Origin of the sequence: Sinorhizobium sp. CCBAU 05631, from assembly GCF_002288505.1 — a bacterium.
In the GTDB taxonomy this organism is placed as follows: domain Bacteria; phylum Pseudomonadota; class Alphaproteobacteria; order Rhizobiales; family Rhizobiaceae; genus Sinorhizobium; species Sinorhizobium fredii_C.
Genome location: NZ_CP023065.1, coordinates 57672 through 114496 on the forward strand (window position 1 = coordinate 57672; position 56825 = coordinate 114496).

At 60.6% G+C, this 56825-nt stretch carries 52 protein-coding genes and 2 pseudogenes (2 of these 54 cut by a window edge); 30 read left to right on the forward strand and 24 right to left on the reverse strand.

Annotated features, from left to right (window positions below; genetic code table 11):
* The 6 genes in view from SS05631_RS26765 to SS05631_RS26790 are tightly spaced (at most 33 nt apart) and all read right to left on the reverse strand, a layout consistent with a single transcriptional unit that may run on beyond the window.
* On the reverse strand, nucleotides 1-1269 hold the 5' portion of the coding sequence (locus SS05631_RS26765) for a helix-turn-helix transcriptional regulator (RefSeq protein WP_078070841.1). It extends 3 nt beyond the left edge of the window; only the first 1269 of its 1272 coding nucleotides appear in the window; its start codon is at nucleotides 1267-1269; its stop codon lies beyond the left edge, outside the window.
* The gene (locus SS05631_RS26770; protein ID WP_037427400.1) at nucleotides 1259-2086 is read right to left on the reverse strand and encodes an inositol monophosphatase family protein; all 828 of its coding nucleotides are present in this window, start codon (nucleotides 2084-2086) and stop codon (nucleotides 1259-1261) included. Before SS05631_RS26770 ends, SS05631_RS26765 begins: the two co-directional genes overlap by 11 nt.
* Entirely contained in the window at nucleotides 2083-3006 is a 924-nt protein-coding gene (locus SS05631_RS26775; protein WP_037427404.1) for a sugar phosphate isomerase/epimerase family protein, read from the reverse strand. Before SS05631_RS26775 ends, SS05631_RS26770 begins: the two co-directional genes overlap by 4 nt.
* A gap of 12 nt (nucleotides 3007-3018) precedes the next feature.
* Nucleotides 3019-4728: an iron ABC transporter permease gene (locus tag SS05631_RS26780; protein WP_037427398.1), complete on the reverse strand. Its 1710-nt coding sequence runs from the start codon at nucleotides 4726-4728 to the stop codon at nucleotides 3019-3021.
* Complete coding sequence (locus tag SS05631_RS26785) at nucleotides 4725-5723, reverse strand: ABC transporter ATP-binding protein (RefSeq protein WP_240533538.1); 999 nt, start codon at nucleotides 5721-5723, stop codon at nucleotides 4725-4727. The genes SS05631_RS26780 and SS05631_RS26785 overlap by 4 nt, the downstream gene beginning before the upstream one ends.
* A 33-nt stretch (nucleotides 5724-5756) precedes the next feature.
* Nucleotides 5757-6761 carry an extracellular solute-binding protein gene (locus SS05631_RS26790; RefSeq protein ID WP_037427394.1) on the reverse strand — a complete coding sequence of 335 codons (1005 nt, stop codon included), beginning with the start codon at nucleotides 6759-6761 and terminating at the stop codon, nucleotides 5757-5759.
* A gap of 128 nt (nucleotides 6762-6889) precedes the next feature.
* Between SS05631_RS26790 and SS05631_RS26795 the strand changes: the two genes are divergently transcribed.
* Nucleotides 6890-8068: an ROK family transcriptional regulator gene (locus tag SS05631_RS26795; RefSeq protein WP_037427392.1), complete on the forward strand. Its 1179-nt coding sequence runs from the start codon at nucleotides 6890-6892 to the stop codon at nucleotides 8066-8068.
* A gap of 282 nt (nucleotides 8069-8350) precedes the next feature.
* On the opposite strand, the gene SS05631_RS26800 is transcribed toward SS05631_RS26795, so the two are convergent.
* A complete protein-coding gene (locus SS05631_RS26800; protein ID WP_050988445.1) occupies nucleotides 8351-8725 on the reverse strand; it encodes a DUF4440 domain-containing protein in 375 nt (124 codons plus the stop codon).
* Between the two features lie 311 nt (nucleotides 8726-9036).
* Here SS05631_RS26800 and SS05631_RS26805 point away from each other — a divergent pair, with 311 nt between their 5' ends.
* The 4 genes from SS05631_RS26805 (at nucleotide 9037) to ugpC (ending at nucleotide 13253) form a co-directional block, all read left to right on the forward strand.
* A complete protein-coding gene (locus SS05631_RS26805; protein ID WP_037427390.1) occupies nucleotides 9037-10278 on the forward strand; it encodes an extracellular solute-binding protein in 1242 nt (413 codons plus the stop codon).
* Between the two features lie 84 nt (nucleotides 10279-10362).
* A complete protein-coding gene (locus tag SS05631_RS26810; RefSeq protein WP_037427388.1) occupies nucleotides 10363-11295 on the forward strand; it encodes a sugar ABC transporter permease in 933 nt (310 codons plus the stop codon).
* A 12-nt stretch (nucleotides 11296-11307) separates the two neighbouring features.
* Nucleotides 11308-12141, forward strand: a complete 834-nt coding sequence (locus SS05631_RS26815) for a carbohydrate ABC transporter permease (RefSeq protein WP_050994785.1) — start codon at nucleotides 11308-11310, stop codon at nucleotides 12139-12141.
* A 44-nt stretch (nucleotides 12142-12185) separates the two neighbouring features.
* Nucleotides 12186-13253, forward strand: a complete 1068-nt coding sequence (ugpC, locus tag SS05631_RS26820) for a sn-glycerol-3-phosphate ABC transporter ATP-binding protein UgpC (protein WP_037427619.1) — start codon at nucleotides 12186-12188, stop codon at nucleotides 13251-13253.
* 7 nt (nucleotides 13254-13260) lie between these two features.
* Here the strand turns inward: ugpC and SS05631_RS26825 are convergent, their stop codons facing one another.
* Nucleotides 13261-13845, reverse strand: a complete 585-nt coding sequence (locus SS05631_RS26825; RefSeq protein WP_037427621.1) for a phosphoenolpyruvate hydrolase family protein — start codon at nucleotides 13843-13845, stop codon at nucleotides 13261-13263.
* 127 nt (nucleotides 13846-13972) lie between these two features.
* Between SS05631_RS26825 and SS05631_RS26830 the strand changes: the two genes are divergently transcribed.
* From SS05631_RS26830 to SS05631_RS26855, 6 genes are all read left to right on the forward strand, one after another.
* Nucleotides 13973-15181 (forward strand): Tm-1-like ATP-binding domain-containing protein, encoded by a 1209-nt coding sequence (locus tag SS05631_RS26830; protein ID WP_037436430.1) that lies wholly within the window; start codon nucleotides 13973-13975, stop codon nucleotides 15179-15181.
* Nucleotides 15171-16028, forward strand: coding sequence for a phosphoenolpyruvate hydrolase family protein (locus SS05631_RS26835; protein ID WP_095678110.1), 858 nt, complete (start codon nucleotides 15171-15173; stop codon nucleotides 16026-16028). The genes SS05631_RS26830 and SS05631_RS26835 overlap by 11 nt, the downstream gene beginning before the upstream one ends.
* 23 nt (nucleotides 16029-16051) lie before the next feature.
* Nucleotides 16052-16681: a cupin domain-containing protein gene (locus SS05631_RS26840; protein WP_037436424.1), complete on the forward strand. Its 630-nt coding sequence runs from the start codon at nucleotides 16052-16054 to the stop codon at nucleotides 16679-16681.
* Nucleotides 16682-16721: 40 nt separating this feature from the next.
* Complete coding sequence (locus SS05631_RS26845; RefSeq protein WP_037427556.1) at nucleotides 16722-17813, forward strand: Gfo/Idh/MocA family oxidoreductase; 1092 nt, start codon at nucleotides 16722-16724, stop codon at nucleotides 17811-17813.
* Nucleotides 17814-17832: 19 nt separating this feature from the next.
* A complete protein-coding gene (locus SS05631_RS26850) occupies nucleotides 17833-19656 on the forward strand; it encodes a sigma-54-dependent Fis family transcriptional regulator (protein ID WP_037427558.1) in 1824 nt (607 codons plus the stop codon).
* 258 nt (nucleotides 19657-19914) lie between these two features.
* The gene (locus SS05631_RS26855; RefSeq protein ID WP_240533533.1) at nucleotides 19915-20199 is read left to right on the forward strand and encodes a tautomerase family protein; all 285 of its coding nucleotides are present in this window, start codon (nucleotides 19915-19917) and stop codon (nucleotides 20197-20199) included.
* 263 nt (nucleotides 20200-20462) lie between these two features.
* On the opposite strand, the gene SS05631_RS26860 is transcribed toward SS05631_RS26855, so the two are convergent.
* The 10 genes from SS05631_RS26860 to SS05631_RS26905 form a co-directional block, all read right to left on the reverse strand.
* Entirely contained in the window at nucleotides 20463-21356 is an 894-nt protein-coding gene (locus SS05631_RS26860; protein ID WP_037427560.1) for an amidohydrolase, read from the reverse strand.
* Between the two features lie 56 nt (nucleotides 21357-21412).
* Entirely contained in the window at nucleotides 21413-22387 is a 975-nt protein-coding gene (locus SS05631_RS26865) for a substrate-binding domain-containing protein (protein WP_095678111.1), read from the reverse strand.
* Nucleotides 22388-22430: 43 nt separating this feature from the next.
* Entirely contained in the window at nucleotides 22431-23444 is a 1014-nt protein-coding gene (locus SS05631_RS26870) for an ABC transporter permease (protein ID WP_095678112.1), read from the reverse strand.
* On the reverse strand, nucleotides 23441-24940 hold the full coding sequence (locus SS05631_RS26875) for a sugar ABC transporter ATP-binding protein (protein ID WP_037425992.1): 1500 nt from the start codon (nucleotides 24938-24940) through the stop codon (nucleotides 23441-23443). Before SS05631_RS26875 ends, SS05631_RS26870 begins: the two co-directional genes overlap by 4 nt.
* A 10-nt stretch (nucleotides 24941-24950) precedes the next feature.
* Nucleotides 24951-26210, reverse strand: a complete 1260-nt coding sequence (locus tag SS05631_RS26880; protein WP_095678113.1) for a TRAP transporter large permease subunit — start codon at nucleotides 26208-26210, stop codon at nucleotides 24951-24953.
* Entirely contained in the window at nucleotides 26207-26737 is a 531-nt protein-coding gene (locus tag SS05631_RS26885; protein WP_037425998.1) for a TRAP transporter small permease subunit, read from the reverse strand. The genes SS05631_RS26880 and SS05631_RS26885 overlap by 4 nt, the downstream gene beginning before the upstream one ends.
* Nucleotides 26738-26762: 25 nt before the next feature.
* Complete coding sequence (locus tag SS05631_RS26890) at nucleotides 26763-27767, reverse strand: TRAP transporter substrate-binding protein (protein ID WP_037426001.1); 1005 nt, start codon at nucleotides 27765-27767, stop codon at nucleotides 26763-26765.
* A gap of 65 nt (nucleotides 27768-27832) precedes the next feature.
* On the reverse strand, nucleotides 27833-28870 hold the full coding sequence (locus SS05631_RS26895; protein WP_083854310.1) for a transketolase family protein: 1038 nt from the start codon (nucleotides 28868-28870) through the stop codon (nucleotides 27833-27835).
* Nucleotides 28867-29706, reverse strand: a complete 840-nt coding sequence (locus tag SS05631_RS26900) for a transketolase (protein WP_037426004.1) — start codon at nucleotides 29704-29706, stop codon at nucleotides 28867-28869. The genes SS05631_RS26895 and SS05631_RS26900 overlap by 4 nt, the downstream gene beginning before the upstream one ends.
* A gap of 31 nt (nucleotides 29707-29737) precedes the next feature.
* Entirely contained in the window at nucleotides 29738-30499 is a 762-nt protein-coding gene (locus SS05631_RS26905) for an SDR family NAD(P)-dependent oxidoreductase (RefSeq protein ID WP_037426007.1), read from the reverse strand.
* A 146-nt stretch (nucleotides 30500-30645) separates the two neighbouring features.
* On the opposite strand from SS05631_RS26905, the gene SS05631_RS26910 reads away from it, so the two are divergent.
* The 3 genes and pseudogenes from SS05631_RS26910 (at nucleotide 30646) to SS05631_RS26920 (ending at nucleotide 33760) form a co-directional block, all read left to right on the forward strand.
* Entirely contained in the window at nucleotides 30646-31575 is a 930-nt protein-coding gene (locus tag SS05631_RS26910) for a LysR substrate-binding domain-containing protein (protein WP_050988380.1), read from the forward strand.
* 448 nt (nucleotides 31576-32023) lie between these two features.
* A pseudogene (locus SS05631_RS26915) lies at nucleotides 32024-32658 on the forward strand (IS5 family transposase); the annotation flags it as partial.
* Nucleotides 32659-32751: 93 nt separating this feature from the next.
* A pseudogene (locus SS05631_RS26920) lies at nucleotides 32752-33760 on the forward strand (IS110 family transposase).
* Nucleotides 33761-34217: 457 nt separating this feature from the next.
* On the opposite strand, the gene SS05631_RS26925 reads toward SS05631_RS26920, so the two are convergent.
* Nucleotides 34218-35135 carry a LysR family transcriptional regulator gene (locus tag SS05631_RS26925; RefSeq protein ID WP_037426012.1) on the reverse strand — a complete coding sequence of 306 codons (918 nt, stop codon included), beginning with the start codon at nucleotides 35133-35135 and terminating at the stop codon, nucleotides 34218-34220.
* A gap of 173 nt (nucleotides 35136-35308) precedes the next feature.
* On the opposite strand from SS05631_RS26925, the gene SS05631_RS26930 reads away from it, so the two are divergent.
* The 16 genes from SS05631_RS26930 to SS05631_RS27005 all read left to right on the forward strand — a co-directional run bounded on the left by SS05631_RS26930 (nucleotide 35309) and on the right by SS05631_RS27005 (nucleotide 51904).
* Entirely contained in the window at nucleotides 35309-36232 is a 924-nt protein-coding gene (locus SS05631_RS26930; RefSeq protein WP_086021533.1) for an NAD(P)-dependent oxidoreductase, read from the forward strand.
* 23 nt (nucleotides 36233-36255) lie between these two features.
* On the forward strand, nucleotides 36256-37734 hold the full coding sequence (locus SS05631_RS26935; RefSeq protein ID WP_037426037.1) for an aldehyde dehydrogenase family protein: 1479 nt from the start codon (nucleotides 36256-36258) through the stop codon (nucleotides 37732-37734).
* An 8-nt stretch (nucleotides 37735-37742) separates the two neighbouring features.
* A complete protein-coding gene (locus tag SS05631_RS26940; protein ID WP_245369184.1) occupies nucleotides 37743-38891 on the forward strand; it encodes a glutamate cyclase domain-containing protein in 1149 nt (382 codons plus the stop codon).
* The gene (locus SS05631_RS26945; protein ID WP_050988384.1) at nucleotides 38888-40189 is read left to right on the forward strand and encodes a selenocysteine synthase; all 1302 of its coding nucleotides are present in this window, start codon (nucleotides 38888-38890) and stop codon (nucleotides 40187-40189) included. Before SS05631_RS26940 ends, SS05631_RS26945 begins: the two co-directional genes overlap by 4 nt.
* Nucleotides 40186-41196, forward strand: coding sequence for a glutamate cyclase domain-containing protein (locus SS05631_RS26950; protein ID WP_037426040.1), 1011 nt, complete (start codon nucleotides 40186-40188; stop codon nucleotides 41194-41196). The genes SS05631_RS26945 and SS05631_RS26950 overlap by 4 nt, the downstream gene beginning before the upstream one ends.
* 29 nt (nucleotides 41197-41225) lie before the next feature.
* Nucleotides 41226-42080, forward strand: coding sequence for a transporter substrate-binding domain-containing protein (locus tag SS05631_RS26955; RefSeq protein ID WP_037426043.1), 855 nt, complete (start codon nucleotides 41226-41228; stop codon nucleotides 42078-42080).
* A gap of 35 nt (nucleotides 42081-42115) precedes the next feature.
* A complete protein-coding gene (locus SS05631_RS26960) occupies nucleotides 42116-42775 on the forward strand; it encodes an amino acid ABC transporter permease (protein WP_037426046.1) in 660 nt (219 codons plus the stop codon).
* A complete protein-coding gene (locus SS05631_RS26965) occupies nucleotides 42775-43422 on the forward strand; it encodes an amino acid ABC transporter permease (RefSeq protein ID WP_037426047.1) in 648 nt (215 codons plus the stop codon). The genes SS05631_RS26960 and SS05631_RS26965 overlap by 1 nt, the downstream gene beginning before the upstream one ends.
* A 10-nt stretch (nucleotides 43423-43432) precedes the next feature.
* Nucleotides 43433-44248: an amino acid ABC transporter ATP-binding protein gene (locus tag SS05631_RS26970; protein WP_037426048.1), complete on the forward strand. Its 816-nt coding sequence runs from the start codon at nucleotides 43433-43435 to the stop codon at nucleotides 44246-44248.
* Nucleotides 44249-44891: 643 nt separating this feature from the next.
* Complete coding sequence (locus SS05631_RS26975; RefSeq protein ID WP_037426049.1) at nucleotides 44892-45626, forward strand: DeoR/GlpR family DNA-binding transcription regulator; 735 nt, start codon at nucleotides 44892-44894, stop codon at nucleotides 45624-45626.
* A gap of 298 nt (nucleotides 45627-45924) precedes the next feature.
* Complete coding sequence (locus tag SS05631_RS26980) at nucleotides 45925-46980, forward strand: Gfo/Idh/MocA family oxidoreductase (RefSeq protein WP_037426051.1); 1056 nt, start codon at nucleotides 45925-45927, stop codon at nucleotides 46978-46980.
* Nucleotides 46981-46986: 6 nt separating this feature from the next.
* Nucleotides 46987-47976: a carbohydrate kinase family protein gene (locus SS05631_RS26985; protein WP_050988385.1), complete on the forward strand. Its 990-nt coding sequence runs from the start codon at nucleotides 46987-46989 to the stop codon at nucleotides 47974-47976.
* 108 nt (nucleotides 47977-48084) lie between these two features.
* Nucleotides 48085-48966: a sugar ABC transporter permease gene (locus SS05631_RS26990; protein ID WP_037426053.1), complete on the forward strand. Its 882-nt coding sequence runs from the start codon at nucleotides 48085-48087 to the stop codon at nucleotides 48964-48966.
* Nucleotides 48966-49808 (forward strand): carbohydrate ABC transporter permease, encoded by an 843-nt coding sequence (locus SS05631_RS26995; RefSeq protein ID WP_037426055.1) that lies wholly within the window; start codon nucleotides 48966-48968, stop codon nucleotides 49806-49808. Before SS05631_RS26990 ends, SS05631_RS26995 begins: the two co-directional genes overlap by 1 nt.
* Before the next feature lie 39 nt (nucleotides 49809-49847).
* The gene (locus SS05631_RS27000) at nucleotides 49848-50912 is read left to right on the forward strand and encodes an ABC transporter ATP-binding protein (protein ID WP_037426057.1); all 1065 of its coding nucleotides are present in this window, start codon (nucleotides 49848-49850) and stop codon (nucleotides 50910-50912) included.
* A 65-nt stretch (nucleotides 50913-50977) separates the two neighbouring features.
* A complete protein-coding gene (locus SS05631_RS27005) occupies nucleotides 50978-51904 on the forward strand; it encodes a carbohydrate kinase family protein (protein WP_050988388.1) in 927 nt (308 codons plus the stop codon).
* Nucleotides 51905-52180: 276 nt separating this feature from the next.
* On the opposite strand, the gene SS05631_RS27010 is transcribed toward SS05631_RS27005, so the two are convergent.
* The 5 genes from SS05631_RS27010 to SS05631_RS27030 all read right to left on the reverse strand — a co-directional run.
* Nucleotides 52181-52738: a glucose-6-phosphate isomerase family protein gene (locus tag SS05631_RS27010; protein ID WP_037426059.1), complete on the reverse strand. Its 558-nt coding sequence runs from the start codon at nucleotides 52736-52738 to the stop codon at nucleotides 52181-52183.
* Nucleotides 52739-52911: 173 nt separating this feature from the next.
* Nucleotides 52912-53916, reverse strand: coding sequence for an aminotransferase (locus tag SS05631_RS27015; protein WP_037426061.1), 1005 nt, complete (start codon nucleotides 53914-53916; stop codon nucleotides 52912-52914).
* Nucleotides 53917-54080: 164 nt separating this feature from the next.
* Nucleotides 54081-55313, reverse strand: a complete 1233-nt coding sequence (locus SS05631_RS27020; RefSeq protein ID WP_050988390.1) for an extracellular solute-binding protein — start codon at nucleotides 55311-55313, stop codon at nucleotides 54081-54083.
* A 278-nt stretch (nucleotides 55314-55591) separates the two neighbouring features.
* Complete coding sequence (locus SS05631_RS27025) at nucleotides 55592-56605, reverse strand: ABC transporter ATP-binding protein (protein WP_037426064.1); 1014 nt, start codon at nucleotides 56603-56605, stop codon at nucleotides 55592-55594.
* A gap of 18 nt (nucleotides 56606-56623) precedes the next feature.
* A protein-coding gene (locus SS05631_RS27030) for a carbohydrate ABC transporter permease (protein ID WP_037426067.1) crosses the window boundary here: on the reverse strand, nucleotides 56624-56825 show its final stretch. 638 nt of this gene lie beyond the right edge of the window; 202 of the gene's 840 nt are visible here — the last part of the coding sequence; the start codon falls outside the window, past its right edge; it ends in the stop codon at nucleotides 56624-56626.

Genomic DNA, 56825 nt, shown 5'->3' on the forward strand with positions numbered 1-56825 from the left:
GGCCTGCTCGGTGGAGCCCTCGTTACGGGTGAAACGAAGGGCAGACGAGGGGCTGAGACCGTAGGCGCTCTTATAGAGAACCGAGAACCGGCCCGGATTGGAAAACTGAAGATTCAAGGCCAGCTCGGTAATGCTGCCCGCCCGGCCGGCCTTGATGGCGCCATGGGCGGCGGCGAGCCTATAGTTGCAGAGGACGCCCATGGGCGAGCCTCCTCGATAGGTGCGGAACATCCTCTGGAGCGCCCGCGGCGTGCACCGGGCAGCGGCGGCGAGGTCCTCGATCGTAACAGGGTTGGTCAGGTTCTCGCGCATGAACGCCTCAGCTTTAAGGAGCTGTCTTGGTGCCGCACCGCTGGTTCCCTGACAGAATGCCTCAGCGAGATTGTGCGGCATCGTCGAGAACAACTTTACGAGGGCCAGCTGCTTGTACGCTTTTGCCAACAACGGCATGGCTTCCGATGCTGCCGAGTTGAGATCCCTTTCCGCCTGCCGGAGCGTCTGATACAGACCTTGAGCGTCATCTTGAGAAAAGCACGTAGCCGGCAATACGAACTCGTGCACATAGGGTCTACCGGTCAGGTCCTCGAAGCTTCGCCTGAGAGCCGACTCGGGAATATGGAAGGCCAACCACGAACTTTCAGATTGGATCGTCATTTGGTTGCCGGCACGTTCGCGGGCGCTCGCGACATGATTAGGCGAGATGCTTAGTGTTTTGCGTGTCCGCCGGTCGGTGATTTCGATATGTCCGGACAGCACGAAATAGAAGCTGATGAGCCGCATATCACGCCTGGCAAGCGCTTGCAGACAGACCGAATGCTCCGCGCTTGCCAGCCAGGCTGATAGAATTCGTTGCCGGCGGTAGGCGAGCGAGCAAGCCTCCGGAGTCTCTGAGGAGACCTTCCACCTCCAGTTCGGCTCGACAGAACCAAGATTGGCGAGGATCGTGTCGCGCGAATGGGCGGCGAAACTGTCTGCCCGCAGTGGATCGTCTGTGCTGGGAAGGGTTGCGCAAAAAAGCACGGTGTTCCAGCCAAGGCTCGGAAACTCGTCTATGAGAGGCAGCGAACCGCATTGACGAACCAATGATTCCGCGGCCGTAGTCAGGTTCCCGTCGAGCATTGAAAGCAGCGCCGATGGGTAGAGCAGAACGGCTACCAAAGCAGCAATCGCCCCCGCGACGAGCCGGCACAAGACCAGCTTGCCGAACGGCAAGGGCATCATTTGGTGGCTCGTCTTATCAGCAGAGCCATGACGCGCGTCAATCTGCACTGCTCTCCATCCTGTGCGATATTCGATCTGAACCCGGATCGAAGATGTGTTTTTCGGATAGGGATCGCGCGTCGGCTTTGGCCGTTACTCTGAGATGCTGCGGAGCGGCAATGATGGCGACTTTCCCATCTGCCTCGAAGAGAATGGACGAAAGCGCACCGGCTGCGCGACACAAGACATGTCCGGCCGCACAATCCCAAAGATGGGTGCCGTGCTCGACATAGCCGGCAAGCCGACCCGCCGCGACCATCGCAAGTGCTGCGGCACAGCTTCCAAGGCAGACGATATGATAACCGCGCGCCTCAAACGCGGCCTCGACTTCGAGGCGATGGTTGAGGGGCCATGTTCGGTTGCGGCCTATGCCAAAGGCGATCGGCTGCGCCCCGACAAGCGGCGAAACCGAGCCTGTCCCATGCAATGGGCCATCCACAGAAGCCCACAACAGAGTATCGAGTGCCGGTAGCGCAACAGCGCCGAGGACCGGCTCCTTGTTGCGGACAAAAGCGATAGAGACCGCCCAGAGCGGTATGCCCGACAGGAAATTCGCGGTCCCATCGATCGGATCGATCAACCAATGGTCAACTTCGGCATCGCCAAGCTGTTCCTCGCCGACGATCGCGTCGGCGGGGAACTGGGCGTGGATCAGCCTGCGGGCAAGACTTTCGGCGTCACGATCGGCTGCGCTGACGTAGTCGGCCTCACCCTTGGTCTCGATGACGATGTGGGAAAGATTGCGAAACCGGGCCAGCGCGAAGGCTCCAACCTTGCTGGTGACGTTCCGAAGCAAATCGAGCCGAGTGTCGAGGTCGCTTGTCAATTTGCCGCCCGATCCCGCGCCGATGCAACCATCTCTTCAAGCCGGAGAGCGATAGCGTGTGCCCGCTGATAATAGGACGACTCCGACAGCACGTAGCGGTCCATCGGCGTCTCGAAGTTCAAGGGCGTCCTGTAATTTGTTGCCGCAATGGCTTTTGTGATCGCATCCCAGTCAAGCCTACCGTCGAATGGCAGCAGATGGTCGTCCTTTGCGCCGAAGTTGTCATGAATATGCGTGGCGATCAGCCGATCGCCATGGCGCTCCAGCACCGACAGCTTGCCGGGCTCGATCAGTTCCCAATGGCCGCTGTCGTAGCAGACGCCAACGAAGTCGGAACTGTAGCGGCTAAAGAGGCGGGCATAGAGCTTGAGGTAATTTTCCGCATCTGCCTTGACCAGGGTTTCGACCGCGATCTGCACGTTGCGTTCGATGCAATGGGCCTCGACGTCGTCGAAGGATCGGAACAGGGGCTCGAACAACAGGTTCTCGTTTTCAACGCTGCGGAACGTGTCGTCGGTGATGTCCACGTGGACCACGACGTTCGGGGCGCCGAGGGCGGCAGCGAGATCGATACGATTTTTTACAAGCTCCACCCCGCTTTGGCGCTGCCAATCGTGGTGAGAAAGGATGTTTTTGCGTGTTTCCTGCGCGAATGGGACAGGTCCGGCATGGGCGAGCTCGCTCACCGGGTTGACGCCGTTGCTGGCATGAACGGAGTGTGTTTTCAGGCCCGCCTCCGCAACGATGCGGCGGGTGAACTCGATTTCGGCGTCGGCAAGCATATAGGAGCTGCCGGAATCGGGGTTCCAGTTGATATGCGTAAATCCGGCTTCACGGATCAGGTCGAGGGAGTGGCGGATGCCCTCGTCGTACCAGCGTTCATGGGTGGGCCAATGCCAGACGGTGATGCAAGTATCCATTTCAGCGTCCATTCAGAGGTTGCTCGATTCCGGGGTGCGGCCGAGGCTCAGGCGCTCGGCGATGAGGATGACGGCCAGCGAGAAGGCCATGATCAGGGTCACGTAGACGAGACTGACGGCGGCCTGGTCGGGGTCGGCCGAAACTGCGCCATCGACGATGGCGATCGGCAGGGGCTTGTTGTTGATGTTGTAAAGGAAGGCCGAGAGCGGGTATTCCGCCAGCAGATTGTTGAACTTCATGCCGGCGACCAGGATTGCGGTCGGCGCCACGAGCGGCAGGACAACACGGCGAAAGCGATACGGCCCCGAGGCGCCCATTGCCCGGGCCGCGTCGTCGAAGGCCGGATCGATCCCGATGAAGGCCGAGCGCATGAAGCGGACCATGAGCGGCAGGCTGAAGATGACGTAGCCGATCGGCAGAAGCCAGTAGCTGCCGAGAAGAACGAGATTGCCGACGAGCGGATTGGGCGCATCAAAAGCGACGATCAGTCCCACGGCAAGCAGCATGGTGGGGATGATCCAGGGCAAGACGAAGCAGATATCCAGGCCTCGCGTCAGCCAGCTGTGCTTGCGCACCATGATCGGCACGGCGAACAAAGTGATTGCGAGGCCCACGGCAACCGCGATCGAGCTCATCAACATCGAATTGAAGAAGGGGACAAAGGCCGCGCCGCCGCCCAGCACCCGAGCGTAGTTTGCCAGCGTGAAGCTGGAAGGCAGGACGTCGATGCCGATGCTCGAAGCCGGGGCGAAGGAGAACAGCACAATGAGCGCGACCGGCATCAGGTAGATCGCTGCCAGCAAATAGGCCAGCGCGGTGACCACGATACGGGCAAGCGGATTGCGTATCGCCCGCAACTGGATGCGTGTTGTCGCCTTAGCGCCGGCCGTATAGGCGCCCTTGGCCTCGAAATACTGCGACAGCAGGATCAGCCCCATGAGCACAAGCCCCATCAACAGCGCCAGCAGCGCCGCCATGTCTGGCCGGCGCAAGCTGTTCAGCGTCAGGACCATCTGGCTCAGCATGTGGAAGTCCCGGCCGCCGAGCACCTGGGGCGCGGCAAAGGAACCCATCGCCGTAATCAGCGTGAGCAGCGTAACCGCGAGCACGGTTGGCAGGATGACCGGCAGGACGACGCGCCGCAGAATCGTCATTTCCGAGGCTCCCATGCTGCGGGCCGCCTCGATCGTCGAATAGTCGACGCGGCGCATGGCGGCGCGCAGAAACAGGAAGTGAAAGCTGGTCATCAGAAAAGTGTGGGCGAAGAGAACCCCAAACCAGCCGATGAACCAATCGCGCGGCAGCGACGGGAAGAGCGCGGCCAAAGCAGCAGTGATGGCACCGCTCGGACCATAGGTGAAGTTGTAGCCGGCAGCCGCAACGACGCCGCCGAAGACGAGCGGCGTGGAGAAGGCGATTTTCAGAAAGCCGCGCTCCGGCACGCGAAAATACTCGAGCACCGCCACCTGGAACATACCGACGATCGTGACGGTGAGGGTGGTCGCCGCCGTCATCCAAACCGTGTTCCAAAGCGCTGCGCGGACGCGGCGAGAGCGTGCGAGTTCCGATACCGCATCAAACATGGCCAAACTGCCGTGCCTGAACAACGCGGCCTGCAAGGCAGCAAGCATCGGAACGAGAAGGAAGGTCAGCACGGCCCAGGCAATCACGATCAAGCCGAGCCAGTAAAAAACACGGTCCAGGCGGGTGGATCGGTTCATCCGGTCACCTCCTGGAACACATGCGCGGCGCCGGGGCGAATTCCGAGCGAGACGGTACTGCCGGGTTCAGGAAGCTGGTCGCCGATCAGCATTGCCGAAAGCGCATGACCCTCGACCTCGAGATCGACGCGGCTATGGGCTCCGAGGAATTCGACGTGGTTCACTCGCGCCGGAACGCCGGCGACCGCCCCAAGCAGGACGTCTTCATGGCGCAGGAAGCTGCGGCCTTTGACATCGTATCCCAGCAGGCGCGCCGCGAGTGGCGGAGCAAGTTCGTTGGAGACGCCGATGAACTCGCATATGAACGGAGTCGCCGGCTTGCGGTAGAGGGTACGACCATCGCCGATCTGCTCGATCTTGCCGTGATTGAGCACCACGATGAGGTCGGACATGGTCAGCGCGTCCTCCTGGTCGTGCGTGACGAAGATGGCGGTAAAGCCGAGCTCCGACTGAAGGCGCTTGATTTCCTTGCGCATCGCGGCGCGCACCTTCGCATCAAGATTTGACAACGGCTCGTCGAAGAGCAGCACGCGTGATCCCGTGACGAGCGCGCGAGCAATGGCGACGCGCTGTTGCTGGCCGCCCGACATGTTCGCTGGCTTCTTGTCGAGCTGATCGGAAATACCGGCCATCTCGGCAACCTCGCCGACGCGCCTTTCCACCTCCGCCTTGGACTTCTTCGCGACGCGCAGCGCAAAGGCGATGTTCTCGAACGCCGACATCGTCGGAAACAGCGCGTAGTTCTGAAAGACGATGCCGACGTTGCAGCGCTCGGGCGGAAGGGCGGTAATGTCTTGCCCCTCTAGGAGCACCCTTCCGCCCAAAGCCGGGAGCAACCCGGCAATGGTGCGCAACACGCTGGATTTTCCGCTCCCCGACGGGCCGAGGAGCGACACGAACGCCCCGTCGGCCACGTCGAGGTTCAGGTCACGGACAACGGTCATGCCAGGGAAGCCGACGTCGAGTTTGTTGAGGGACAGAACGCTGTCAGCCATGGCTCTAGACCTCCGATCCATGCAGAGCCGCGCTCATTGACGGATTTCAAGCTCGATCTTCTGCAGCCAGCTGTCGAGCTTTGGAGCGATTGCATCCCAATCGATCGGCTGGGTGTTGACGAGCTTGGCATTCGCCTGAACGGTGGCCGGCGACTTGGCGAGCGCTTCCGGCAGGACAGGGACCTGGCCGAACTTGGCGGCGTAGGCGGCCATCACATCGGCCGATCCCCACCAGTCGACGAAGGCCTTGGCCTCATCGAGTTGATCGGTCCGGGCCATGATCGCCACACCTTCGGAAATCACCGGAGTGCCGCCGTCGGTGTCGATCACCTGGACTTTCGCGTCGAGGTCATCGGCCCGCTTCAAAGCGCCGCCGAGCCAATTCAGATCGATGGAGGCGCGACCGGACTTGAACGCCTGGAGCTGGGAATCCGCATCGTTGGCGATAATGCCCTCAGCATAAAACCTGTCCAGGAAATCCCATCCCTCATCGGATACCTCACCATCGGCGTCGAGGAAACGGACGAGGATGCCGGCAAGATACATGCGGGTCGTCTGGGCCGCCGTGGAGCCGATGACATATTTGCCCTCATAATCGTCCTTCGTCAGATCCAGCCAGCTTTTCGGCGCGTCTGCGTCGGCCAGTCGGTCGGGGTAGTACGCGAGCACGATCGGCGTCTGCCAGAACTTGTGGACCAGGCCTTCCGCGTCCTTATATTGTGCCGGAAGGTCCTTGGCCCAGGACGGCGAATAGGGCTGGAAGAGGCCTTCCTTCTTTAAGAGGGCCATCGAGGTGTCGACCATCCCGAGAACGACGTCGGCTTGCGGGTTGTTCTCCTCGGCGATCAGGCGATCGTAGAGTTCGCCGCCCCCTGCGTTCAGTAGCTTAATCTCATGACCCGCTGCCTTGGCCTGTTCAGCGATCCATGCCCCGCGCTCACCGCCTTGCGGGCTGTAGACGGTCAGTGTGTCGGCCAGTGCTGGAAAGGCCGCGGCCACGACGATGGCGGCGGTCGCAAATGCAAATGCCAGTTTCATGATGTTCTCTCCCTTATCGAGCGACGCGCTCCTCTTACGCCGGCTCCATGTCAGTTTAATTACATTGCGCAATTTAATTTTCCTTGCAATAGCTTTCCTGAAACTTCGACCGATTTGCGGACTTTGCCATGCCTGTTTTGCCCGAGCTCTCCCTCAATGAACGACGCCTCGTCGAGTTGATCTTCAAGAACAGGGGCGTGGCTCGCATCGAGTTGGCGCAGATGTCCGGGATGACCGGCGCCACCGTGACGCGTCTGGTTGCGAGTTTGCTGGATCTCGGCCTGATCACCGAGGAGGCGGATCGAAGCGGAGCGCAAGGCCAGCCACGCCGGTTGCTGCAGCTCCAGGCCCGCCGTTTCTTTGCCGCCGGCGTCACCTTTTCGGTGACCCGCATGGAAGTCGTCATTATCGATCTCAGCGGCTCGATCGTGGCAACGAGAAGCGTGGAGGTTCATACGGCAAGTCCAATGGAAGTGGTGGAGGCGGCTCAGGCTGCCGTTGATGACATGCTTGCCGCCTTATCCATCCAGAAGAGCGACCTTGTCGGGATTGGTGTTTCCGTTCCGGGAAATTTTGGCACCGCCTCGAACCTGTTGAAAGCCCATCCCTTCTTTCCTGCGTTCGAAGACGGCCAGGCAATCGAAGCGTTCCGCGAGGCGTTCGACGTTCCCTGCCATGTCGAGAATGACGGCACGGCTGCCGCACTTGGCGAATACGTGTTCGCGGGTGACAACGTGCTGGATGATCCGCTTTTCTTCATCCACATCGGCCATGGCGTCGGCGGCGGCGCTGTGATCGACGGCAGACCTTATGGCGGCGCACACGGCAATGCTTGCCTGCCCGGTGTCCTCTATCCCTACGATCAGCCGCGGCCGTCAGGGCAGGACCTGCTCGCGACGCTGCACGCGGCCGGTTTCCATCTTCAGGATTTCGAGGAGATGGACGCCTTGCCGGCCGCCGCCCAGGCCACCGTGAGCGAATGGATCGCGCGAGCCGGCGCACAGCTACGGCAGGCTGCGCGGGTGGCGACCGCGTTCTTCGATCCGGCCCGGATCGTGTTGGGCGGGCGCTTGCCTGGCAATCTCCATGAAAGGCTCGTTGAAACGATACTCTCGGAGCCGATCGAAGGACCGTCGCGCGGTCTGCCGATTGCACCGGTTTCCGCATCGCGCCTTGGCGTTCATGCTGGCGCTGTCGGCGCTGGCTGCGTTCCATTCTTCAGGGCATTCTTCACGGGCGCCGTCGCCGACGGTGGAAGTGCCCACATTAACGGTAGACGGCCTGGTCCTCGGACACCTGCCGCATAATCCGGCCCCGCAATCGCACTTGAACCCTTCTTTCGGATCAGGCCAGGCGCAACGGTCATAGATCGAACCTCCGGTCTCCTGCGGAAGAAGAGGTCGAGGCTTTGGGCTTCAGGATGGGATTCGTTTCTGGAGCATGTTCGGATTTCTGTTGATACGCGGGGACATAGGCGGACAGCTCCGTCGAAGGACGGAAGCAACAGATCAGCGCTCTATTCGTATCGCTCTGAACATAAGGACCCGATACCAGGATGAAGGTCAGGAGTTGGGTCACATCAGTCGTAGTTACGGCCTGACTGTACCCTGATGGAAGAACATTTTCCATTTGAGTCCGTCATGCTTCCAGACGGAGCTTCGTAGCACATGCCGCTTTGAACCATCCCGATACGAGCGCTCCGTCTCGTAGGTCAGAAGGACGGCGTCTTTCGAGATAGGTTTGAGGACGTAGTTGGCTGTCCGGAGGTCGCCTTCATCGATACCGCTCTCCTGGGTGAGAAGATCGATGATGGTTGTTCGGTCGTATACACGCCCAGACGCTCCAAATTCCACAAATCCTTCTGCGAGCAACGTTTCGACGGCATCCCTGGAGCGCCTGATCTCTGGGCGGTGAAGGGCCTCTTCAAGAGACTGGATTTCGTCAAGACTGGGAATGCTGGTCATTGCTGGCCCCCCGTTGAAAAATACCCACCTGAATGTACCCTTGATCTCGTTCAACCGTCGGACATGCGTTTTGCCGACTTGTGGCACTTGCTCCATAATGCCGCAACCACCCTTGCGCGCTTAGCTTCCGCAGCCAACTGCCCGTCCTACCATCCTTGTAACTCCTCAGCGCCTGGAGCGGTTACCCTATTTTACCCAATCGAAGGCCTCATCTTCGTTGAATGCGCTCTGGGGCTGCCGTAAGCCTTGTTACATGGGGCGAGAGGAGAAGCGGTCGAGGGGGCCGCAAATTGCTCCAGCAAGGAGGAGATATGAAACGTCGTACATTCACCGCTGGGCTCGTGGCACTACCGTTCCTCGGCGCCAGCCTCACCCGCGCATTCGCGCAAGATGCTGCCGGCCCGCTCCCGAACACCTATTCGGGCCAGAAGATCCGGGCGCTCGCCTCGACCGGTGCTGCCTTCGAAGCGATGGCGACGGTCAGCCGTGACTTCACCGAGGCGACCGGCATTGCCGTCGAATATGTCAACCTGTCCTATAACGAGCAATACCAGAAGCTGATCCTCGATCTGACCAGCGGCGCTGCGTCGTTCGATGTGTTCAACTTCGCCTACCAGTGGAAATTCGAGATCGAGCCCTATTGTGCCGACCTTGCGAATATCTCGAAGGAAATCGCTGGCGCACCGGATCTTGCGCTCGACGACTATCCGCAGCGCGCCCTCGAGATCTACGGCCGCGCCAACAACAAGCTCATCGGTCTGCCGACGCTCGGCGACGTCACGCTGTTTGTCTGGAACAAGGAGGCTTACAAGGCTGCGGGTCTCGATCCTGAGTCCGCACCGAAGACCTGGGACGAAGTGGTCGAGCGCGGCGCCAAGACGACCGTGACCTGGATCATGGTGTTCAAGTCGATGGGCGGCGAATACTTCGACGCTTCCGGCGCCCCGACCTTTGCCAGCGAAGCGGGCGTCAAGACCATGAAGTTCCTGGTCGAGAAGCTGGCGGCGATCAGCCCTCCCGGCAATCTTGCCTGGGATTTCCCTGAGATGTTCAACAGCCTGTCGACCGGTCAGTCGGGGCAGTCGATGATGTGGCCCGGAGCCTTCGGCGACCTGCTCAATCCGCAGCGCTCCCAGGTCCACGACAAGATCGGCTGGTCGCCGATGCCGCAGGCATCGCTGCTGGGTGGCTGGTCAATGGGCGTCAACGATTCCTCCCGGTCGAAGGACGCCGCCAAGCTCTATGTGGCCTGGCTGACGTCACCCGACATCGTTCGCCGCATGGGTCTGATCGGCGGGGCTCCGGCCCGCATCTCGGCGCTCAAGGATCCGGAGCTGATCAAGCAGGCTCCGAACCGTCCCGCTGTGCTTGCCGGCCTGCAGGGCGACGTCGCCGAATATCCGCCGATCAAGGAAGCCGAGCAGATCCACATCATGATCTATGATGAGGTGAATGCGGCGGTGGCGAAGATCAAGACGCCGGAACAGGCGGCGAGCGACCTTCAGGGCAAGGTCGAATCCTTCATGCGGCGCCGCGGCTATCTCAAGACCTAAAGTCGCGCTCCCGCGGAGGGGCAGGCGATCCTCCCCGCCTGTCCCTCCCTTTTTGCAACGGCAAATCCGCAGGTGGCTTACCTGATGACGATCTCTCAAACAGCAGCTCCACGGGACGCGGTCGCGGTTCGCCGCCGCCGTCGCATCCGCATCGGCACGGTGGTCTGGTTCACGCTTCCGGCCGCGGCAATCATGCTGCTGGTGCTCGGCGTGCCGCTCGTTTATTCGTTCTACTACAGCCTCACCGGCTGGTCGCTGGTCGTGCCGGGCAGCGATCAGGACTTCATCGGTCTGCTCAATTACACCGATGTTTTAAAGAGCAGTGAGTTCTGGGCGTCGATCCGCGTGACGCTGATCTATGCGGTGGTCGCGGTGTCGCTGGAATGCGCGCTCGGCATTCTGTTTGCCGTGCTTCTCAATCTGGAATTTTTCGGCCGCGGTCTCTTTCGCTCGCTGATGCTGATCCCGATGGTGATCACGCCGGCAGTCGTCGGCATCTTCTGGAAGCTGCTCTATGAGCAGGATTCCGGCGTCTTCAACTATCTGCTTGGAACCCTCGGCTTCGATCCGGTGCCATGGCTGAGCCTCACCGTTGCGCTCGCCTCGGTCATCATCATGGATGTCTGGCAGTCGACGCCGTTCTTCACGCTGATCATCCTGGCGGGGCTGCAGTCCCTCGACCGCGACACGGTGAGCGCGGCCCAGGCGGATGGCGCCAATGCGCTCCAGGTGTTCCGCTACCTGACGCTGCCGCATCTCGTTCCCTACATCATGATTGCCGCGGCGTTCCGGATCATCGGCGTCATGGCCGACTTCGACAAGATCTTCCTGTTGACGCTCGGCGGCCCCGGCAACGTCACGACGACGCTCAGCGTCTACGCCTACAACACCGGCTTCAAGGTCTTCGATATCGGCCGGACCACGGCGATTTCGTGGATCTATGTCGTCTTCGTTCTTGCGATCAGCGCACCGCTGATCTGGCGCCTGTTCCGCGGCGCAAGCGTCAACCGTCACTAGGGGAGGTGAGGCATGGCTATTTCATCCAGGACCAACCGCACCACCCGCAAGCTGCTCTGGACGCTCTTCTGGGGCGTGCTCGCCTGCGTCTACCTGTTCCCGTACACGTGGATGGTGCTGACCGGCTTCCGGCATGGCGTCGACACGATCTCGATGCCGCCGCGCTTCATCTTCGAGCCGACGCTCGCCGGCTTCAGGCACCTGTTCGAGGTGACCGGGTTCCAGAAATACATCATCAACAGCGCCGTGGTGACGATCTTAAGCGTCGTGCTGGTGATCGGGGTTTCTGCGCCTGCGGCTTATGCGCTGGCGCAGATCAGCAAGCGGGGCGGAGCGCTTCTGGTGGCGATCCTGGTCGCCCGCATCATTCCGGGCATCGCAATCGGCGTTCCGGTCTATCTGCTGGCGACGCGCCTCCACCAGCTCGACACCTACCAGGCGCTGGTCATCATCAACGTCGCCGTCAACATTCCCTTCGCGATCTGGCTGATGCGCAGCTTCTTCATGGAAGTGCATCCGACGCTGCGCGAAGCGGCGATTTCCGACGGCTGCAGCGAATGGCAGGTGTTCACCAAGATCATGCTGCCGCTGGTGCTCGGCGGGATGCTGGCCACCTCGGTGTTCGTGTTCATCGCCGTTTGGAACAAGTTTCTTTTCGCCCTCATCCTGACCACCTCGGTGAGCCCGACGGCGCCGCTTGCGATGCTCGGCTTCAGGACCCAGTACGGCGTGCAGTGGGACGCTGTCGGTGCTGCGGCGTTCCTGGTGTCGACGCCGGTCATCGTCTTCGCCTTCATAATGCAGCGCTACCTGGTGCAAGGCCTGACCATGGGCTCCGTCAAGTGACAGGCATGGTTGGTACAATTCTTCGCAGAAAGGCCGAGCAGAATATGACTGATGTAACTATCCGCAATGTCACCAAGCGCTATGGCGCTCTGACCGTCATCCCTCAGCTTTCGTTCAGGATCGAGGACGGGGAGTTTGTCGTGCTGGTCGGACCGTCTGGCTGCGGCAAGTCCACGCTTCTGCGCATGCTGGCGGGACTGGAGGAGATCTCCGGCGGCGACCTCCTGATGGGAGCCGACGTAATCAATGATCGCCCCGCCAAGGAGCGGGACATGGCGATCGTCTTCCAGAACTACGCGCTATACCCGCACATGACCGTCGCGGAAAACATGGGCTTTGCGCTGAAACTTCGCAAACGCCCGCGGGCCGAGATCGATGAACGCGTCGACAAGGCGGCGGCGATCCTCGGGCTCGGCAAGTTGCTGGATCGTTATCCGCGCGCGCTTTCCGGTGGCCAGCGACAGCGCGTCGCCATGGGCCGGGCAATCGTGCGCGACCCGCAGGTCTTCCTGTTCGACGAGCCGCTGTCCAATCTCGATGCCAAGCTAAGGGTGCAGATGCGGGCCGAGATCAAGGCGCTTCACCAAAGGCTGAAGATAACTACCGTTTACGTGACGCACGACCAAATAGAAGCCATGACCATGGCTGACAAGATCGTAGTCATGAACGAGGGACGGGTGGAGCAGATGGGCACGCCGCTCGAACTCTACGATCGCCCGGCGAACATCTTCGTCGCCGGCTTCATCGGCTCGCCCTCGATGAATTTCCTGCCGGCGACGGTGACGACGGCGAGCAGCCCGCTCCTGAAGACGCCGGAAGGCGTGGTATTGCCGATCGATGCTGCAAACAGGCTCGCCGAGCGCGCCGAGGTCACCTATGGCATTCGTCCGGAGCACCTGCAGCTCGGAGAGAGCGGCATTCCGGCCGAAGTGGTCGTCGTCGAGCCGACCGGCTCGGAGACCCAGCTCTATGTCACGGTCGGCGGGCGTGAGCTTGTCGCAGTGCTGCGCGACCGGGTCGACGTCCGTCCGGGCGAGAAGATCTGGCTCGCGCCCAAGGCGGGATGCACGCATCTGTTCGACCCCGCGACCGGCGAACGGATCACCGGTTGATCATGGCTCAAGTTTTGCTCACCGCGTCTGGAAGTCGAAACAGTCCGAGCAGGGTTTCCCGTCCCAGCTCGGAAAGCTCGGCCAGCATGGCCTCATTGGCATGCCGCGCCGCGATCAATCCACTGACGCCGATGGCGAGCGCTTCCTGCGCCATCCCGAAACTGTCGACCACGGCGAGAGCGCTGAAGCCCTTGACGACCGCCGCACGCAACAGGGCGAGTTCGGATTTCACCCCGTACCCGAAGTCCTCGAGGCTGATGCGCATTTCGCCGTCGATCGCCGTCACGCTCGGGAAGTTGACGACGCCGTGGCATCCGGCACTGTCGAGCGCTTTCAAGATGTCGGCATGGCGGCGGAACGGGTCGAGCGCCAGAACGCCCGCAAACAACGCACTCGGCCAGGAAACGCCGCTTCCGAGCCCGGAGAGCAGACAACCGTTGGCATCATGGATCGGAAGCAGGACAAGGCTGTCAAATGTGCTTTTCTCGAGGCCCTCACAAGCCGGGCAGTAAAGCGTCACGGATTGAGGCGGCGCATCGGCGGCTAAACCGGTGACGATCGGGATGGGGCGAAGCTTGGAAGGCGATGTCATTGGGTATCCCTGTGACGGACTTACCCAATCTTACCCAAGTGGATAGCTCCCGCCAATTGATTTGCTCCGGCGCCGACGACAAGGTTTTTGAAGAGCGAGGAGGCCGGCGAAAGCCGGAAGGAGAAAGATGAACAGAGTTTATGTGGTCGGGACCTGCGATACCAAGGGCAGCGAACTCAGATATCTCCGCGACCTAATCCGCGCGACCGGCTGTGACGCCGTCCTGGTCGATGTTTCCGTCTCGGAGTTCCACAGCCAAGCCGCCGATGTCGACGTTCAGCCGTCCGAGGTCGCCCGTTTCCACCCGAACCCCCCGAAGCCCGAGGAGCTCAAGGATCGCGGCAAGGCGGTCGCCGCCATGGCGCAAGCGCTGGTGGAATATATCCGCTCGCGTGCGGATGTCGATGGCATCATCGGCGCCGGCGGGACCGGCGGCACGGCGCTGATCGCGCCGGCCATGCGGGCACTGCCGATCGGCACGCCGAAAGTGCTCGTCTCCACCGTCGCCTCCGGCAATGTCGCTCCCTATGTCGGACCGACCGACATCAGCATGATGTATTCGGTGACCGACGTCTCCGGGCTTAACCGCATCTCGCGGGTGGTTCTCGCCAACGCCGCCCATTCCATTGCCGGCATGGTGCTCAACAAGGTCAGCGCCGCGACCGACGAGAGGCCGGCCATCGGCCTGACGATGTTCGGTGTCACCACCCCTTGCGTCCAGGCGGTCACCCGGGCGCTTGAGGCAGACTTCGACTGCCTGGTGTTCCATGCCACTGGAACCGGCGGTCAGTCCTTCGAAAAGCTCGCCGACTCTCACCTGCTGGTCGGCGGCATCGATGTTTCGACGACGGAAGTCTGCGATTATCTCGTCGGTGGCGTCTTCCCCTGTACGGCCGATCGCTTCGGCGCCTTCGCCCGCACGAAGCTGCCCTATGTCGGCTCCTGCGGTGCGCTCGACATGGTCAATTTCGGGGCAATGGACACGGTCCCGACTGAGTTCCGCTCGCGCCGCCTGCATGTCCATAATCCGCAGGTGACGCTGATGCGAACGACCCCGGAGGAATGCAGCAGGATCGGCGAATGGATCGCAGAACGGCTGAACCTCTGCGAGGGGCCGGTCCGCTTCCTGATCCCGGAGCTCGGCGTCTCGGCGATCGACGCGCCCGGCCAGCCCTTCCACGATCCCGAAGCCGATAGCGCGCTGTTTGCGGCGCTCGAGCGCACGCTGCGCCCAACGGCCAAGCGGCAACTGATCCGCGTCCCCCTTCACATCAACGATCCGCAATTTGCGGACCTCCTCGTCACCAACTTCAAAGAGGCCCTTCGTGAGCACTGATCCCCTTGTCGAGCGTCCCACCCGTGCGCAACTGATCGACCGATTTCAAAAGAAGATTCGCGCCGGCGAGCCGATCATCGGCGGCGGCGCCGGCACGGGCCTTTCGGCCAAGAGCGAGGAAGCCGGCGATATCGATCTGATCGTGATCTACAATTCCGGCCGCTATCGGATGGCCGGCCGCGGCTCGCTCGCCGGGCTTCTCGCCTACGGCAACGCCAACCAGATCGTCGTCGACATGGCGAGCGAGGTTCTGCCGGTCGTCAAGCACACGCCGGTGCTTGCCGGTGTCAACGGCACGGATCCGTTCGTCGTCATGCCGACCTTCCTGCGCGAACTGAAGGAGATTGGCTTTGCCGGCGTGCAGAACTTCCCGACGGTTGGTCTTATCGACGGGCTCTTCCGTCAGAACCTCGAAGAGACCGGCATGAGCTATGTCCAGGAGGTCGCGATGATCGCTGAGGCGCACAACCTCGATCTCCTGACGACGCCTTACGTGTTCAGCCCGGCAGATGCCGTGGCGATGGCGAAGGCCGGTGCCGATATTCTCGTCTGCCATATGGGGCTGACGACCGGTGGAGCGATTGGCGCGCAATCAGGCAAAACGATGGAGGACTGCGTCGCCCTCATCAACCAGTGCATCAAGGCGGCGCGGGAAATTCGCGACGACATCATCATCCTTTGCCATGGCGGCCCGATTGCCAATCCTGAGGACGCGCGCTTCATTCTCGATACCTGCCCCGGTTGCCACGGTTTCTATGGCGCCAGCAGCATGGAGCGGCTGCCGGCCGAAGAGGCGATCAAGTCGCAGACGCTCGCCTTCAAAGCGATCCGTCGCAAGCCGGCCTGACCGTGAGAAGGGAACGCAAGCAGATGACCATCTTTCGAAGTGGAGACCAGCCGCCGGGTTGGTGCGAACTCACCGACTTCGAGTTCGTTGACTTGACCGATCAACCCTTGCCGATTCCGCTTGCCGCCGAAAAGCAGCGTCTGCTCGTCACGAGCGGATCGTGCCGCGTGAGGAGCGCCAAGGGAGCGCAGGTTCTGAGTGAAGGCCAGTTTCTCGACATGAATGGGGCCAATGGTCCCTTCACCGCAGATGCCGGAGAAGAGGCCGCGCAGGTGCTCGTTTTTTATGGCAGATGGGGCAACGAGCTCGGCGGATGCGGGGTGTTCAAGCTCGGCCCCGACACCCCGGTTCCGGTCAGGGGGGATCCGGTTATTTATCCCAAGTCGACGAACTTCGATTCGCATTATCACGACTGCGACGAATACTGGGTGATCATCGAGGGGGCGGGGACGGTCGTCGTCGGCTCGCGCAGCTTCGAGGTCGAGGTCGGCGATTGCGTTGCCATCGGCATGGGCCACCATCATGATCTTCCCGAAGTGTGGTCCGACGTGAAGGGCGCATATTTCGAGACGACGCTCGAGGGCAGGAAGCGCTTTGGTCACCTCTGGGAGCACACGCACGGGCCGGCCGATCTGCGCCCCGAGCGGGTCTGATCCGTGCGGCCCAAGCCCTGCCCATCTGGAGGAGAGATTGATGACATTTAAGGTCCTGCATATCGGCGCCGGCGGCTTCGGAGAGCGCTGGTGCGACACCTTTCTGCCGCCGAATGTGGCGGACGGCACGATCGAGGTGGTCGGCCTCGTCGATATCGCTGCCAAGGCGCTCGAAACAGGCCGCAAGCATCTCGGCCTGAAAGCGGAACAGTGCTTCACCTCGGCCGCGCAAGCATTCCAGACGGTCGATGCCGACTTCTGCACCATCGTCATTCCGCCGGCCCTGCACGAGGGCATCGTCGATCTGGCGCTGGCGCGCGGCATGCACATTTTGTCGGAGAAGCCGATCGCCGACACGATGGAGGCGTCCATCCGTATCGCCGGCAAGGTAAAGGCGGCGGGCCGCAAGATGGCGGTGACGATGAGTCATCGGTTCGACCAGGACAAGTCAACGCTCCGATCCCTCGTCCGCGGTGAGGCCCTCGGCCGTATCAACACCGTCTCCTGCCGCTTCGCCGGCGACTTCCGCCTCTATGATTCCTGGGGCCGCTTCCGCCACGAAATGGTCCACCCGATGCTGATCGAGGGCGCGGTGCATCACCTCGACATCATGGCCGATCTCGCCGGCGCGCCCTGCACCTCGATCTTTGCCCGCAGCTGGAAGCCGGAATGGGCCGAGTACAAGGGCGACACCGACGTCATCGTGATGATGGACTTCGAAAACGGCGCCCACGGCGTCTATGAAGCCTCGTGCACGCAGGCGACGGGCTTGAACGACTGGTCTAGCGAATATTTCCGGGTCGAGGCGGCATCGGGGACAGCGATCCTCGACCACCGCGAGGTCGAGGTGTTTCACCGTCATCCGCCTGAGCGTGGGCGACAAACCAGCCGGCAAGGGCAGGGGCAGCAGATGCCGCTGCTGACCGGCAGGAAATGGCAGAACACCCTCCTGATCGAAGAATTCTGCCAGTGGCTCGACGGCGGGCCGGCGATGACGACCAACGTCGACGACAATCTGCAGTCGGTGGCATTGGTGTTTTCTGCGATTGAAAGCGCCCGCCTTGGGCAGCCCGTCAAAGTGCAGGAATACCTGCAATCCTTCAGAAACAGTGCTTCGATCGCGGCCCGATAAGATGTAGCCTCACTATGTCATGGCTGAACCGACTGCGCATTCCGCGAACGCCGCAATAGCCGCTCCCGCACAGGCGAGAGCGGAGATCGTGGCGAGCCTCAGGAAGGCGCTCAGCAAGCCCAACTCGACACTCGTCGGGGCGGCGATCGGAACCGGCATGGCCGCCCAGGCGGCCTCGCGCGGCGGCGCCGACTTCATTCTGGCGCTCAATGCCGGGCGGCTGCGCAGCATGGGGGCGCCATCGATCTTCTCATTGCTCGCACTGCGCAACAGCAATGACTTCGTGCTCGATTTCGCCCGGTCGGAAATCCTGCCGCAAGCCAGAGTGCCGATCTTCTTCGGCGCCAGCGCCTTCGATCCGCGATCGCCAATCGAGACCGAGCTCGAGCGAATTGCGGATGCCGGCTTCGGGGCCGTCGTCAACTTCCCAACCGCGATTTTCCTTGACGGCCGCTTTCGGGCCGACATCGAGCGCGCTGGTCTGGGGTTCCAGCGCGAGCTCGACCTGCTTCGAGCAGCCAAGGCGAGAGGCATGGCGACGCTCGCCTATGTGCGGACGGCAATAGAAGCCCAGCAGGCAGCACAGGCCGGCGTCGATATCATCAACCTCAATCTCGGCTGGAATGTCGGCGGCTCGGTCGGAAGCCGCAGCGGCCTCAGCCTCACCCAGGCGGCCGACTATGCGAAGATCGTCTTTCGCCAGATACGGGCGATCTCCGAGGAGACGCTCTGCGTGCTCGAGGGCGGCCCCATCGTAAGCCCCGATCAGATGTACGAGGTCTCCGTGGTCGCCAAGGCGGACGGCTATATCGGCGGCTCCACCATCGACCGCGTGCCGCTCGAGGCATCGATGGAACAGATCACCTCGGCCTTCAAATCCGTCGGCACCTTGCAAAAGCGCATCGATGAGCTCGAACGCCAGCTCGAGCATGCACAGCGGGAATACGCGATTGTCGGCCGCTCGCCGTCGATCCAGCAGATCAAGCAGCGGATCGAGAAGCTCGCGGCCTCGCCACTGCCGGTGATGATCACCGGAGAGCCAGGCACCGGCAAGAAGCTGCTGGCCCGCGGCATTCACGAGGCGGCCCGACGTTCGGGCAGCAAGCTGATCAGCGCAAGCTCGCTGGATGCAAGCGGGGAGGCGCTGTTTGGTTCGGTTCTCGGGGACGGCGGCCGCAAGGTCTTGGGCCTGCTTCAATATCACCCCAGGGCAACACTCTTGATTGAGGATGTCGAGAGCCTCGGTATCGATGCACAGGAAAGGCTGCTCGAGGTCATCGAGACTGGTGTCTATCGGCGTCTCGGCGATAATGACAGAGGCAGGTTCGAAGGGCGCTTGATCCTGACATCGACTGAGCCGCTTTCGCAACTCGGCTCAACCGGCCAGTTGATCCCCGCGCTCGAGTCGCGCCTCGCCCCGGGGCATGTCTTCCTCCCAAATCTGAGCGATCGTTTGGAGGACCTGCCGCTGCTTGCTGAACATTTCCTTGAGGCGCTCCGCAAGGACCGTCGCAGCCGTAAGCTCTCAGTCGACCATTCGGCCTATCGGATTTTGATGACCTATTCCTGGCCCGAAAACGTCCGCGAGCTCAGATCTGTGCTGGAAACGGCGGCCATCCGTTGCGAGGGCGACTGGATCAAAGCCGAGCATCTACCCGCGCTCAGCGATACGGACGCGCCGCACCCACATCCTGCCGACGAGCGCGAATGGATCCTCGGTGCGCTGCAGCGGCATCGTTTCCGCCGTGGTGAGGCGGCACGCTATCTCGGGATTTCGAGAAAGACGCTGTACAACAAGATGCGCGCCTACGGTCTGCCGTTGCAGCCACGGGAAAATTCCTAGGCCTCGTGCGCGAGCCTGCCTGTCCGCATCTTGTGTGAATTCCCCCTTGGTGAAGACCGTCAATTGGTCAGGGACCCTCCTGAGATGCTATGATTGATAGGCCTGCGCGAACACTCATGCGGCTTTTCTCGATATGACCTGTTCGACCAAACGCAGGAATCGTTGGTTGTGGGCCCTAGCATGCAACCTGTTTCTGCTTTCCCCGAGAGCCCTCACCGTAGAGCTTTCTGCGCTTCTTCGTGTCGGAAACCACAGCGGGTGGGCTCGTCACGCTTGCCGGTTTGCCTGCTTTTGGAGATCTGCGAAGTTGATACTGATACGGGCCTCGGCTTTGAACGTACGGAAAAATTTGTTCTCTTGGAAGTGGTGTCACGGCCCCGATCAAAAGCTGACAAGATCGCGTTTTATGAGAATCTCTGCCACGAACTCGCCAGCGAATGCGCCGTTTCACCGTCTGACCTCATGATTTCGTTTGTGGAAAACACAGATGAAGATTGGTCATTCGGACATGGTAGAGCGCAGTTTCTGGAGGGTGATTTGTAACCGCGAACAATTGTAGACCACGGTGCCCGCCGGGCTATGGTCCTCTATCCGCCCGGTGCGATGGGAGCCCTTCTTCCGTATCCCCACAGAATGAAGAGGCAGATGCAGAGTTGCATGGTGTTTATCGGCAGGACGGACAACTCACCGCGCACACCCGATCTGCAGGGATTTTAGACTAGCGGCAGGTGGTTAAAGAGAGCCGGAGTGTTCTACATCCTGAAGCCTCTGGGAAAGCAACTGCGGGGCCATCCCGGTCGATCGAGCTACAAGCGGTAGAATCGCACGGCATTGTCGTGGAACAATTCTGAGCGTTCCGGCCCAGAATAGCCTGCAGTGATGTCCTTGAACGCATTCCAAATAGCGTCGTAACTTGAGAACAGCTTATCGACGGGGAAATTCGAGGCGAACATCGCCCGCTCGACGCCAAAGGCGGCAATCGCCTCCTCAACATAGGGGCGGATGCTTTCGGTGGTCCAGGTCCAATCCCCCATTCCCAGGCCCGAGATTTTGCAGGCGACGTTCGGTGCCTGCGCAAGCGTCTTCATCGCTTTCCGCCAGCCCTCAAAATGCGACGGCCCATCGACTTGCATGCCGGTGTGATTGAGGATGATCTGCACATCTGGGAAATCACGGGCGAGTTCAAGGAATTCCTCCATCTGCCAGTAATAGAGCTGGAGGTCGTAACTGAGGCCGCGACGAGCGAGTTCCTTGAAGCCTCGGCGCCATTCTGGCGTCCGGCTGACCTCCGGCTCGGTCAGGTAGGTCTTGGCGAGGTCGGTATGATAGTTCATCGACTGGCGGACACCGCGAAAGTTCGCGTATTGCAGATGCTCATCAAGCAGGTCGCCGACATCGGGCTTGCGGAAGTCCGCATAGCCGACGATGCCATGAGGGAAGCCATGCTTGTCCGCAACGCTCTGCAGCCATTTCGTTTCGCCGGCGGGGTTCTTCGGATCGAAGCCGACATCGAGGTGGACCGCCTTGACGAGGTTCTGGTTCTTCGCGTCCGCGAGGAAATCCTCGATCAGGTAAGTCTTGTTGATGGCTGTGTAATCGCCGAAGGCCGAAGGCTTAACACCGTCGGAAAGCCAGGGGTAGTAGTTGGTCTCCAAATCCCAGAGGTGGAAATGAGGGTCGATGATGGCGATGTCGGACATGGTGTCTCCTCTGGGTCGCGGAAACGGCAGGCACCGCCGTTTCCGCGAGTCTCCTGTCAGTTGCTCGGCGGGAAAACGCGGGCGATGACCGCCTTCGCTTCCGCCGTATCGATTTTGTCGGCGGTCACGAGCGGCATCACAAGCGCAAGATCCTTTTCGACCGGAGCCTTGGTCAGAGCGTTGAATACCTGCTGCGTGCCGTCGATGCCCTGGCCCACCGCCTCCTGGAAGAAGATACCCTGGATGGCATTGGCTTTCAGCAGCGCAATGGTCGTCGGGCTGCCGTCTGCAACCGCGATGCCGATCTTTCCGGTCAGGCCCCGGGTTTCAAGAACCTTCGCCGCACCGGTGCCGGCCTCATCATACATGCCGTAGATTGCTTTGATGTCCGGATGGGCTGTCAGCATGTCATTGGCCTGTGTCACGGCTTCATTGACGGTCAGGCCTCGCGTCTCGAGCATCTGGACAAGTTCACAGCCATCGGCTGCGAAGGCCTCCTGAGCGCCCTTGAGATATTTCTGGGCGTTCTCGCGGTCCTGTGGAAGCGAGAGCATGCCGACCTTGTTGCCGCCGCGCTCCTTGGCGAGGGCGCAGACGAAACTCCCCTGGGCTTTGCCGGTTTCGTAGTTGTTGGCGGTGACAGACGACGTGTAGTCAGTCTGGCCCGGCTGCGGGCCGATACCTGCGAAGGCGATCGGTATGTTCTGGGATTTCAGATAGGCGAGCAGAGGCGGGGTGCTGGTCGAGTTCACCGGACCGATGACGATCGCGTCGACGCCATTGGTCACGGCGGTCCGTGCATTGTCCATCTGCTTGGCGGGCGAGTTCTCCGACGTGAACTCGACATAGTCCATACCAAGCTCTTCCGCTTTCTGCTTCACGCCGAAGCCGACCCACTGCCAGTAGGAAATGTCGAGCGACGGCGCGAGATAGGCGACCGTTTTCTTATCCTCCGCATGCGCCACGCTCGACAACGCGACCAGCGCGGCACCCGCTGCCATGGCGAGCCACCCGTTCAGTTTCTTCCTCATGCTTTCTTCCTCCTCTTTATGTCCAGGTCTCCCCCAGGACGGATTACACGGCACCGCGCCGCGATTTGCTGAAGCGATCGATCAGGACCGCGATCAGGATGGCGAGGCCGGTGACCGACCCCTGCCAGAAGCTGTTGATGCCGATGAGATTGACGCCGTTCTGGATGACCGTGATCATGAGCGCTCCGAGAACCGCGCCCACCGCCGTTCCCGTGCCACCAAGCAGGCTTGCGCCGCCAATCACGACGGCGGCGATCGCCTGAAGCATAAGGCTCGAACCGGCCGTCGATTCCGCATTGAGGATGTAGGAAATCGTCAGCAAACCGGAGAAGGATGCGAGAAGCGACGAGGCGACATAGGCGAAGAACTGCGTCTTCTTGACGGGGATCCCCAGTAGATGCGCGGCTGCCGCACTACTGCCCACGGCATAGAACCAGCGCCCCGCGACCATCTTCTTGAGAAAGATCTCGATCACGACAAGAAGGACGATACAGAACAGGATGTAGTTCGGCACGCCGGGTATCAGACTGCCGCTGTTGAGCAGCCAGAAGTCCGGATCGCCGATCGGCATCGAGCGACCATTGGTGACGATGAAGGCGAGCGAGCCGGCTACGGCGAAGGTGATCAGCGTGACCACGAACGGCGCAAGCCCCGCCACCGTCACGAGAAACCCATTGATCGACCCGAAGACAAGCCCGACGCCAAGCCCGACCAGCGCGGCACTGACGCCGCCGAGACCCGAGGCCATAGCCTGTGCCGTGACCATGCCGGTGAGTGAGAAAACCGAGCCTACGGAAAGGTCGATGCCGCCGGTGATGACGACAAGGAGCACGCCCAGAGACATAATGATAAGCGGCGCTCCGGCTTGGGTGATGTTCGAAAAATTGCCCCAGCTCAGCGCTTGCGGCACTTGCGTTCCAACTGCCAGAACGAGAAGGACAATGGCAGCTGCTATCGCCAATTCCGTGCGGTAGGTTGAAACGAGGCTTTCTCGAGTCCGGATTGCACCGGGCGTCCCGAGGCTCGTCCCCGCCTGTTCAATAATGGTTTTTGTCATGCCGCCATTCCCGTCAATGTCGCAAGCTTGTCTTCGCTGAGAGCGTCCCGTTCGATCACGCCCGAAGAGCGACCGTCCGTGTCGAAGGCCAGCACACGGTCGCAGATCTCAAGCAATTCCGCGTTTTCGGTCGACCACCAGACGATTGCCGTCCCCGTAGTCGCCATGTCCCGGATCAACTGGTAGATTTCCCGCTTGGTGCCGATATCGACACCGCGCGTCGGTTCTTCGAGCACCAGGAGGCGGGAAGGAACGTTCAGCCAGCGGGCGAGAAGAAGCTTCTGCTGCGTGCCACCGCTCAGCGTGTTCGGCAGGTGCCAGAGCGAACCGGCCTTCACCTTGAGCGCCTGCACCAGGTCCAGGCACTCGACCTCTTCTCGCTTGGCGGCAAACAGGGAACCGCGCGTCACGCGGCGCGATGCGAGCACATTGTCGATGATCGGCAGGGAATGGAGGATGCCGCGGTGCGACCGGTCCCCGGTTACGAAGCCAGCTCCGAGGCGCGCGGCCTCTCGCGGCGAACGGAAACGGTCGGGCCATCCGGCGCGCGTTACCGTCCATCGCTTATCGTGCGCGGCGCCGATGAGCGCGGCGATCAGGGTTTCGGGGCCTGCAGGAGCGCCGGCAACGCCGAGAATGGTCCCGGGCTGGAGCGTTACGGAAAACCCTTCTTCCGCGATCGTAAGTGGATCCCCGGACAGAGACGCAACCGGTGCCGAGCGCGCGGAATGGGCAACGGCGGTGGTTTGCGCTTGGGCCTGCCCCATATGCTCGACGATGGCGAGATCCGTGAGCTCTGTCGTCGGCACGCTTCTCACCACCGTTCTTCCATCCCGGATGATCGAGCAAACATGGGCGATCTGGCGAATTTCCTTCATGCGGTGCGACACAAAGACAACCGAAAGGCCATTTTCCCGGGTCAATCGTCTCAAAACCCCAAACAGCCGCTCCGTCTCGGCCGCGGTCAGATTGGCGGTCGGCTCGTCCAGGAGGATGAGTTCTGCCCCCGATGACAGCGCTCGCGCAATCTCAACCATCTGCCCCTCATGGAGGCTGAGGTCGCCGACGAAACGGTTCAGCGCGGCACGGGCAAAATCTCGATCAATCATCGAAAGGGCGGAATAGGCCTGGCTGGCGGCCGTCCTTCCATCGTAAATTCGCGAGCCCTTGCGGAAATGGGGCAGTGCTATGTTCTCAGCGACTGTGAGATGGGGAAGAAGGGCGAGTTCCTGGTGGACGACGGCCACCTTGCGACGGCCTTCTGCCTCGGTGAGGATGTTGCCGGCCGTATCGCGGAAGACGAGTTCCCCACCATCCTTTGCCGCCGTTCCCGTGATGATGCGGATGAGTGTCGATTTGCCGGCACCGTTGCCGCCGAGGAGCGCGTGTATTTCGCCGCGTGCCACCGAAAAATCTACACCTTTGAGGACGGATGTCGCACCATACGATTTGGTAAGAGATCGGACTGAGACGATGTCTTTGCTGGCGTCGGTCATAGTCCTGTCCTCAGTAGAGCGTGAGCGCCGGGATGAAGCTCACCGCAAGCAGGAGCGTCATCGCCATGGCAAAGAAGGGCCAGAGCTCGCGGGTGGTCTCGCCGAGTGGTGATTTGGCGATCGACGAGGAGATGAAGAGCGTCGTGCCGATCGGGGGTGTGTAGAGCCCGATGCCAAGATTGATCACCATCATCAGCCCCAGCTGGACCCGGTCCAGACCGATCGTGTCGGCAAGGGGAACGAAGATCGGCCCAAGCAGCAGGATGGCCGGCGGCATGTCGAGCGGCATGCCAACGATCAGCATCAGGATGTTCATCATCAAGATGATAACGATCGGGCTCGAAATGTTGGCGGCGACCCAATCCGCCATCTGCTGCGGCGCCTGGTCGAAGGTCAGGACCCAACCCACGGCGGCGCTGCCCATGATGACCAGCATGACCACGCCGGTGGCCATGCCGGCCTCGACCACGTTGTCGCAGAAGCGCTTCCACGTCAGGTCACGATAATAAAGAAGGCTGAGTGCGAGCGAATAAACGACCGAGAGCACCGCAACTTCCGTGGGCGTGGCAAGGCCAAACCGTAGAAAGAGGATGATCAGCACCGGCAGCAGTACCGCGGGCAGGCTCTTCAGCGCCAGCGTGGCGAGCTGCCGCCTGCTGGTCTGCGAGGGCTGCGTGGCGTAGCCGCGTCTCACCGACACGAACCAGCAGACGAAGACAAAGCTTGCCGCCATGAGGATGCCCGGCAAGATGCCCGCGACAAAGAGGTTGGCGACGCTGACGCCGCTCACCAGCGAAAAGAGGATCATCGGAATCGATGGCGGGATCAGAACGTCAATGACGGCCGACGTGGCATTGTTGGCGGCGCAAAGCGCGGGTGGAAAACCATGCTTCTTCTGCCACGGGATGAGCACGGAACCGAGCGCACTGGCATTGGCCACCGCCGAGCCGGACACACCGCCGAACACGACGGACGAAACGACGGTGGTCGACAGGGGTCCGCCACGCCAGCGCTGCATCGCATGCGATGCCAGCTCCAGCAGTTGCCGGCCGAGCTCACCGCCGAGCATCAGCGTGCCGGCCAGCATAAAGAACGGCAGCGCGAGCATCGGAAAGGATTGGGTCTGGTCATAGACCTGCTGCGCCACGATCGAAAGCGGCACATATCCATTAAACAGAACGGCGACGCCGGCGGAGATAATCAGGGCGTAACCGACCGGCACCGCCAGCATCATCAGTGCGCAGAAGGCGATGATCATCACGATCGTCATAGTGCTATCTCCCCGCTCTCGGTGTTCGTCCGGTAGTCCCAACCGAGGCGCAGCACGCGCAGAACCACGGCGAGGGTGACGATCGCCACCAGCACGGATCCTACAGCAAGGGCGAAATACCCGACGCTGTTGGGCAATTGAAGGACCGGGCTGTGTTCGATCCCGGCGATCTCGCCAACGATGTAAGCCTGATAACCAAGTACCAGGAAGGCGCCGGCACTGACGACATTGGCGACGACGAAGGCGGTGGAACGCGCCTTCCCATGTAATTTGCCGTAGATCCACTCGACCGCCATATGGCCGCCGGAATGGGCCGCCAGCACGATGCCGCCCAGGATGAACCAGGGGAAGATCAGCACCGGCAGCTCCTGGGCGAATGAAAAACCTCCCCCGGTCAGCAAGTAACGGGCAGCGACGTTCGCCGTCATGAAGACGATGAGCGCGATCCCGCTGAAGATGACGACCTGCCGCGCGAACCAGACGATAGCGCGCGCCGTGAGTTCGATGAGATTTGAGAGGCTTTTCATGGATGCTCCCATTGAGGAAAGGCCCTCAGCCCTTGGCCGCGGATTCGATCTGGGTGACGAAATCCCCGAAAGGTTTCTTCTTCCAACTCTCGGCAACGGAGGCCGTCGCCTTGGCAAAGGCTTCCCGATCCACCTCGGTGACTTCAATCGCGGAGTTGCCCTTGAAGGCTGCCAACACTTCTGCGTCCTTGTCGGCGGACAGCTTGCGCTGGAGTTCGCCAGCTTCTTTCGCGGAAGCCTTCACTGCCTCAAGGTCTCCGCCAAGCCGCGCCAGGGCGATCTGCGACATCAGGAACGGCGTCGATTCCCACTTGTGGCCGGTGAGGCTGATGTACTTGTTGACTTCATAAAGCTTGGAACTATCGATATTGGCGAGCGGGTTCTCCTGTCCGTCGACCACGCCCTGCTGCAGGGCGACATAGAGTTCGCCAAAGGCGATCTGCTCCGTCGCCGCGCCCAGAGCCTTAAAGATGTCCATCGTCATCGGATCGGCCGGCGTACGGATCTTCATGCCGCTGACGTCGCCGGGCGCGGCGACCTTGCGCTTGGAGTTGGTCAGATGGCGGATGCCGTTGTCCCACCAATCGAGCGGCACCACACCGACTGCTTCGAAGCGCTTGACGAGCTCGGCGCCAACGGGTCCGCCGAGAACCTGCATTGCCTTTGCCGTATTCGGGAACAGAAACGGGAGACCGAGCGCCGCAAGCTCCGGAACGAGCGCGGACGTCGCTCCCTGGCTGTTGGCCGTGAAATCGAGAGCGCCCGTTCGCAGGCTTGTTAGCATCGCCGAGTCGTTGCCGAGCGTCTCTGCGCCGGCGACATTGATCGTGACGCGGCCCGCCGTCTTCTCGGCGACCAGCTCCGCAAACTTCGCCGCGGCGACTGTTCGCGGATTTCCGGGTGCAGCGCCGTGACCGAGAGTCAGTTTTGTGCCGGCGCGCGCAGGCCGAGCCATGGTGACGATCGCTGGTGCAGCAAGCACGGCTGACGACGCTGCCAGGAACTGGCGCCTGTTGATCTCAAACTTCATCTTCTCTCCTCCACTTAGAAACTCTTGCGGCCCGCCGCGCTCCTCAACGCGGGCAGCCGTTCGACCTAGCCGTCGAGCCACCCCTTGATTTGAGCTGCTACCTTCGCGGTCGATATGCCGTACATGTCGTGCAGGGTTGGCAGGGCGCCTGCTTCCAGAAAGGCGTCCGGTAGCCCGATCTGCCGGAATGCCGCAGGACGCACGTCCGAGCGCATCAAGGTGGCGGCCACTGCCTCGCCGAGACCCCCAATGACGGTGTGGTTCTCGGCAACGACGACGAGCCGCCCCTGCCTTGCGCATTCAGCGAGGATCGTCGCCTCGTCGAGCGGCTTGATGGTGGGGACATGCAGCACGCCGGCGTCGACGCCGTCCTTGCGAAGTTGCTCGGCCGCCTCGAGCGCGCGCATCGTCATCAGTCCTGACGAGATGATCAGCGTATCCCTGCCGTCACGCAGCAACTTTGCCTTGCCGAGTTCGAACCGGTAGCCATACTCCTCAAGCACGAGAGGAACATTGCCGCGCAGAAGCCGCATATAGACCGGCCCCTTATGGGCGGCGATGGCCGGGACAGCCTGCTCGATCTCGCTGGCATCGCAAGGGTCGATGATGGTGAGGTTCGGCATGCCGCGGAACATGGCAATGTCCTCGGTTGCCTGATGGCTCGGGCCATAGCCTGTGGTCAGTCCCGGCAGTGCGCAGACGATCTTGACGTCGAGCATCTCCTCGGCGATTGCCAGGCAGATGAAGTCATAGGCGCGGCGCGATGCGAAAACGGCGTATGTCGTCACCCAGGGCTGCAGGCCTTCGCGCGCCATGCCGGCGGCCGACATCATCAGCAGCTGCTCCGCCATGCCCATCTGGTAGAAGCGATCGGGATGGGCCGCCCGGAAGACATGCAGATCGGTGTATTTCGCGAGATCGGCCGAAAGACCGACGACCCGGTCGTCCTTTTCCGCCAAGGCTGAAAGCGCATGTCCGAAGGGTGCCGGACGAGTCGGTTGGTCGGCGCCGGCAATGGAAGCGATCATCGCCGAAGTGGTTAGTCGGGGTCTCTCCGCATTGTCGATCAGATGGGCGGGGCGTTCGTATTTCGAGCGTCTCATGCCGTAACTCCCGCGTCGATGATCCGGATCGCCTCGGCCCATTCCTGCGGTTCGACGCGGAGGAAATGGTTGCGCTCACGCGCTTCAAGGAAAGGCACGCCCTTGGCCATCTTGGTATCGCAAATGATGATTCTGGGCTGCGGGTCCGGGTGCTGCCGGGCCTTATCGAAAGCGTCGACGAGCGCATCGATGTCGTTGCCGTCGATGCGCTGGACGAACCAGCCGAAGGCCTCGAACTTTGGACCGAGAGGCTCGAAGTTGAGCACTCCGAGCGACGGGCCGTCCGCCTGCATCTGATTGACGTCGACGATGCCGATCAGGTTGTCGAGCTTGTAGGAACCGGCAGACATCGCCGCCTCCCAGGTCGATCCCTCGTCGAGCTCGCCATCGGAAAACAGGTTGTAGACGAAGGACTGCGAGCCTTTGCGCTTCAGTGCGAGCGACATGCCGACGGCTATACCGAGGCCGTGGCCCAGCGATCCGCCGGTGATCTCCATGCCCGGCGTATACGCGGCCATCCCTGACATCGGCAGGCGGCTGTCATCCGTGCCGTAGGTCTCTAGTTCATCCTCCGGCACGATCTTCGCCTCGATCAGTGCCGCGTAGAGCGCGATGGCATAATGGCCGATCGACAGCAGGAAGCGATCCCGGCCTTCCCATTCGGGCTCTTCCGGACGATAGGACGTCGCATGGAAATAGGCGACCGCGAGTACGTCTGCGATGCCAAGCGCCTGTGCGATGTAACCCTGGCCCTGAACTTCGCCCATGCGGAGCGCATGCCGGCGAATGCGCCGGGCGCGTTCAGGAAGACTGATATTGTGACCGACCTGGGCCATGCCGTCCTATCCTTTCATGCTCTCTGGTGGATCAATGGATCAGCATGCCACCGTTGACGTCGATGACGGCGCCGGTGACGTAGGCAGAGAGATCGGATGCGAGGAAGAGATAGATGTTGGCCACATCCCGCGCGTCGCCCAGACGACTGAGCGGAATGCCTTTGATGATGTCGGCGCGCATTTCGGCCGACAGCTTGTCGCCGGTGATGTCGGTCTGGATGAGGCCGGGCGTAACGCAGTTTACACGAATGCTGTCCGGACCGAACTCCCGTGCCATCGCCTTGGCGAGGCCAAGGACACCGGCCTTGGCTGCCGAATAGTGGGGACCACCGAAAATGCCGCCGCCGCGCTGCGCCGAGACCGATGACATGCAGGCGATTGACCCACCGCCGTTCGTGCGCATGTTGGGGATGAAGACCTGGCTGAGGTTGAGGACGCCTGTCATATTGACTGCGACGATACGTTGCCAGTCGGCGTCGGAGATTTCCAGGGTCTTTACCGGCTGAGTGATACCGGCATTGTTGATCAGGATGTTCGCGACGCCAAAGGCGCTCAGAACTTGGTCTGCCGCCGACATGCAGGAGGCACGATCAGCCACGTCGCACCGCAGCCCGATATGCGCGCCGTGTTTGACCTGCGGTAGCTCGCCAGCGGCGGCTTTTGCCTCGTCTGCGTTGATGTCGAGAATGGCAACCCGCGCGCCGTGCGTTGCAAACAGCTCCGCCGTGGCTCGACCGATACCGCGCTTGCTTGCCGCGCCCGAAATGACCGCGGTCTTTCCGTGTAATAGCATGTGACTCTCCTCCCGACGCCGGCAGGCGGCATCTGGTTTCTCCTCGCAGGCGCTTGCCTGTCCTCGTGGGAAGAGTTGTGGCGTAGCAGGCATCATCCTTCAAACGCCAAGTTTACATCCATGGGTGAATCTGGTTCACTAATCCAATGCTGCAGATGACCTCACTCTCCGCCATGCGCATCTTCGAAGCGGCCGCAAGGCTCTGCTCCTTCCGGGCAGCGGCTGAGGAGTTGAACCTCTCGCCGAGTGCCGTCAGCCATGCGATCGTGCGTCTGGAGCGGGATCTCGGCGTCGCATTGTTCGAGCGAACGACGCGCAGCGTTTCGCTCACGCTAGCGGGCCAGACGCTGCTCAATCATGCTTCGAATGCCTTCGAGGAATTGCGGCGTGGTGTTGAACAGATTTCATCCAACAAAGCGCAGCTGTTGCGTCTCCACTGCGCCCCGAGTTTTGCAGCGCAGGTGCTGTCACCGCGCCTGCCGCTGTTCCTGAAGGAGAATCCGGGGATTGAAGTTCGAGTTGCGGCGAGCACGAATTATGCCCGCTTCGTCGATGGGCTCTTCGATGCCGATATCGTCTACGGCGAGCCGATGAATCGCGAGGATCTGATCGTCGTCCCGCTTTCCGAAGAGATCGTCTCGCCGTTGTGTTCACCGGAAGTCGCGCGCCTGATCCGGTCGCCGCGCGACCTCTTCCACCAACCGTTGATCCGAAGCGATCTCAAGCGCATCCAGTGGATCTACTGGTTCGAAGCCAATGACCTTGGACCACCGCCGCCACCATCTATGAGTTTTGATCGGAGCTTCCTTGCGGTTGATGCCGCCGTCAACGGGCTCGGCGTCGCACTCGAATCCGACGTGCTGGCGAGGCGCGAACTGGAAAGCGGCAAGTTGGTCCGTCCTCTCCACGGGATTTGTCGTGACAACCGCTACATCGGCCACTATCTCGCCTATCCGAAATCAGGAAGCCAACGGCGCCTGGCCCGAGCTTTCGCTGATTGGTTAACCCGTGAATGTCTCTACGATGAGGTAAATCTAGCCTCTAACTCCACCCAAATCTTGATAGAATTGGAATAACGAGTCAACAGATCGAGACATAATACATATCATTCAAATTGAACCACTGCGGTTTCCACTTTCTAATTGTGGTTCAATGGGCTGACTGCCCCGTTTGCGCTTTGAAGATCCCCGCTGGCTTAGGTGTTTGATCCCATTGTTTAATGGTACGATCCTTTGTTTGGAACCTAGACCAAGTATTATTCTACTCCGACCAATGCCATGCTGATAGCGATCGATATGTCCAAGCACCGTCAGGAGGTTCTGATCGGGCGGCTCGAGGGTGGCCTGCGCCAACGGCTGATCGAGATGGCGAGAAAGAATTACTATGATCCCTTGGTCGATGAGCTTGCTGCGATCGGGCAGCCATTCGTTGTCGGCTTTGAAGCGGCCGCAACTATCACCGGACCCTGGCAATTCGGATGCTCAGGGCGGGCTTCGAACGGTGATCACTTCGCCAACCTCCACATCAAGGTTGAGGTGGTGCGATGCGCCGAAGGAATATGGCCCGGCGAAGACGCTTTATAACCGCTGGAAGCGCTGGGGCGACAAGGGCATCTTTATCCGGATGATGGAAGGCTTGGCTGTGCCTGAAGCTGCAGAGCACAAGACCATCATGATCGATGCGACCTATCTCAAGGCTCACCGCACGGCTTCCAGCCTGCGGGTAAAAAAGGGGGCGCGGGCCGCCTGATAGGCCGCACGAAAGGCGGCATGAACACCAAGCTTCATGCCGTAACGGATGCGAATGGTCGCCCGATCAGTTTCTTCATAACGGCCGGTCAGGTCAGCGATTACACCGGTGCTGCCGCCTTGCTTGATGAACTTCCCAAGGCCAAATGGCTACTGGCCGACCGTGGCTATGATGCCGCCTGGTATCGTGACGCTTTACAGGCCAAGGGGATCACGCCCTGCATTCCGGGTCGCAAATCCCGCAACAAGACCATCAAATACGACAAACGCCGCTACAAACGGCGCAACCGGATCGAGATCATGTTCGGGCGTCTCAAAGACTGGCGGCGTGTCGCTAAGCGCTACGACAGGTGCCCAATGGCCTTCCTCTCCGCCATCGCTCTCGCCGCAACCGTCATCTTCTTGCTCTGATCAACGAGATGGGGTGGTTGCCGCCCTCCCTGACGGCATCAAGCTGTGCCAGCGTAGCGTTGGTTCAAGCTACGAACGGAGAGGACGGCGACCATGAGTATCGATACGATGATTGGCGTGGATCTGGCAAAGTCTGTTTTTCAGGTTCACGGGGCGTCGATGAACGGCGAGGTTCAGTTTCAACGCAAGCTTTCGCGGCAGGCATTTCGCACGCTTATGGCCCGACATCCGGCCGCCGCGGTCGTAATGGAGGCGTGCGGTAGCGCCCATTACTGGTCCCGTGTGTTGAGCGGATTTGGCCACGAGGTCAGGCTGATCGCGCCGCGCTACGTCCGCCCATTTGTGAAGCGCCAGAAGAACGACGCAGCCGATGCTGAGGCGATTGTGGTGGCGGCCCAGCGGCCCGAGATGCGCTTTGTTGAGCCCAAAAGCGAGTCTCAGCAAAGCGCTGCGATCCTGTATCGATCACGCCAGCGCCTTGTGCGTCAGCGGACAGAGACGGTGAACGCCTTGCGGGCGGCTTTGTATGAGTTCGGGCACGTTATCCCTCAGGGCATCCAGTCTGGAGGCGCCCAACAGCGATCTGCCGACTTTGATGCGCGAGGAGTGCGTAGCGATGCTCGAGCAGATCGCTGTGCTCAATGGCTGGATTGATACGAAGACAGCAAAGATCAAGGAACTCGCAGCCGCCACACCGGTATCGAAGCGATTGCAGACCATGCCAGGTATCGGCCCCCTGGTGGCGATGGCCGTGGAGACCTTTGCGCCTGACATGGCGTGCTTTCACAATGGCCGTGCCTTTGCGGCCTGGCTTGGATTGGTGCCGCGACAGTTTTCATCAGGCGGTAAGGAGCGGCTCGGGCGGGTCTCCAAGGCCGGCCAAGCCGACATCCGGCAGATGCTGATCATTGGCGCCATGTCGCGATTGAACTGGATGGGACGCAAGTCGATCCCGGAAAGCTCATGGCTGGCTCGCATGATGGCCCGAAAGCCGCGCATGCTGGTCGCCATTGCGCTGGCCAAGAAGATGGCGCGTCAGATCTGGGCCATGCTGACAAAGAACGAGGACTACAAGAATCCGATGCCGGTCATGGCTGCCTAATGTGAGGCAAACCCAGGCAGGCTGGATGAAAGGTGTGTGAGAAGGCGGCGACCCGAATGGGCAAAATGATCGAACAGATCTGGATCAGGAAAACCAGTTCAGGACTCCGAGCCACTTGAGCTCGGCAATGAGATTTGGACCTGACCCGCGGATCACCATACCGGCCAGCGGCCTTCGAAAGCGCCGCAATCAAGGCCTGACAGAAGACCGCATTCGATCACCAGTTCAGAAGGTCAGAAACCCTCTTGCATCACGGGCGGCAACCACAGAAGCCCTGAGCCTAGATTAAAGCCTATAGGGCGATGGCGCGCATGATCCGCCTCGTGCGGGAGAATAGCGAGACAGCTACGGAAATCGCGACCATGGCGATAACAGGTATGTCGATGAGAGAGGTGCGTAGGTGATCGCGAAGAACTTAAACGATTGACGCCGGAACGTGGCTTGTAAGACCTTTCAATCATGGCTCACTAAAAAGCGAGCAGGCCCGCTGAAACGCTTCCAACGCCGACCCGATGGCGGGGCGGGCCTTGCTTCCTTTGGGAACAGCCGAGAACAAACGTCTCTGGGTCAGCGGCCGCAGGTCCAGGCAACGGAAATCGGGGTCGATTTTTATGTTATGCGTGGCAAGGCTCGGCAGTACAGTCACAAAACCTCCGGTTCGAACGAGTTCCAGTGTCGCGGCAATGTTGCGGCAACTCGCCATGATCTTCGGCGAATAGCCTTCTGCATGGCAAGCGTTGACGATGAACGTCTGGTAGCCGATCGCGGCCTGGTTTAGCGCCCACTTCTCCTGCGCAAGTTCCCAAAGCTCCACTGATCGGCGGCCTGTGCTTGCCAACCGATGATCCGTCGATACCACAGCCTTGAACGGGTCGATGTAGAGAGGCTCGAAATCGAGTTGGAGGGCAAAGCTTTCCGTTCCTGTCAGGTCGTCGACGATGGCGATGTCAACCTGCTTCGCTGCCGTGGCCTTCAGGCCTTCTCCCGGCTCCATCTCGTTGAAAAAAATCTCCAGCGACGGGTGCAGTTTTGCCAAATAGGTTATTGCTTGAGGAATGATGGTCGCAGCGGCGGAGCCGAAAGCCGCGATGCGGAGTTCGCCGGTGACTGTTTGGGCAGTTCGCGCCAGATCCGCCTCAACCTCATTGACGGCCTGAAGAATTCCGCCGATGCCGGCGAGCAGCCGTTCGCCGGCCGATGTCCAGCGGACGCCTCTTCCGGACCGTTCAAATAGGACGGCGCCGACCTCCTTTTCAAGCAGGGAAAGTTGTTGCGAAACCGCCGGCCTGGTCAGGTTCAGCGAACGCGCTACTGCTGAGATTGTGCCGAGGACCGAAAGCTCATGGAGAAGCTGCAGCCGTGACAGGTTGAGCATCGATTTTCTACCCGTAATTTTTTGTTACATACTCTGTTACTATGCGTCGTCTTTTCTTTCAGCAAATTTCTGCGCTCAATGGAAAAAAAGGGGAATGATTAAAAGAGAAGCATACTCAACGGCGTCTGCTGTGAGATCGTTCTTTTTCGCCTTCCTCTTACGAATGGAGCGCTCTGGGCTCATCACAAAGAGAAGGTGTGGAAATGACTACGGTTGCATTCATTGGCGTTGGTCGTATGGGTTCGAGAATGGCTTTGCGTCTTCTCGATGCGGGGCACGTCGTTCATGTTTTCGATCCCAATGCGACGGCCACCACTGCGCTGGCCGAAAAGGGCGCAATTGTCGAGGCATCGCCGAGTGCTGCTGCCGCCAAGGCGACCTTTGTCCTGAGCAGCCTTCCCAGCCCCGCCACACTTCGCGATGCGATTGCCGGTGATAGCGGCATCTTGAAGACCGCGGTGGCCGGCGCGACGGTGATCGACTTCAGCACGGTCGATGCGTCCACGACCAAGGCCATCGCGGCCCTTTGTGAAGCCAAGGGTGTTCACTTCATGGATGCACCCGTCAGCGGTGGTGTCGCCGGCGCCGGCGCCGGCACGCTTTTGGTCATGGCAGGCGCCAGTCAGGAAGTGCTGGACGCAGCCCGCCCGGTCCTCGGCCCAATTGCTGGCCGTATCGTGCATTGCGGCCCCGTAGGTTCCGGGCAACTGACCAAGCTGGCTCACAATCTCCTGACGGCGATCAATACGGTGGCTCTCGGCGAAGTTCTTTCGGCAAGTGTCAAATCCGGCGCGAACCTGTCCGTTCTGACCGAGGTTCTGTCCGGTGGTCTCGCGGGAAGCAAGATGCTCGACTACCTCCCCAAGACGCTCTTCACTGAAGAGCGTCCGGCAAACTTTGCCCTGGATTTGATGCACAAGGATATCTCCCTGTGCCTTGAGGAATTCTCGGCCTATCCGATGCCTCTCGGTCAGTTGGTCCGCCAGATCTACAACATGGCGCGGGCGGAAGGCTTTGGCGGCAAAGACTCCACGAGCGTCGCGGAGGTCTTCGAAAACCTTCTTAAGGTCGATCTTCGCCTGCCGGCTAACGTCTGAATTATTTCAAAGGAATGAACCTTATGGTACTCGAACTCAATCTGCCTACGTCCAGTCTTTCGGGACAGCTTATCAACGGCGAATGGGTCAAGCCGGCTTCGGGCTCGACGTTGGACGTTATCAATCCTTGCCGCAGCAGCGTCATCACGACGATCGGTGCGGCAGACAAGAAGGACGCCGACGCTGCTGTTGCCGCGGCAAAGGCGGCGTTCCCATCCTGGCGGCGTCTGGCCTCGCGCTCGCGCGGTGCGCTGCTGACGGAGCTTGCCAACCGCGTTGCCGCGCATTCCGAAGAGATCGCCCGGATTCTCGCAGCCGAAACCGGCAACGCGCTGCGCACGCAGAGTCGTCCGGAAGTTCTGAGCACGATTGAAGTGCTTCGCTATTATGGCGGCACTGTCGCCGAACAGAAGGGCGAAACGCTCCCACTTGGACCGGGACTGTTCAGCTATACCACGCGCGAACCCCTCGGTGTCGTGGCTGCAATCATTCCCTGGAATTCGCCGCTCGTTCTGGCAGCCGTTAAGATCGGCATGGCGCTCGGTACCGGCAATACGCTGGTCCTCAAACCCGCTGAAGATGCTCCGCTCGCCGTCATCCGGGTTGCCGAGCTGGCCGCCGATCTCTTCCCGAAGGGCGTCTTCAACCTCGTGACGGGCATTGGCGAAGTTGCAGGGGCCGCGCTCTCCGGCCATCCGGATGTTGCGAAGATTTCTTTCACGGGCTCTGTCGAGGTCGGCAAGCTAGTGGCACACGCCGCCGCCGACCGCATTGCCCGCGCCACGCTGGAGCTTGGCGGCAAAAGCCCGACCATCGTTTATCCGGATGCCGCGAGCGACGACAGGATCGATGGCCTTGCGGCAAACATCATCGGTGCGATGCGCTTCGCCCGCCAAGGCCAGTCCTGCACGGCCGGTTCGCGTCTATATGTCCACCAAGACGTTTTCGAACCTGTCCTGAAGAAAGTGGTCGAAAAGCTTGCCGTAATGAAGATCGGCGATGCACTTGACGAACAAACCGATATCGGCGCGATCATCAACGAGGAGCGCTACAGTGCAGTTCGCAAATTCATCGCCGAAGCGGTCAATTCGGGCGCTGAAGTCGTCACTGGCGAGATTCCGCCAGCGGCTGGCGAGAGCGTCGGCTTTTTCCCGAAGCCGACCGTACTCAAAGGCCTGACCAACGACTGGCGTATCGTGCAGGAAGAGGTATTTGGTCCTGTTCTCGTCGCCATTCCGTGGACGAACGAAGACGAAGTCATCGAATGGGCCAATAACACTCATTATGGTCTCGCTGCCTATATCTTCACGAATGACCTGACAACGGCTCTCAACGCGGCTGGCCGCATCGACGCCGGCTGGCTCCAGATCAACCGCGCAGGCGGGCAGATCCCCGGCATGTCCTACGGTGGCATCAAGCAGAGCGGCATAGGCTCCGAATACTCCATCGAAGGTGCCCTTGAAGCCTACACGGCGCGCAAGAGCGTCACGGTCAATCTCTGAAGACACGGATGAGAACCAAGTCGATGTTAAAAACGCTTCCCATAAATCGTGAGCTGACGACGGCCGATATCGACCGCCTGTGCGTCTTTGGCGAGCGTTTCGACCGACTGATGACCCTGGAAGTCCGCCCGCTTACGGGCGGGCTTCCCGCCGGCATCGTTGTTCCGACCTATCTGGCCTGTCGGGAAGCCCAGGGCGAGCCGTCCTCGACGCTGGCTGCGCGCAAGCTGTTGGCAGTGGTACAGCCGGGCTCCAATGTCATTGTCGCGACAGGCGCCGGCGTTTCACCGAAGCTTCCCTTCGGTGAAACCGATGGTCCACCGGGCGCTGTGGCGCTCGCCCGAAGCCTGGCTCTTGGTTTTGGCGCGAACGTGACCCTTATCGCCCAGGAAGAACACATGCCTGCTGTCGATGCCTGTGTCCGCGTCATAGAAGACCTGGCTCAATCGAGGGGCTCGATTTCGACGGCGATCTTCCCGAAGGGTGGTGCAGAGGGTCTTGTCGCTGCAGCGAACATCTTTGATCGGCAACGGCCGACGGCGGTAATTTTCGTCGAACGTGATGGCCCTAATGAGGCGGGACACTATCACGGCGTTCGTGGCGACCGCCGCCCCCCGGAAACCGTTGCCGATGTCTACCGTCTCGCTGACGAAGCCAAGAGGCGCAAAATTTTGACGATCGGGGTTGGCGACGGCGGAAACGAAATCGGCTTTGGAAAAATTCGCGACGCGGTCGCCGCGCTTCTTCCACGGGGCGGTCGCTCCCAGCCCGACGAAACAGGCGTCGTGACCGTCACCGAGACCGACGTTCTCGTTAGCGCATCCGTCTCCAATTGGGGAGCTTATGCCATCTCTGGCTCGCTTGCCATTACGCTAGGCGACGAGAATCTCGCCCATAGCGGGGACAGGGAGCACGCATTTATCGTCGCTTGCATCGCAGCCGGCGCTCTCGATGGTGCAACCGCCCGCCCGGCACTTGCGGTCGATGGTATCGACTGGCGCGGACATTCAGGTGTCGCCGAGTTGATGCGTAGTATTGCGATCTCCGCCAATTCGAAATCCGAAATCACAAATGCGGTCGCAGCATCCGCCGAGCCGGACCTGCCGATACTGTCGGTGCTCGGCGCTGCCCAGGCCAATGGGGGGTACCACCTATGAATGCATCTACGCAAAAAAGCGAAAATCCATCCGTTCGCAGGGACGCGTTCGGCAATGAAGTCGATCCCGTGGTCGGCTTCGCGCGCGGGCGGATCATCACGTCCAGCATCGAAGAGGCCAAGCGACTTCGTAACGGTCAAGCCGCGGCCGCAAGGCGGGTTCGCGAACTTGGGCCGCGCTCGATCGGAGTTTTTACCGGCAACCAGCGTGATTTTCCGGTGCGCCCGGAAGATATCGCAACGAATTGTGAGGAATGGGTCGGCCCCGGCCTCTATGCCGAGGAACTGCGCACGGTTGCCATCGAACACCTGGGCGGTCGCGATGACGATGGATGTGCCATATTCAACAGGACCAGCGCAGGGATCGTAGCGACGATCGCTGCGCTCGCCGGCGGAAAAGCTGTTCTGTCGGTCGTGCCCGCCGGCGATCGATCGCATGCTTCGGTCGTGCGCGGAAGCGCGCTTGCCGGAGTCGAGCTGAGAGAAGTCACCGCGGATAAGGACTGGCGCAGCCACATCGGGGATTGCGGCCTCGTCATAATCACCACGGTTACCAGCGCTCTGGCACGTCTGGATGACACACTTGCGATCGCGGTTGTCGAGGAAGCGCGCAAGGCTGGAGCGATCGTCCTCCTCGATGAAGCCTATGGCGCTCGCCTTCGTCCGGTGCTGCATGGTGGAAAAAAATCCCTTGCCCTCGGTGCTGACCTTGCCATCACCAATTGCGACAAGGCCGGCTTGTCGGGACCGCGCGCCGGCGTCCTCGTCGGACGCCCGGGCCTCGTGATGGCCGCCGCTGCCAAATCCGCGGAATACGGCATGGAAGCGCGTGCGCCCATCGCCGCCGCCGTACTCCGCTCCCTTCAAAAGTTCGATCCCGATCACCTGACCCAGGAAGCGGCTGCCGGTCAAGAGCTCGCCACAGCACTCGAGGCCAGCATGGGCGAGGGGGTTGTTCGGCGCAGCGACCTCGGCCCAATGGTCGATGAGAACGCCGTGCTTACGGTCATTCTTGAACGCGCATCGGTCCCGGCAAACGAAATCCGTATCGTGCCCTCCGAAGCGACATCGGCGCTTGGCATGTTGCTTCTGACGGACCACGGCATCTTGACGGTCAACACGCACGGGCAGCCCGGCGCGCGCGTCTCGCTCCGCCTGAAGCCCACGCTTGACGCACTTGCAAGCGTCGGCGGCGTCAGCGCTGTCGTGTACGCGGTCGACGCCTGTATCTCAAAGGTCGCCGCGATCATCACGGATGAAGGCGCCATGAGGAAACTGATCCTGGGAGACTTCGCATGACCGTCTCGAACTTCAGCGCAATCGACGAGCGCCTGGACCGGCTCGTCAATCTTGATCTTGGCGGGCGCGGGGTGGAACATCTTTATGCCGCCGCCCGTCAATTGCTCGGGACATCGCCGGTTGGTGCGGCCGCCGACAAACTTGCGGCGTTGAAGCCCGAGGATGTGGTGGTCGTCACTACCGGATCGGTATCACGCGCCTGGATCTCTCCGAAGATCGGCGAAAACGATGGCCCGGCAGGTTTGGCAGCGGTCGTGCGTGCCATCAGCCTTTCGCGAAGGGCGCTGTGTGTCGTGCTCACGGAAAAGACATTGATAGAACCAATCGGCAAGTTGCTGACGGCCGCTGGCGTCACCGTTGTTCCAGTGGAGCAGGGTAGGATCGCCGCGCGCGACAAAAGCCTTGCCGTTGTATCGATACTACCGTTCACGACCAGGGACGAGGATGCACCTGCGGAAGCCTCGCGGATCCTGGACGAACTGAAACCTGTGCTGCTTTTCTCGACCGAGCGTGTCGGTCGAAATGCCGACGGCATCTATTGCAGCATGCGCGGTATTGATTACGGCATGGACCGGGCTCGCATCGACTATGTGTTCGACGAGGCTATCGAGCGCGGCCTTCCGACCGTTGCGGTCGGCGACGGCGGCAACGAGATCGGCATGGGAGCCGTCGCGGATGCCGTTCGGGCGCATGTCCGTTTCGGCGATGCCCGCCCCGAAGGCGGTGCCGGTATCGGCGCGATGACGGGCTCCGGCATTCTCGTTACCGCGGCGGTCTCGAACTGGGGCTGCTATGCGATTGTTGGCGCTCTTGCCGCGCGCCTGAAGGACGCCCGGCTTATCCACTCGCCCGACATGGAGGCGACGCTTCTCAGGCGTGGCGTCGATATCGGCCTGATCAACTCGGTCGACGGACTGATCGACGCGAATGTCGATGGCATACCGCTTTCCACCCATCTTGCGATTTCCGAGATCATCGAGGGCATCGTCAGACCAGCACTGCGCTGATCGCGCAGGTGCCATCCAAGCAAAGGGGAATGAACATGAAAAACGGACTTCTTTCCAAACTGCGTTGCGTCATTGCAGGCGCGTTCGCAGCCGTGACACTCGCAGGAGCAGCCCAAGCCCAGGAAGCCTCGCGTCTCGATGAAATTCTGTCGCGCGGCAAGCTGATCGTCGGGGTGTCGAGCGAATCTCCGCCGTTCGGTTTCGTCGATGAAAAGGGCGAACTCGTTGGCTTCGACATCGACATCGCCAAGCTGATCGCGAAAGCGACCTTCGGCGATGAAACCAAAGTGGAGTTTGTTCGCCAGAGCGCCGCACAACGCTGGCCGAACGCCCAGAACGGCACGATTGACTTCGGTGCGCAGACGACCAGTATCTACGCGGACCGCGCGCAGAAGGTCGCTTTCACGCGCAGCTACATCGATGGCGGCGTGGTGATGATCGTGCGCAGCGACTCTCCCTTCCAGACGCTGGCCGACTTCAACAAATCCGATGTCACGATCGCCAACCTGACGACGCCGACGCAGGAAGAGCGCGCCAAGCGTCTGTTCCCGGAGGCACAGATCGCGACCTTCGACGGTATCGCGGCGCAGTTCAATGCCGTGAAGCTGGGACGCGCAAGCGGAGCGCAGCTGGATGGCCCGGTCGCCGCCTGGTACGTCAAGCAGAACCCTGACATGCGTATCGTCGAAGAACGCCTTACGGACGTCGTGAACACCGGTCTGTTCATGAAGCCGGGAGACTTCCGCCTCTGGCAGTATCTTGATCTCAACGTCAGCGAAATGACGGGCGGCTACCTTTTTGCCGACTACAGCAAGATCTACGAGAAGTGGTTCGGCACCAAGCCGCTGAATGCCAAGTGGTATCTCAATCAGCCGAAGCAGTAATCAGCCTCTGGGTTCAATAAAAAAGGGGAACTCCATTGGATGCGTTCATAATCTTCTTCACACGATATTTGCCGGCGTTTGCCGATGGCTTCCTCATTACGACATGGGTGGCGGCTCTTGCCGCCCCCGCAGCCATGCTCTGGGCGTTTGTCCTGATCGTTCCTCGGCTCGCGCGCTGGACATGGCTGACGCGTGTTGTCAGCGCCTATGTGGAGATCATGCGCAACTCGCCCCTGCTGGTGCAGATGTATCTTCTGTATTTCGGCCTGCCGCTCGTCGGCATATTCTGGAGCAGCATTGCCTGCGGCGTTATTGCGATCGCCCTTCAGCACGGCGCTTTCCTTTCGGAGATCCTGCGGTCTGGCATCCAGTCTCTCAGCCAGCGGCAGTGGGAGGCAGGCAGCGCGATCGGCATGCGCAGATCTGCGGTCATCCGGCTCGTCATCCTGCCGCAGGCCTTCATCAAGGTTCTTCCGGCGCTCGGCAACCAGTTGATCGTGCTCGTCAAGGATACCTCGCTGGTTTCCGCGATCGGCGTGATGGATCTTACCCTGACCGGCAAGATGACGATCGAGCGTTCGGGCGCGTCCTTCGAAGCGTTCATCGCCGTCGCCATGTTCTACCTCATCCTCACCAGCGCGCTCGGTCTGATGCTTCGCATCATCGAGGCTCGTGCAGCCCGGAGGTATGGCTGATGTTTTACGTCCTTCAATCCAATTTGCCCTATCTGCTGCAAGGGGCGATTTACACCGTGATCCTGTCCGTAATCGTCGTTTCTTGCGGTACAGTCCTCGGCGTCGGGATCGGCGTTCTTGCTGCCGTCGGCGGAAAACTCCTCCGCTCGGTCATCACGACCTACATATTCGTGTTCCGGGGCATTCCGGTGCTGGTCGTGATGTTTCTCGGCTTCTACAGCTTTCCGGCTCTTGGCCTTAGATTGGATGCCTATACCGCGGTGGCAATCTCCATGATCGTCTATGTCGGCGCCTTCGTGGCCGAGGCGACACGTGGCGCCATCGCAGCTGTGCCCGCAGGCCAGATGGAGGCCGCGAAAAGCATTGGCATGCACAGGGGGACGATCATGCGGGAGATCATCCTGCCGCAGGCGATGCGCCTACTGATCGCGCCGGTGCTCAACATCTCCCTTATGGCTATCAAGCAGACCTCTTATGCCTCCATCGTCGGAGCCTGGGAACTTTCGTTCGCGGCCCGCGAGGTCGTGGAGCGCACGCTTGCTGCGTTCCAGATCTTCCTCGGCGTCATGATCATCTATTTCATCATCTGCTACCCGCTTTCGCTCGCCGCACGTGCACTCGAAAAGCGCCTGGCCTTCGATCACTAAGGAGCTCAACATGAACAAGGCTGCCGCCCTTCCGCCTCAGAGCGACGAAATCGTTGCGATCAGAGGCCTCCGCAAATCCTATGGAAAGCTGGAAGTTCTCAAAGGCATCGACATTTCCGTCAGGCGCGGCGAGGTCGTCGTCGTTCTAGGCCCCAGCGGTTCCGGTAAATCGACGATGCTGCGTTGTGTCAATTTCCTAGAGACCTTCGAACACGGAACCATCGCTGTCGAAGGACGCCTGGTGGGCTACAAGACGGTCACTGGTGCCCGCAAGCCCGTCAGAGAAGCTGAAAACGCCAGCCTTCGAGAGCATGTCGGCATGGTATTCCAGAGCTACAACCTCTTTCCGCATCGCACCGTTCTTCAGAACGTGATGATGGGCCCGGTGAAGGTGAAGGGCATCGCTGCCGCGAAGGCCCGTGACATCGCGATGCGGCTGCTCGGCAAGGTCGGCATGGACCACAAGGCCGACGCCTATCCGGGGCGACTTTCGGGTGGTCAGCAGCAGCGTGTTGCCATCGCTCGTGCGCTCGCTATGGAACCGTCCGTCATGCTCTTCGATGAGGTGACGTCGGCGCTCGATCCCGAACTTGTCGGCGAAGTCCTGAGGGTCATGCGCGAACTGGCAGAAGAAGGGATGACGATGATCGTCGTCACCCATGAAATGGGCTTTGCGCGCGGTGTCGCCGATCGTGTCGTCTTCATGGATGGCGGCGTGGTCGTCGAAGAGGGGCCGCCGGGCGATATCATGGTCAACCCGAAAACAGACCGCTTCCGTGGGTTCCTGTCCCGCCACCTTTCCGAGGAAGGTGGAACGTCGTCATGACAAGCACGCTATCTCAAGCTCATTACGCTGCCAGCTTTGGTATTTCTCGCTCAACCAATCGCAGGAATCGTTGGCTGCGTGCCCTCGCAACCAACCTGCACCAGAAAACTTTTTTGTTTCAATCAGTTAAGGCTGTTGAATCTGGCGCAACATTCGACGGCTTAATAAAATCAATGACTTACAGACGTAGGTGCAAATCACAAGTGCTCATCCCGCAACCACTTAAGATGCGGGCATCGGCTTTCCATGCACATTCGGCTTCGAGACCTCTCTGCGGCTCCACCTCCGCCAGCCCATGCACTACAAACGCCGTGAAGGCTGATGCCCGTGCTTCTCTCCGCACCCGCCATTCGTCCGACTGCTGGTCGCGGTCCAGGAGGTACCAACGCGGAGGATTACGGCAGGTCTGCAACGGCTCCGGTGGTCGCCGCTCAAATTGTGGATCTCGTGCAAAGAGGGTGGAGCCGTTATCACGGGCTTCAACACCTAAACGACAGTCAATACAAGGAATTGGCTACGAATAACCGGGCGCTAGCGAAGAACGACAATTGCGCGATGACAAGCATGGTCTTAGAACAGTCACACGCAAACGTGCAAAACTAACGGGGGCCCGGTGACCAACGCATCTGAACGACGACGCCTCATGGTCGAGCGCGCGCACAAGATGGGCTACGTTCCGTCGAAGGCGATTGAAGACGAATTCGGTGTCGACAGCTCGACAATCAGACGGGACCTTGCACGCCTCGAAGCCGATGGACTCGTCACGCGCACGCAGGGGGGATTCTTGCCGATCGAGGGCAAGGAGAGCTTTGACTATCCCTATGAGCCGAGACGGCATTTCCGATCATCGGTGAAAGGCCAACTCGGGGAATACGCAGCCAGCCTAGTCAATGATGGCCAGACCGTACTGGTCGATAGCGGCTCAACCACGTGGCATGTGGCCAACAGCCTGAAGTCCAAGCAGAACCTGACCGTCATCACCAACGATCTTCAGATCTCGCTACTGCTCTCCGAATGCAGCAACATCAACCTCCACGTGACAGGAGGCGTGCAGGTCGACACCGTGTATACGCTCGTCGGTCCATACACCGTCGATTATATAAGCAAGATTCATGTCGACATCGCGTTTATCGGAGCGGAGGCCGTCGACGCGGAGCTTGGCGTGACCAACGTCAATGTGATCGAAGTTCCTGTAAAGCAGGCGATGGTCCGTGCAGCCGATTGCGCCGTCCTCGTCGCCGACAGTTCGAAATTCGGAAAAAGATCCTTTGCCAGGGTCTGTGGGATCGACGACCTTTCCGTGCTTGTCACTGACAGCCGCGTCGATCCGGAACAGCGCAAGGCATTCGGCAAAAAGCTCAGGATCGTCGACGTTTGACGTCGTGCGCTGACCGGCAGTCGTTGCCGCTTTCTGCCGCTGATCAAATTGCGTAGGCGACCATCTCTACGAAGCGCTGGCTGCGCCGTCCCGCGCCGCACCACCATCCCGATAACCTCCTTGCCCGCCCACGTGCTGCAGGACCCGGTGTGCTCACTGCTGCCTACTTTCTGCCTCCGCTCGGTCGTGTCACGCGGCCTGATGATGCACGATTCCGTGCAATTGACACTTGACTGCACGGTATCGTGCATGCTTCATAGTCTTATACGATTTCGATCAATCGTTTCGGAGAGGCGAAGTGACCAAAGACAAATTGAAACTCGGGGTAGTCGGCTGCGGGCGCATCGCCCAGGCGGCGCATTTCCCCGCCGTTCAGAAAGCGAAGAACGTTGAGCTCGCTGCTGTTTTCGACCCAAGCGCACTGTTGGCGAGAGGCGCGGGTCTGCGATTGGATGTGCCGGCCTTTACCGAGCAGCAGGAATTTCTTACCGCTGACATCGACGCGGTGCTGATTGCCATTCCCGACCGGTTTCACGTCCCCGTCTCGATCGCAGCGCTTAACGCCGGCAAACATGTTCTCGTCGAAAAGCCGGTGGCTGTGACCGCGGCGGAAGCGGAGACGCTGATCGAAGTCCTCGACAGGACCGGCCTGCAGTTGCAGGTCGGGAGCATGAAGCGCTTTGACCCCGGCATCGCCCGGGCACAGCGCGTGATCGCCGAGGGCGGGATCGGCCGGATCCTCAGCGCGCGATGCTGGTATCGCGTCATGTCGGAACTCCGGCCGCCGGTCGAAGCGACGCTGTTTCCTGCCATGCTGGTTGATCAGGACGTGCGCAACCGGGAGACGGCGCTGAAAGCCGCCAACCGGAAAACCCATCTTCTGGCAACGCATGGCATTCACACCTTCGATCTGATGCGCTTCCTGCTCGGTGACCTCACGGTCTCGGCTGCGACAATGGCCGTAGATGGGGTTGACCATTCGTGGCACGGCATCGCCACCACGGAAGAGGGGGCAGCGGCCTCCTTCGAAATTACCGCAAGTGTTCACGCCGAATGGACCGAAGGCTTCCAGATTTACGGCAGCAAGGGTCATGTCAGCGCAGAAATTCCCTTCCCGTTCTCCCGCGCGGCAAGCCGTGTGCGCATCTTTCGGGCCGATGAATCCAGTTACGAGGAGCCGATTTTCGGCGACACCGATGCCTACAAGCTGCAAACCGAAGCCTTTGCCGCCGCCATCCTTGGTGGCCGCCCGGTCGAGCCGAACGCGCGCGACGGCCTCAAGGCTCTCGAGATCGTCGAGACCGTCAATGCCCTCACCGCTCGCGACGAGCCCGATCAGCGCAAGACTGCGTGAACGACGATGGGCACCACGAAGGCTATCGCCGTCATCGGAAATATTCAGGCCGACCTTGTGCTCCGGCCGGTGGCGGGCTTGCCTCCTCCGGGTGAAGAGCGGTTTGTCGATGACGTCAGCTTCCGCCCCGGCGGAAGCGGCGGTGTAACCGGCATGGTGCTTGCGGCAGCCGGGGCCCCCGTCCGGTTGTTCGGCACACTTGGCGGGGATCAGATCGGCTCGGTGATCCGCTCGATGTTGGCCGACATTGGTGTTCGGACGTCGGATATCCGCGTCATCGATTTGCCGACCAGCATCACGGTGGCGGTCGAAGCTCCGGAGCGCGAACGGTGCTTCCTCACGTCGCGCGGGCATATGGATGCCTTTTCGAAGAGCGATCTAGCGGATGAGGCGCTTGCCGCGCCTATCACGCTTTTAACGGGCTTTTTCACGACGCCTGCGCTTCAAGCCGACGTGGCTGCGCTGGGCGCCCGCGCGCGCGCCAATGGCAGCATCGTGCTTTTCGATCCTGGGTCCGACCAGTTCGGCTGGTCGGACGCAGTGCGCGACACCATCTTCTCGATCCTCAAAGAGTGCGACTGCTTCCTTCCGAACGAAGCGGAGCTTTTGGCTCTGACCGGCGCCGAAGACGTGGCCGACGCCCTGGCAAGACTGCGGGAGCGTTTTGAAGGTGTGCTAATCGTAAAGATGGGCGCGAAGGGGTGTCTTGTTTCGGAAAGCGCAGGCAGCCCACCTTTGGCAGTCGTGCCCGCTCCTGTCGAGGCGCCGGATACGACCGGCGCAGGTGACAGTTTCAACGCGGGTTTCGCCCTGGGACTGTCCCGCGGTCGCGATTGGGTAGGGTCGGCGCATCTTGCGAGCGCGCTTGCTTCACAGATCCTCAGACAGCCGGCCTGGCGCCGCTATCTCACGCCTCAGGATATCGAGAAACTTGACCTCTCACGGGATCAGGCTACCCGGGCCGCCCATGAATCAATAGGTGTGTCGTGCATGTGAAACGCGGACTGCTCCTGCGGTCCGCCCTCCCGGGGGGATGGCGCTGCAACTGTTGCGCCATCCCTTCGCAAGTACAGCGAACGTGAAACGCGAAAGGTGGACTGAACCTTGAATACCGCCTGGATACCACGCCAAGCATGGCTACTTGCCCTGCCGCTCATGGCCGTGATGGTGACTGTGATCGGTTACCCGCTGTTCGACACCATCAGGCTGTCGCTGACGGATGCGCGTTTGATCGGCAGCACCGGCAATTTCGTCGGGCTCAACAATTTTGCCAAGCTCGTATCGCGTCCTGATTTTCTCCAGGCACTCTCAACGACAGCGATCTTCACCGTGGTTTCGGTGAGCGCCGAGATCGTCTTAGGGGTCTTGACCGCGCTCCTGCTGCAGCAACGCTTTGTCGGCCGCACGCTGTTGCGGGCGCTGATGATCCTGCCCTGGGCGCTGCCGACAGTCGTCAACGCGATGTTGTGGCGGTTGATCTATAATCCCGAATACGGCGCGCTTAACGCGGCACTGACACAAATCGGCCTGCTGGAAGGCTACCAATCGTGGCTCGGTCAACCGCAGTCGGCAATCTGGGCAATCATCGTCGCCGACGTCTGGAAGAACTTCTCACTCGTCGCCTTGATCTCCCTTGCAGCACTTCAGGCCGTGCCGCGCGACGTGCAGGCGGCCGCGCTGATCGATGGAGCAGGCATTGTCCAGCGCTTCCGCTATGTTACGCTACCTTACCTGGCCGGACCATTGATGGTCGCTGTTGTGCTGCGCACGATCGAGGCGTTCAAGGTGTTCGACATCGTCTGGGTTCTGACCCGGGGCGGACCGGCCAACTCGACGCGGACGCTCTCGCTCCTCGTCTACCAGGAAGCATTCGCCTTCCAAAGGGCCGGATCGGGGGCGTCGCTTGCCCTTATCGTCACTCTGATAATCACCCTGCTCGCCGTGTTCTATGCCCGCCTGGTACGGCGCACCGAGGAGATGAAGTAATGGAGCGGCGTTCGACCACAGCAACCATCTTCACCTATGTCGCCGCGATCGCCGTGTTTCTGATCGTGCTGTTGCCATTCGTCTGGTTGGTTGTCATGAGTCTCTCGCCGGCCGAGGCCCTCACGCAAAAGCCGCTCCGGTGGTGGCCTTCTGAGATGGATTTTAGCAACTACCGGCAGCTGCTCGACTATACAGAGGGCAAGGGGCGCGACTTCCTGTCGGCGCTTTTCAACAGTCTGAGGGTCTCGGGCCTCGCGACCCTTCTGGCGCTTGTCATCGCCATTCCTGCCGCCTGGGTGGTCTCGCGCGTCAAATCCATGGGCTGGTCTCTGAGCCTCGTGGTGCTGCTTTACATGCTGCCGCCGGTCGCCCTGGCCGTACCCCTCTACATGGTGCTCGCCCGCATCGGCCTGCTCAACTCTGTCTATGGTCTTGCAGCAATTTACCTGGCGATCCTCGCCCCGTTCACGACGTGGCTGATCAAGTCTGGCTTCGATGCTCTCCCCGGAGAAATCGAGAGCGCCGCTTCCATGGATGGCGCCCGGCTCGACCAGATGCTGCGACTGATCAGCATTCCGCTGATTGCGCCGATTGTCGCGACAGCTGCGATATTCGCACTGCTCCTGGCATGGGACGAATTCTTCTACGCCCTGCTGTTCACCTCCGGGGTCCAAGCAAAGACGGTCACGGTTGCGATCGCAGAAATTTCCGGCGGGAGAGAGACAAATTATGGGGCAATCGCCGCAGCTGGCGTCATCGCTGCCCTCCCGCCGGTCTTCATCGGCCTCATCCTGCAAAAGGCACTGATCTCCGGGCTCACTCAGGGCGGGGTCAAGGGATGAGCCATTCAAAAACAGTTTCAATCGTTTTCGGGAGGATCGATGGGCGCGCTAGAGATTAGCCAGATCAGGAAGGAATATGGAATTCTCCAGGTTCTCAAGGGCGTCGACATCGCCCTCGATGACGGGGGCTTCCTGGTCCTCCTTGGATCGTCGGGATGCGGGAAGTCAACGCTGCTGAGTATCATTGCCGGACTTGCCGAGCCGACATCCGGCGACGTGCTTCTGGATGGAAAATCGATTGTCGGCGTTCATCCCAAAGACCGGGACATCGCAATGGTGTTTCAGTCCTATGCCCTTTACCCGAACCTGTCCGTCGCTCGGAACATCGCTTTTCCTCTGGAGATGCGCAAGGTTCCAAGGGCAGATCAGGAAAGGGCGGTGGCTGAGGTGGCAAAGCTTCTTCGGATCGAGAGTCTTCTCGATCGCAAGCCCGCTCAGCTGTCGGGCGGGCAACGCCAACGCGTTGCAATTGGTCGCGCACTGGTCAGAAAGCCGAAGCTCTTTCTGTTCGACGAGCCACTGTCAAACCTCGACGCGCGCCTCAGGTCGGAGATGCGCCATGAGATCAAGCGGCTACACGGCATTCTTGGAACGACGATCGTCTATGTGACGCACGACCAAGTCGAGGCCATGACGCTGGCGACACAACTGGTCCTGATGCACAATGGCCAGGTTGAACAACAGGGATCCCCCTCGCAGATTTACGATCGACCGCGCACGATGCGGGTTGCCGACTTCGTCGGGTCGCCGCCGATGAATTTCATTTCCGGAAAGGTGTCGAACGGCCGCTTCCGCGGTGAGACATGTCCGATCGAGTTCGACTACAAGGGTCCCGACGGCGCATGCGAGATTGTGATGGGCATCCGCCCTGAGGCGATCGGCGTCGCCATCAGCGGCCAAGCGTCTGCAATCGAGATTGCCGCCGACGTCAACCTGGTCGAACTGACCGGTCCGGAACAGCTCATCTCAACACGAGTCGGAGGTCAGGAATTGGTCCTCACGGCACCCTCGGGCGTCGACGTAAGTCCGGGGCAGAGCATCCGGCTCAGCATTGCTCCAGAGAGCCTGCACTTTTTCGAGGCGTCGCAGGGAATGCGACTGTAGCTCCTGAATCGAGCCTGAAATCAAAAGGGACCATCGCCAAGCTTGGCAGAAGACGGAACGCATCCATGCTGAAAACAATATCCGTGATCGGCAATGTCGCTGCCGATATTGTCTCGAGAGCCGTCGATGCGTGGCCCGAGCCCGGCATGGAGGTGCTGGTCGAAACGGTCTGCTTCCGCACCGGCGGAGCCGCCGGAACGACAGCAGCCGTCCTGGCCTCGATGGGTGCGCCCGTGCAACTCCACGCGACGATCGGAGATGACGTCGTCGGCCGTGCGGTGAAAACCGGCCTTGCAGAGGCTGGCGTCGATCTCTCGTACCTGAAAATCGTGTCAAGACTCCCGACGACGATCTCGCTTGCATTCGAGTCCGATGCCAAGGACCGAAGCTTCATATCGGCGCGCGGCCACCTGGAGCATTTTTCGTTTGACGATATTGACCCCGCAGCCTACGGGGCCGACCTTGTGCTCCTCACCGGCTACTTCACCATGCCTGCGCTTCAGGCAAGCACGCTGCGACAACTCGATCGGATCAAATCTCGCGGCTCGCTCAGCTTCTTTGATCCGGGATCCGATCCATTCGGATGGTCCCCGGCCGTCGTGGCGGATTTGAAGTCCTATCTCCCGGTCGTCGACTGCTTCGTTCCCAATGCCCAGGAACTGCTGGCAATCGCCGACCTGAGCAATATCGACGACGCATTGGAGCATGTCAGCAAGCTGTGTGGCGGCTGGCTTATTGCCAAGCTCGGCAAGGACGGATGTGCGGGCGTGGGACCAAACGGAGAGTTCTTCCGTCATGCCATTGAGCCGGTTCCGTCCGCGGACACGACGGGCGCCGGCGACAGTTTCAATGCCGGGCTGCTGTTTGGACTGGCAAGCGGCATGGATTGGTCGGAAGCAGCGCGACTGGGGAGCCGGGTCGCCACCGCGGTCCTCAGAAAGCCGAAAGAGTCGCGAATCCTGTCACCGAAGGAGGCGCTGGCGTTGGTCTGAAGGTTGCCTGCCTCCGTATTTGGCAACTCGCCGCATCCGGGCCACAGAGAAGGCGCGACCGAAAGCGACAACACCCATTGACGGCGGTGCGCGTGAAACTGGCCACACCATAAATCCGGTGTGGAAGGCCAGCAGCAAAAGTGTCGCTCCAAAAATCGGTGCAATAGAAGGGTGCTTAATGCGACAGGAGAGCAGCTGAGCCCGGCACGCTCATGAAAAGGGGGTAGCCGAGGCGGGCCCGGCCAATCGCGGCACCGATGTCAACCAGCCGATGTTTCACGACCGGTTGACGATCAGCTGAGGACCCGAATTACCAACGACGACCCGCTTCAACATTCCCTTTTGCACAATGTCGGCATAGTCGTTGCCGGCTTCGACGTTGCAGATCCAGAAGAAGACGAGCGGTTCATCACCGACATTGATCGAGCGGTGTGCCCAATCAGGAGGGATGGACGAGCAAACGCCGGGCCTCATCTCCAGCGTCTCGATTTGGCTGTCGCGCGACTGCAAGAGAAGCAAGCCGTTGCCAGCTTGCGTATAATAGACCTCCCCCATATCACGCCTCTTATGAAAATGTCCGCGCGTCATGAAGTATTCGCTCCCAACCCGACCCGGCTCGATCGTCGTCGTGCCGAACCAGAGATCGCATCCCTCTTTCCTGTAGGCTCGCACCTGGTAGACGAGGGGATTTCCTTTTTCGGCAACCATTCGCTCCACAGCTTCTCTGTCGGCAAAGACCTGCCTGAGATCGGAGACCCGCTTCTCGTAACGTTCGGTTTCCGTTGCGACGGTGCCCGTCACGGCGTCGATCAAGACATTCTCCGGGATGATCATCTGAAGTCCTTGCGGCAGTCATAATCTCTTGCCGGCATAGCCGAAAGCTGCCAGCGGCGGCGCCGGTTGCGGCAATTGCGCTCTCCTGGCCGCGGGAGCTGATCGTGAACCTGGTGGAGGCTGTATCTACCATCCCGCTACATCGCCGAAGGCGTTTCGCGGCGATGAGTTCCCTATTCGACGCGTGTGACCTTGGCGATGTGCATGGGGGTGCCAACATTCGGCACATGCTTTCTACCGAACTCCAGCATGAAGCGCTGAAGAACCGGCAAAAGGGTGAAGACCGCCGCCATGTCGGAACTCCTGGGCAGCCGGACGGTGACGGCATCTGGTATGGGATCAGCCCCAGAACTATCGAACACCACGACAGGGGAACTGCCTTTGCGAATGGCCGACACCAGTCCTTCAAAACGTTCCCCGCCAAGTTCAGAGGATCGAAGAAGCACGACCCCGCGATCGGCTCCCAGCATTTCCAGCGGACCGTGGCGCATCTGACCGCCTTCGACCGAAAAGGACGGCAGTCTCGCGAGTTCGGCAATTCCGAGCGCCAATCCTTCTGCGAGACCGCGCAATCTGCGTCCGCAAGTGATCACCGCGGACACATTGTCGAGGTGGTCGAGCGCATCGTCAAGAGACACCGAGTGTGTTCTGGCCAGCGCCGCAAGCGCCTGTGTGGGATCAACCCCGAGTTCCGCCAGAACAGCCAGGTGCTGGGCGAAGGCGATCGTGAAACTACGCGTCGCCGCAACCGCGATCTCGGAACCGCCGCAGCCAATCAGAGAGGGAACCCCTCTGGCGAGGGTGGAGTTCCCCTCCATTGTCATGCCGAAGCAGTGCTCTCGTTCGACTGCCTCATTCAGCCACCTGACGGCTTCGGCACTTTCGCCCGATTGGGAGGTCGCGATGACAGTCTTGCCCTTCAGCGGCCGCCCAGAGTCCAGTTGCTCTGAGAAAGTCTGAGCCACCGCGTCGATCCCCAATGTTCGGTAGATTGGCTCGACGGTTCGGCCGACACAGTGGGAGCCACCCATTCCAAGCAGCGCCAACTGACCTGTGACCTGGATTGAAGATGCAATGTCCGCTGCCGCCGCTTTTGCGGCCTCGAAGGAGGCGAGGGCGTCGCTTTTTTGGCGCGCCATTTCGGATTCGATTGCCTGACGCCCGGTCAATTCATTCATGATTGTATCCTTGGTGGAGAATGCGGGGGCCTGCCGTGCGATGGAGCGGCCGATTTTTTGAAGAGTTCTGCCCTATGGTCGCTCGGCGGGGACGAGAAACGAAGCTGATTGCGAAGCAGGGCCGGGACTTGCAGCGGGGCGGGCTCTGCCGCCCCGCCAAGTCTTCAGGGTTGATATGAACTTGCCGCCTCAATCAGCGCCTCGTCCGGAGAGGCTTGATCGAAGAGCGCTCTCTGTATCGCCACCTGTAGAAGCAGCGAAAGTTCCTGATATTTGACAGCCGCCGGTCGCGGATACATCAAGGGCAGGCCGATCTTTGCTGCCGCCACCATCTCCTGCTGACCCTCAACAACGGCGGGGTCGTCGTACGAACTCGCCCAGATCGGAAGGCTGAGCTTGGCGAATTTGTTCTGGGTCGGTTGCGAGGTGAGGAAGGTGATGTATTTCCAGGTCTCTTCCGGGTGCTGGCTCGACTTGGTGATGCCGAGACCCATCGAACCGTTAACCGCCGATGCTGTGCTAATTCCCTCAACGCCTGGGGCGGCAACAACGCCGACCTTGCCGGCAACCTTGCTCTGCTTCGGGTCGTTCGCGAGGTTGAACATGTAGGTCCAATTCAGCGCGAAAGCGGCCTCACCGTCCTGGAAGACGCGGCGTACGTCTTCTTCCAGATATTCGCGGGAGTTCGGGTTGGTCGCGCCGTCCTTGATCGAGGCGGCCATGTAGTCCAGTGCCTTGAGGCCACCGTCACTCTGAAACGCAGGTGCACCCTTTTCATCGAGGAATTTGCCACCAAAGGCAGAAAGCAGAGTGCCATAATCGCAGATGACCGCTTCCGCCTGCGCCCAGCTCCACACGATTGGATGCTGGACAATCCCCTTCTCCTTGATGGCCTTTGCCTGGTTCATGAGCTCTGCCCAGGTTTTTGGAGGCGTGTCGAACCCCGCCTTGGCCAACATCTCCTTGTTGTAAAAAAGATACTTGGTGTCGAGAACCCACGGCATGCCGTAGCGCTGCCCCTTGTACTCGACAGTGGTCCAGGCTCCGGGGAGCACGCCTGCATTCATCTCGGGCGTAATTCGATCGGTGACATCGACGAGAATATCGTTGACGGCAAATTCCGCAGGCCAGATCACGTCGAACAGCACCGCATCGTAGCCGTCGCCCGACCCCTGGGCGAGAACAATCTTGTCGTGAAGTCCCTCATAGGGAACGAATTCCAAGTCGACCGAGATGCTCGGATTCTGCTTCTGGAATTCGTCGGTCATCTCCCGAACGGATTGCTCGTTGTAAGCGGCCTGCGCGATGAAGAGTGCTTTCAGCTTCACATCGGCCGCCGACACTTGAGTGGCCATGACGCCAGTCAGCATCATGGCCCAGGCGAGTAGTCGTTTCATTGGATTGCTCCCCGGTTATTCAGCCGTGAACACGGGTGACCGGTCCACCGCCGAGCGTTTTCAACCGTTCCATCAAATATGCACATAGACGTGCAGTCAAGTCACATAATGCGCGATATCGCGCATTATGTGAGGCCGGAAAAGGTGTGAAATGGCCAGGAATCGATTGCGAAGCGCCTGCACGACCCCACATCGGTTGTAGGTAGTCGCGCGCCTGCACGGGGAAGCGCACGAATTCGTGCAATAACTTTTCCGAGGGGCCCGGAAGAATGTGGTCTCTAATTGATCCGCCGCGCCTGTTCGTCGAAGTAATGGACCAGGTCCGGCCGCATGTCGAACCGGATTGTCTCACCCGGTCTTGCCTCGACATCGCCCGCGACCCGCGCAACGATCAGACCTATATCGGCGACATCGACGTAGACGTTGGCGTCCGCGCCGAGATGTTCGACATGGCTGACGGCTCCCTGGATAGGGCCATCATCTGCGCTGATTGTCAGATGTTCCGGTCTGATTCCGACGAGGCTCACGTCCTTCAATCCGATCTTCGATCCGGGAACGAGGTTCATTTGCGGAGAGCCGATGAAGCTGGCAACGAACGTATTCAGGGGGCGCCGGTAAAGTTCCATGGGCGATCCGATCTGCTCTATTCTGCCCTTGTTCATCACCACGATCTTGTCGGCCAGTGTCATGGCCTCGATCTGGTCATGCGTCACATAGATCATCGTCTTGCCCGTCTGCCGGTGCAGCCGGGCGATCTCCAGCCTTGTGTTGGCCCGCAACGCCGCATCGAGATTGGACAGAGGTTCATCGAGCAGGAACAGCTGTGGTTCCCGCACGAGCGCCCGGCCGATCGCGACGCGCTGACGCTGGCCGCCTGAGAGTTCCGACGGGCGCCGACGCAGGAGCTCCTCGAGCGCCAGCATCTTTGCAGCCTTGAGCACCTGCGCCTCAATGAACGGGCGGGGCTTCTTTGCCTGCTTCAGTCCCAGCGACAGGTTTCCCCTTACATCGAGATGCGGGTAGAGCGCATAGGATTGGAACACCATTGCTATGTCACGCTTCGACGGTTCGACGTCGTTGGCCCGCCGGCCGGCGATGGTGATGTCGCCATTGGAAGCATGTTCGAGTCCGGCGATGATGCGCAGCAGCGTCGACTTGCCACAGCCCGACGGCCCGACAAAGACGACGAATTCGCCCGGTTTGATCTCCAGGTTGATGTTATCGAGCGCGTGGAAATCGCCGAAAGTCTTGTTCAGGCCCTCAATCTTGAGGGCAAACTCTGGTGCGGTCATGACAGTACCTTTCGAGCGCTACTTGACGGCGCCGGCGGTCAGACCGCGCACAAGTTGGCGAGAGAAGAGAAGATAGAGGATGAGGACCGGAACGATGGCGAGCGTCAAAGCGGCCAGGACGGCATTCCAGTCCGTCACGAACTGGCCGATAAACACCTGAGCGCCAAGGGTGATCGTCTTGGTCTGCTCGGCTGGAGCGAGGATCAGCGGAAACCAGAGA

Excerpts from the sequence above, each read along its gene's own strand:
- SS05631_RS26790 (WP_037427394.1), bottom strand. The coding sequence starts at position 6,761 with ATGAAACTGGCATTTGCATTTGCGACCGCCGCCATCGTCGTGGCCGCG.
- SS05631_RS27010 (WP_037426059.1), bottom strand. The coding sequence starts at position 52,738 with ATGATCATCCCGGAGAATGTCTTGATCGACGCCGTGACGGGCACCGTC.
- SS05631_RS27015 (WP_037426061.1), bottom strand. The coding sequence starts at position 53,916 with ATGAATGAATTGACCGGGCGTCAGGCAATCGAATCCGAAATGGCGCGC.
- SS05631_RS26995 (WP_037426055.1), top strand. The coding sequence starts at position 48,966 with ATGGAGCGGCGTTCGACCACAGCAACCATCTTCACCTATGTCGCCGCG.
- SS05631_RS26900 (WP_037426004.1), bottom strand. The coding sequence starts at position 29,706 with ATGGCCCAGGTCGGTCACAATATCAGTCTTCCTGAACGCGCCCGGCGC.
- SS05631_RS26985 (WP_050988385.1), top strand. The coding sequence starts at position 46,987 with ATGGGCACCACGAAGGCTATCGCCGTCATCGGAAATATTCAGGCCGAC.
- SS05631_RS26830 (WP_037436430.1), top strand. The coding sequence starts at position 13,973 with ATGAACAGAGTTTATGTGGTCGGGACCTGCGATACCAAGGGCAGCGAA.
- SS05631_RS27000 (WP_037426057.1), top strand. The coding sequence starts at position 49,848 with ATGGGCGCGCTAGAGATTAGCCAGATCAGGAAGGAATATGGAATTCTC.
- SS05631_RS26965 (WP_037426047.1), top strand. The coding sequence starts at position 42,775 with ATGTTTTACGTCCTTCAATCCAATTTGCCCTATCTGCTGCAAGGGGCG.
- SS05631_RS26785 (WP_240533538.1), bottom strand. The coding sequence starts at position 5,723 with ATGGCTGACAGCGTTCTGTCCCTCAACAAACTCGACGTCGGCTTCCCT.
- SS05631_RS26805 (WP_037427390.1), top strand. The coding sequence starts at position 9,037 with ATGAAACGTCGTACATTCACCGCTGGGCTCGTGGCACTACCGTTCCTC.
- SS05631_RS26845 (WP_037427556.1), top strand. The coding sequence starts at position 16,722 with ATGACATTTAAGGTCCTGCATATCGGCGCCGGCGGCTTCGGAGAGCGC.
- SS05631_RS26860 (WP_037427560.1), bottom strand. The coding sequence starts at position 21,356 with ATGTCCGACATCGCCATCATCGACCCTCATTTCCACCTCTGGGATTTG.
- SS05631_RS26890 (WP_037426001.1), bottom strand. The coding sequence starts at position 27,767 with ATGAAGTTTGAGATCAACAGGCGCCAGTTCCTGGCAGCGTCGTCAGCC.
- SS05631_RS26810 (WP_037427388.1), top strand. The coding sequence starts at position 10,363 with ATGACGATCTCTCAAACAGCAGCTCCACGGGACGCGGTCGCGGTTCGC.
- SS05631_RS26970 (WP_037426048.1), top strand. The coding sequence starts at position 43,433 with ATGAACAAGGCTGCCGCCCTTCCGCCTCAGAGCGACGAAATCGTTGCG.
- SS05631_RS26880 (WP_095678113.1), bottom strand. The coding sequence starts at position 26,210 with ATGACGATCGTGATGATCATCGCCTTCTGCGCACTGATGATGCTGGCG.
- SS05631_RS26875 (WP_037425992.1), bottom strand. The coding sequence starts at position 24,940 with ATGACCGACGCCAGCAAAGACATCGTCTCAGTCCGATCTCTTACCAAA.
- SS05631_RS26815 (WP_050994785.1), top strand. The coding sequence starts at position 11,308 with ATGGCTATTTCATCCAGGACCAACCGCACCACCCGCAAGCTGCTCTGG.
- SS05631_RS27005 (WP_050988388.1), top strand. The coding sequence starts at position 50,978 with ATGCTGAAAACAATATCCGTGATCGGCAATGTCGCTGCCGATATTGTC.
- SS05631_RS27020 (WP_050988390.1), bottom strand. The coding sequence starts at position 55,313 with ATGAAACGACTACTCGCCTGGGCCATGATGCTGACTGGCGTCATGGCC.
- SS05631_RS26955 (WP_037426043.1), top strand. The coding sequence starts at position 41,226 with ATGAACATGAAAAACGGACTTCTTTCCAAACTGCGTTGCGTCATTGCA.
- SS05631_RS26910 (WP_050988380.1), top strand. The coding sequence starts at position 30,646 with ATGCTGCAGATGACCTCACTCTCCGCCATGCGCATCTTCGAAGCGGCC.
- SS05631_RS26975 (WP_037426049.1), top strand. The coding sequence starts at position 44,892 with ATGGTCGAGCGCGCGCACAAGATGGGCTACGTTCCGTCGAAGGCGATT.
- ugpC (WP_037427619.1), top strand. The coding sequence starts at position 12,186 with ATGACTGATGTAACTATCCGCAATGTCACCAAGCGCTATGGCGCTCTG.
- SS05631_RS26935 (WP_037426037.1), top strand. The coding sequence starts at position 36,256 with ATGGTACTCGAACTCAATCTGCCTACGTCCAGTCTTTCGGGACAGCTT.
- SS05631_RS26950 (WP_037426040.1), top strand. The coding sequence starts at position 40,186 with ATGACCGTCTCGAACTTCAGCGCAATCGACGAGCGCCTGGACCGGCTC.
- SS05631_RS26775 (WP_037427404.1), bottom strand. The coding sequence starts at position 3,006 with ATGGATACTTGCATCACCGTCTGGCATTGGCCCACCCATGAACGCTGG.
- SS05631_RS26895 (WP_083854310.1), bottom strand. The coding sequence starts at position 28,870 with ATGAGACGCTCGAAATACGAACGCCCCGCCCATCTGATCGACAATGCG.
- SS05631_RS26865 (WP_095678111.1), bottom strand. The coding sequence starts at position 22,387 with ATGAGGAAGAAACTGAACGGGTGGCTCGCCATGGCAGCGGGTGCCGCG.
- SS05631_RS26870 (WP_095678112.1), bottom strand. The coding sequence starts at position 23,444 with ATGACAAAAACCATTATTGAACAGGCGGGGACGAGCCTCGGGACGCCC.
- SS05631_RS26885 (WP_037425998.1), bottom strand. The coding sequence starts at position 26,737 with ATGAAAAGCCTCTCAAATCTCATCGAACTCACGGCGCGCGCTATCGTC.
- SS05631_RS27025 (WP_037426064.1), bottom strand. The coding sequence starts at position 56,605 with ATGACCGCACCAGAGTTTGCCCTCAAGATTGAGGGCCTGAACAAGACT.
- SS05631_RS26925 (WP_037426012.1), bottom strand. The coding sequence starts at position 35,135 with ATGCTCAACCTGTCACGGCTGCAGCTTCTCCATGAGCTTTCGGTCCTC.
- SS05631_RS26840 (WP_037436424.1), top strand. The coding sequence starts at position 16,052 with ATGACCATCTTTCGAAGTGGAGACCAGCCGCCGGGTTGGTGCGAACTC.
- SS05631_RS26850 (WP_037427558.1), top strand. The coding sequence starts at position 17,833 with ATGGCTGAACCGACTGCGCATTCCGCGAACGCCGCAATAGCCGCTCCC.
- SS05631_RS26825 (WP_037427621.1), bottom strand. The coding sequence starts at position 13,845 with ATGACATCGCCTTCCAAGCTTCGCCCCATCCCGATCGTCACCGGTTTA.
- SS05631_RS26940 (WP_245369184.1), top strand. The coding sequence starts at position 37,743 with ATGAGAACCAAGTCGATGTTAAAAACGCTTCCCATAAATCGTGAGCTG.
- SS05631_RS26945 (WP_050988384.1), top strand. The coding sequence starts at position 38,888 with ATGAATGCATCTACGCAAAAAAGCGAAAATCCATCCGTTCGCAGGGAC.
- SS05631_RS26795 (WP_037427392.1), top strand. The coding sequence starts at position 6,890 with ATGCCTGTTTTGCCCGAGCTCTCCCTCAATGAACGACGCCTCGTCGAG.
- SS05631_RS26905 (WP_037426007.1), bottom strand. The coding sequence starts at position 30,499 with ATGCTATTACACGGAAAGACCGCGGTCATTTCGGGCGCGGCAAGCAAG.
- SS05631_RS26780 (WP_037427398.1), bottom strand. The coding sequence starts at position 4,728 with ATGAACCGATCCACCCGCCTGGACCGTGTTTTTTACTGGCTCGGCTTG.
- SS05631_RS26800 (WP_050988445.1), bottom strand. The coding sequence starts at position 8,725 with ATGACCAGCATTCCCAGTCTTGACGAAATCCAGTCTCTTGAAGAGGCC.